The 57,671-nt window shown below is 35.6% G+C and carries 57 protein-coding genes (2 of these 57 running past the window's edge); 19 read left to right on the top strand and 38 right to left on the bottom strand.

What is annotated here, in order from left to right; translation table 11 throughout:
* Together HZF24_RS02510 and HZF24_RS02505 are read right to left on the bottom strand one after the other, a co-directional pair.
* Window positions 1-2,092, bottom strand: the 5' portion of a protein-coding gene (locus HZF24_RS02510) for a PD-(D/E)XK nuclease family protein (RefSeq protein ID WP_179236673.1). Its footprint begins 1,316 nt before the window's first position; 2,092 of the gene's 3,408 nt are visible here — the first part of the coding sequence; its start codon is at window positions 2,090-2,092; its stop codon lies off the left edge, out of view.
* Window positions 2,093-2,156: 64 nt separating this feature from the next.
* Window positions 2,157-3,179, bottom strand: coding sequence for a 3'-5' exoribonuclease YhaM family protein (locus tag HZF24_RS02505; RefSeq protein ID WP_246345917.1), 1,023 nt, complete (start codon window positions 3,177-3,179; stop codon window positions 2,157-2,159).
* A 276-nt stretch (window positions 3,180-3,455) separates the two neighbouring features.
* On the opposite strand from HZF24_RS02505, the gene HZF24_RS02500 reads away from it, so the two are divergent.
* From HZF24_RS02500 to HZF24_RS02465, 8 genes are all read left to right on the top strand, one after another.
* On the top strand, window positions 3,456-5,417 hold the full coding sequence (locus tag HZF24_RS02500; protein ID WP_179236672.1) for a DUF4910 domain-containing protein: 1,962 nt from the start codon (window positions 3,456-3,458) through the stop codon (window positions 5,415-5,417).
* 20 nt (window positions 5,418-5,437) lie between these two features.
* A complete protein-coding gene (locus HZF24_RS02495) occupies window positions 5,438-6,652 on the top strand; it encodes a pyridoxal phosphate-dependent aminotransferase (protein WP_179236671.1) in 1,215 nt (404 codons plus the stop codon).
* Window positions 6,653-6,708: 56 nt separating this feature from the next.
* Window positions 6,709-7,680, top strand: coding sequence for an ABC transporter permease (locus HZF24_RS02490; RefSeq protein WP_179236670.1), 972 nt, complete (start codon window positions 6,709-6,711; stop codon window positions 7,678-7,680).
* Window positions 7,664-8,533, top strand: coding sequence for an ABC transporter permease (locus tag HZF24_RS02485; protein ID WP_179236669.1), 870 nt, complete (start codon window positions 7,664-7,666; stop codon window positions 8,531-8,533). Before HZF24_RS02490 ends, HZF24_RS02485 begins: the two co-directional genes overlap by 17 nt.
* 11 nt (window positions 8,534-8,544) lie before the next feature.
* Window positions 8,545-9,519: an ABC transporter ATP-binding protein gene (locus HZF24_RS02480; RefSeq protein ID WP_179236668.1), complete on the top strand. Its 975-nt coding sequence runs from the start codon at window positions 8,545-8,547 to the stop codon at window positions 9,517-9,519.
* Complete coding sequence (locus tag HZF24_RS02475) at window positions 9,519-10,466, top strand: ABC transporter ATP-binding protein (RefSeq protein WP_179236667.1); 948 nt, start codon at window positions 9,519-9,521, stop codon at window positions 10,464-10,466. The genes HZF24_RS02480 and HZF24_RS02475 overlap by 1 nt, the downstream gene beginning before the upstream one ends.
* A gap of 53 nt (window positions 10,467-10,519) precedes the next feature.
* Window positions 10,520-12,067, top strand: coding sequence for an ABC transporter substrate-binding protein (locus tag HZF24_RS02470; RefSeq protein WP_179236666.1), 1,548 nt, complete (start codon window positions 10,520-10,522; stop codon window positions 12,065-12,067).
* 93 nt (window positions 12,068-12,160) lie between these two features.
* Window positions 12,161-13,441, top strand: coding sequence for a M24 family metallopeptidase (locus tag HZF24_RS02465; protein ID WP_179236665.1), 1,281 nt, complete (start codon window positions 12,161-12,163; stop codon window positions 13,439-13,441).
* A 104-nt stretch (window positions 13,442-13,545) separates the two neighbouring features.
* On the opposite strand, the gene HZF24_RS02460 is transcribed toward HZF24_RS02465, so the two are convergent.
* From HZF24_RS02460 to hutH, 4 genes are all read right to left on the bottom strand, one after another.
* Window positions 13,546-14,343: a hypothetical protein gene (locus tag HZF24_RS02460; RefSeq protein ID WP_179236664.1), complete on the bottom strand. Its 798-nt coding sequence runs from the start codon at window positions 14,341-14,343 to the stop codon at window positions 13,546-13,548.
* Window positions 14,344-14,730: 387 nt separating this feature from the next.
* Window positions 14,731-16,014 carry a DUF4349 domain-containing protein gene (locus HZF24_RS02455; protein ID WP_179236663.1) on the bottom strand — a complete coding sequence of 428 codons (1,284 nt, stop codon included), beginning with the start codon at window positions 16,012-16,014 and terminating at the stop codon, window positions 14,731-14,733.
* Between the two features lie 11 nt (window positions 16,015-16,025).
* On the bottom strand, window positions 16,026-16,607 hold the full coding sequence (locus HZF24_RS02450) for an RNA polymerase sigma factor (protein ID WP_179236662.1): 582 nt from the start codon (window positions 16,605-16,607) through the stop codon (window positions 16,026-16,028).
* A gap of 175 nt (window positions 16,608-16,782) precedes the next feature.
* Window positions 16,783-18,312 (bottom strand): histidine ammonia-lyase, encoded by a 1,530-nt coding sequence (hutH, locus tag HZF24_RS02445; protein ID WP_179236661.1) that lies wholly within the window; start codon window positions 18,310-18,312, stop codon window positions 16,783-16,785.
* Between the two features lie 322 nt (window positions 18,313-18,634).
* Here hutH and HZF24_RS02440 point away from each other — a divergent pair, with 322 nt between their 5' ends.
* On the top strand, window positions 18,635-19,069 hold the full coding sequence (locus HZF24_RS02440) for an Lrp/AsnC family transcriptional regulator (RefSeq protein ID WP_179236660.1): 435 nt from the start codon (window positions 18,635-18,637) through the stop codon (window positions 19,067-19,069).
* Window positions 19,070-19,128: 59 nt separating this feature from the next.
* Here HZF24_RS02440 and HZF24_RS02435 read toward each other — a convergent pair whose 3' ends face one another.
* Both HZF24_RS02435 and HZF24_RS02430 read right to left on the bottom strand, forming a co-directional pair.
* Window positions 19,129-19,596, bottom strand: coding sequence for an FMN-binding protein (locus HZF24_RS02435; RefSeq protein ID WP_246345916.1), 468 nt, complete (start codon window positions 19,594-19,596; stop codon window positions 19,129-19,131).
* 111 nt (window positions 19,597-19,707) lie between these two features.
* Window positions 19,708-21,408, bottom strand: a complete 1,701-nt coding sequence (locus HZF24_RS02430; protein WP_179236658.1) for an FMN-binding protein — start codon at window positions 21,406-21,408, stop codon at window positions 19,708-19,710.
* Between the two features lie 314 nt (window positions 21,409-21,722).
* On the opposite strand from HZF24_RS02430, the gene HZF24_RS02425 reads away from it, so the two are divergent.
* Window positions 21,723-22,352 (top strand): flavodoxin family protein, encoded by a 630-nt coding sequence (locus tag HZF24_RS02425; protein ID WP_179236657.1) that lies wholly within the window; start codon window positions 21,723-21,725, stop codon window positions 22,350-22,352.
* 36 nt (window positions 22,353-22,388) lie between these two features.
* On the opposite strand, the gene HZF24_RS02420 is transcribed toward HZF24_RS02425, so the two are convergent.
* The 9 genes from HZF24_RS02420 to HZF24_RS02380 form a co-directional block, all read right to left on the bottom strand.
* A complete protein-coding gene (locus HZF24_RS02420) occupies window positions 22,389-23,765 on the bottom strand; it encodes a HesA/MoeB/ThiF family protein (protein WP_179236656.1) in 1,377 nt (458 codons plus the stop codon).
* A 35-nt stretch (window positions 23,766-23,800) separates the two neighbouring features.
* A complete protein-coding gene (locus HZF24_RS02415; RefSeq protein ID WP_179236655.1) occupies window positions 23,801-24,937 on the bottom strand; it encodes an ABC transporter permease in 1,137 nt (378 codons plus the stop codon).
* 68 nt (window positions 24,938-25,005) lie between these two features.
* A complete protein-coding gene (locus tag HZF24_RS02410; protein WP_281372236.1) occupies window positions 25,006-25,704 on the bottom strand; it encodes an ABC transporter ATP-binding protein in 699 nt (232 codons plus the stop codon).
* A gap of 7 nt (window positions 25,705-25,711) precedes the next feature.
* Window positions 25,712-26,944, bottom strand: a complete 1,233-nt coding sequence (locus HZF24_RS02405; RefSeq protein WP_179236653.1) for an efflux RND transporter periplasmic adaptor subunit — start codon at window positions 26,942-26,944, stop codon at window positions 25,712-25,714.
* A gap of 237 nt (window positions 26,945-27,181) precedes the next feature.
* Window positions 27,182-27,964: an EcsC family protein gene (locus tag HZF24_RS02400; protein ID WP_179236652.1), complete on the bottom strand. Its 783-nt coding sequence runs from the start codon at window positions 27,962-27,964 to the stop codon at window positions 27,182-27,184.
* A 17-nt stretch (window positions 27,965-27,981) separates the two neighbouring features.
* Entirely contained in the window at window positions 27,982-28,344 is a 363-nt protein-coding gene (locus tag HZF24_RS02395; protein WP_179236651.1) for a VOC family protein, read from the bottom strand.
* 10 nt (window positions 28,345-28,354) lie between these two features.
* Entirely contained in the window at window positions 28,355-28,972 is a 618-nt protein-coding gene (locus HZF24_RS02390) for a hypothetical protein (protein ID WP_179236650.1), read from the bottom strand.
* Entirely contained in the window at window positions 28,972-29,850 is an 879-nt protein-coding gene (locus HZF24_RS02385) for a hypothetical protein (RefSeq protein ID WP_179236649.1), read from the bottom strand. The genes HZF24_RS02390 and HZF24_RS02385 overlap by 1 nt, the downstream gene beginning before the upstream one ends.
* A gap of 86 nt (window positions 29,851-29,936) precedes the next feature.
* A complete protein-coding gene (locus tag HZF24_RS02380; protein WP_179236648.1) occupies window positions 29,937-31,142 on the bottom strand; it encodes an MFS transporter in 1,206 nt (401 codons plus the stop codon).
* Between the two features lie 153 nt (window positions 31,143-31,295).
* Between HZF24_RS02380 and HZF24_RS02375 the strand changes: the two genes are divergently transcribed.
* Window positions 31,296-31,919 (top strand): SIMPL domain-containing protein, encoded by a 624-nt coding sequence (locus tag HZF24_RS02375; RefSeq protein WP_179236647.1) that lies wholly within the window; start codon window positions 31,296-31,298, stop codon window positions 31,917-31,919.
* A gap of 180 nt (window positions 31,920-32,099) precedes the next feature.
* Here HZF24_RS02375 and HZF24_RS02370 read toward each other — a convergent pair whose 3' ends face one another.
* The 12 genes from HZF24_RS02370 to HZF24_RS02315 form a co-directional block, all read right to left on the bottom strand.
* A complete protein-coding gene (locus HZF24_RS02370) occupies window positions 32,100-32,768 on the bottom strand; it encodes a hypothetical protein (protein WP_179236646.1) in 669 nt (222 codons plus the stop codon).
* Between the two features lie 56 nt (window positions 32,769-32,824).
* The gene (locus HZF24_RS02365; protein ID WP_179236645.1) at window positions 32,825-33,211 is read right to left on the bottom strand and encodes a HEPN domain-containing protein; all 387 of its coding nucleotides are present in this window, start codon (window positions 33,209-33,211) and stop codon (window positions 32,825-32,827) included.
* Entirely contained in the window at window positions 33,198-33,563 is a 366-nt protein-coding gene (locus HZF24_RS02360; RefSeq protein WP_179236644.1) for a nucleotidyltransferase domain-containing protein, read from the bottom strand. Before HZF24_RS02360 ends, HZF24_RS02365 begins: the two co-directional genes overlap by 14 nt.
* A gap of 317 nt (window positions 33,564-33,880) precedes the next feature.
* Entirely contained in the window at window positions 33,881-34,126 is a 246-nt protein-coding gene (locus HZF24_RS02355; RefSeq protein ID WP_322790709.1) for a type II toxin-antitoxin system RelE family toxin, read from the bottom strand.
* On the bottom strand, window positions 34,110-34,343 hold the full coding sequence (locus tag HZF24_RS02350; protein WP_179236642.1) for a hypothetical protein: 234 nt from the start codon (window positions 34,341-34,343) through the stop codon (window positions 34,110-34,112). Before HZF24_RS02350 ends, HZF24_RS02355 begins: the two co-directional genes overlap by 17 nt.
* 51 nt (window positions 34,344-34,394) lie before the next feature.
* Entirely contained in the window at window positions 34,395-35,249 is an 855-nt protein-coding gene (locus HZF24_RS02345) for a metallophosphoesterase (protein ID WP_179236641.1), read from the bottom strand.
* Between the two features lie 38 nt (window positions 35,250-35,287).
* Window positions 35,288-36,025 (bottom strand): hypothetical protein, encoded by a 738-nt coding sequence (locus HZF24_RS02340; RefSeq protein WP_179236640.1) that lies wholly within the window; start codon window positions 36,023-36,025, stop codon window positions 35,288-35,290.
* Window positions 36,026-36,214: 189 nt separating this feature from the next.
* On the bottom strand, window positions 36,215-37,213 hold the full coding sequence (locus HZF24_RS02335; RefSeq protein ID WP_179236639.1) for a nucleoid-associated protein: 999 nt from the start codon (window positions 37,211-37,213) through the stop codon (window positions 36,215-36,217).
* Window positions 37,210-38,850: a hypothetical protein gene (locus HZF24_RS02330; protein ID WP_179236638.1), complete on the bottom strand. Its 1,641-nt coding sequence runs from the start codon at window positions 38,848-38,850 to the stop codon at window positions 37,210-37,212. Before HZF24_RS02330 ends, HZF24_RS02335 begins: the two co-directional genes overlap by 4 nt.
* Window positions 38,851-38,862: 12 nt before the next feature.
* On the bottom strand, window positions 38,863-39,633 hold the full coding sequence (locus HZF24_RS02325) for an ABC transporter ATP-binding protein (RefSeq protein WP_179236637.1): 771 nt from the start codon (window positions 39,631-39,633) through the stop codon (window positions 38,863-38,865).
* 29 nt (window positions 39,634-39,662) lie between these two features.
* A complete protein-coding gene (locus HZF24_RS02320) occupies window positions 39,663-40,205 on the bottom strand; it encodes a GNAT family N-acetyltransferase (RefSeq protein WP_179236636.1) in 543 nt (180 codons plus the stop codon).
* Between the two features lie 24 nt (window positions 40,206-40,229).
* Window positions 40,230-41,270, bottom strand: coding sequence for a S66 family peptidase (locus tag HZF24_RS02315; RefSeq protein ID WP_179236635.1), 1,041 nt, complete (start codon window positions 41,268-41,270; stop codon window positions 40,230-40,232).
* Between the two features lie 187 nt (window positions 41,271-41,457).
* On the opposite strand from HZF24_RS02315, the gene HZF24_RS02310 reads away from it, so the two are divergent.
* Both HZF24_RS02310 and HZF24_RS02305 read left to right on the top strand, forming a co-directional pair.
* Window positions 41,458-41,973, top strand: a complete 516-nt coding sequence (locus tag HZF24_RS02310) for a flavin reductase (RefSeq protein ID WP_407695741.1) — start codon at window positions 41,458-41,460, stop codon at window positions 41,971-41,973.
* 104 nt (window positions 41,974-42,077) lie between these two features.
* Entirely contained in the window at window positions 42,078-43,262 is a 1,185-nt protein-coding gene (locus HZF24_RS02305) for an ATP-binding protein (protein WP_179236634.1), read from the top strand.
* 154 nt (window positions 43,263-43,416) lie between these two features.
* On the opposite strand, the gene tnpA is transcribed toward HZF24_RS02305, so the two are convergent.
* Complete coding sequence (tnpA, locus tag HZF24_RS02300) at window positions 43,417-43,887, bottom strand: IS200/IS605 family transposase (protein ID WP_179236633.1); 471 nt, start codon at window positions 43,885-43,887, stop codon at window positions 43,417-43,419.
* A gap of 314 nt (window positions 43,888-44,201) precedes the next feature.
* On the opposite strand from tnpA, the gene HZF24_RS02295 reads away from it, so the two are divergent.
* Entirely contained in the window at window positions 44,202-45,176 is a 975-nt protein-coding gene (locus tag HZF24_RS02295; RefSeq protein WP_179236632.1) for an alpha/beta hydrolase, read from the top strand.
* A 62-nt stretch (window positions 45,177-45,238) separates the two neighbouring features.
* On the opposite strand, the gene HZF24_RS02290 is transcribed toward HZF24_RS02295, so the two are convergent.
* The 4 genes from HZF24_RS02290 to HZF24_RS02275 all read right to left on the bottom strand — a co-directional run bounded on the left by HZF24_RS02290 (window position 45,239) and on the right by HZF24_RS02275 (window position 50,455).
* Entirely contained in the window at window positions 45,239-45,808 is a 570-nt protein-coding gene (locus tag HZF24_RS02290) for a sugar O-acetyltransferase (RefSeq protein WP_179236631.1), read from the bottom strand.
* Between the two features lie 173 nt (window positions 45,809-45,981).
* Window positions 45,982-47,967, bottom strand: coding sequence for an oxidoreductase (locus HZF24_RS02285; RefSeq protein WP_179236630.1), 1,986 nt, complete (start codon window positions 47,965-47,967; stop codon window positions 45,982-45,984).
* A 43-nt stretch (window positions 47,968-48,010) separates the two neighbouring features.
* Complete coding sequence (locus HZF24_RS02280; protein WP_179236629.1) at window positions 48,011-49,282, bottom strand: SLC13 family permease; 1,272 nt, start codon at window positions 49,280-49,282, stop codon at window positions 48,011-48,013.
* A gap of 27 nt (window positions 49,283-49,309) precedes the next feature.
* Window positions 49,310-50,455, bottom strand: coding sequence for an iron-containing alcohol dehydrogenase (locus tag HZF24_RS02275; protein WP_179236628.1), 1,146 nt, complete (start codon window positions 50,453-50,455; stop codon window positions 49,310-49,312).
* Window positions 50,456-50,674: 219 nt separating this feature from the next.
* On the opposite strand from HZF24_RS02275, the gene HZF24_RS02270 reads away from it, so the two are divergent.
* A complete protein-coding gene (locus HZF24_RS02270) occupies window positions 50,675-51,580 on the top strand; it encodes a LysR family transcriptional regulator (RefSeq protein WP_179236627.1) in 906 nt (301 codons plus the stop codon).
* Window positions 51,581-51,632: 52 nt separating this feature from the next.
* Here the strand turns inward: HZF24_RS02270 and HZF24_RS02265 are convergent, their stop codons facing one another.
* Window positions 51,633-52,904, bottom strand: coding sequence for an SLC13 family permease (locus HZF24_RS02265; RefSeq protein WP_179236626.1), 1,272 nt, complete (start codon window positions 52,902-52,904; stop codon window positions 51,633-51,635).
* 223 nt (window positions 52,905-53,127) lie between these two features.
* Here HZF24_RS02265 and HZF24_RS02260 point away from each other — a divergent pair, with 223 nt between their 5' ends.
* From HZF24_RS02260 to HZF24_RS18880, 4 genes are read left to right on the top strand one after another with little or no spacing between them, the layout of a single operon-like run.
* Window positions 53,128-53,358 carry a hypothetical protein gene (locus tag HZF24_RS02260; protein ID WP_179236625.1) on the top strand — a complete coding sequence of 77 codons (231 nt, stop codon included), beginning with the start codon at window positions 53,128-53,130 and terminating at the stop codon, window positions 53,356-53,358.
* A 46-nt stretch (window positions 53,359-53,404) separates the two neighbouring features.
* Window positions 53,405-53,809 carry a cupin domain-containing protein gene (locus HZF24_RS02255; protein ID WP_179236624.1) on the top strand — a complete coding sequence of 135 codons (405 nt, stop codon included), beginning with the start codon at window positions 53,405-53,407 and terminating at the stop codon, window positions 53,807-53,809.
* A gap of 9 nt (window positions 53,810-53,818) precedes the next feature.
* Window positions 53,819-54,862: a cyclophilin-like fold protein gene (locus HZF24_RS02250; RefSeq protein WP_179236623.1), complete on the top strand. Its 1,044-nt coding sequence runs from the start codon at window positions 53,819-53,821 to the stop codon at window positions 54,860-54,862.
* A 16-nt stretch (window positions 54,863-54,878) separates the two neighbouring features.
* Window positions 54,879-55,469 (top strand): cyclophilin-like fold protein, encoded by a 591-nt coding sequence (locus HZF24_RS18880; RefSeq protein WP_246345915.1) that lies wholly within the window; start codon window positions 54,879-54,881, stop codon window positions 55,467-55,469.
* A 115-nt stretch (window positions 55,470-55,584) separates the two neighbouring features.
* Here HZF24_RS18880 and HZF24_RS02240 read toward each other — a convergent pair whose 3' ends face one another.
* The 3 genes from HZF24_RS02240 to HZF24_RS02230 form a co-directional block, all read right to left on the bottom strand.
* Window positions 55,585-56,772: an MFS transporter gene (locus HZF24_RS02240; RefSeq protein WP_179236622.1), complete on the bottom strand. Its 1,188-nt coding sequence runs from the start codon at window positions 56,770-56,772 to the stop codon at window positions 55,585-55,587.
* Complete coding sequence (locus HZF24_RS02235) at window positions 56,772-57,287, bottom strand: MarR family winged helix-turn-helix transcriptional regulator (RefSeq protein ID WP_246345914.1); 516 nt, start codon at window positions 57,285-57,287, stop codon at window positions 56,772-56,774. Before HZF24_RS02235 ends, HZF24_RS02240 begins: the two co-directional genes overlap by 1 nt.
* A 68-nt stretch (window positions 57,288-57,355) precedes the next feature.
* Window positions 57,356-57,671, bottom strand: the final stretch of a protein-coding gene (locus HZF24_RS02230) for a flavodoxin (protein ID WP_179236621.1). Its footprint extends 1,184 nt past the window's final position; 316 of the gene's 1,500 nt are visible here — the last part of the coding sequence; the start codon falls outside the window, past its right edge; the stop codon is at window positions 57,356-57,358.

The raw sequence follows: 57,671 nt of genomic DNA, 5'->3' as shown, positions 1-57,671 counted from the left end.
CAATGTAATTTCTGATGCTGCCTATTAAATAATCTACGGTGCCTTTATTGTTTGATATTTTTTCATCTTCTGAAGCTTCAATTAAATCAGACTCTTCCTTTACTAAAGGAAATAACTGTTTCATTCTGTCCGCATACAATGAAGGCTGCACAGATTTTCCATCCGTGGTTCCAAGGCAATAGCTTAAAAAAAGCTCATGTGATGCATTTGTAAACAGCTTGTACAGCAGGTGCTTTTCCTTGTAAATGTAATAATTTGAATCAATCAACAGTTTTAAGCCGGATTTTGAAAGCAAATCTCTTTCATCATCAAGCAACAGGCCCTTTTCATTGTTTTTAGAATCCAATTTCCCTTCATTGGCACCGATTATAAACAGAACCTTAGTCGGTTTAACTGAAATCTTATCGATATCAGATACTGTAACCTTGTCCAAAGAAGGAGGAATAATGCTTATCATTACTTCTCTGAAGCCGGATTCCAACATTTTTTTATATTCAACGGTCGTAATTGACGTATCGGCTCCGGCTAAGGTAATTTGTTCAAATATGTCAATTACATGATTCCATATCTGAGCATTTTCCCCGGACATTTCGTACATCTCGGATTTTTTGAATATATTGACCTGCTTTTCAATCTTTTCCTGAACCTTGTACAGCTTTAAAACGTCATATAAAAATAATGTTATATCAAGGGCATTGTTAAGTTCACTGTATTCCTTTCTATACTCTTTTAAATTTTTTGCAAGACGTTCTCTCAGCTCTTCGAAATAATCTATTTGATTTACATTGAATTTAAAGGGCTTGAACCATTTGCTTCCTTCAATGCCATATTGCAATGCGAAATTTTCAAGCTTACTTATTTCATCGTAATCCAAAGAAGTAAAACCGGTTTTTAAAAATTCGAACACGCTGTCATGCCTGAAATTATAGTTAAACATATCAAGAAGCGACAAAATAAATTTTGTCAACGGATTACCCATAATATCCCTTTTCGCATCTAAAAAGCAAGGAATTTCAAACCGGGTAAAAATCTTTTTAATATTAATAACGTAGCTGTCCATATCGCTTACGGCAACTGAAATGTCTTTCCATCTGTAATCATAATCCCGAACCAAGGACACTATTTTCACCGCAATTTTCTCAACCTCAGAATATGGATTAAGTGATGAAATTATGTGAATATTTTGGGTCAAACCCGAATATTCTTCCGTATTTACAGTAAACATACTTCGTTCTATTGTTTTTATTTCATCACTGAATCTGTTTTCATTAACCGTTATAATTTTTATATCGCAGTCAAGATCCTTAACCAAAGTGCTGTATGTAATATATACGTTCTTAAATACTTCCCAATCTTCATAACTATGAAATGACTTTAAGTATGAAGCTTCCATGTTTAATGAAATGGTTACCGACCTTGCATTTTTTATTAATTCCTTAATAAGATTATGTCTTTGCATGTCGAAGCTTTCAAAGCCGTCAATCCATATTATTGAGTTCTTAATGTAATCTGATTTCTCAACAGCCGATATTAAAAGCTCCGTTTTGTCTTCTTCATCATAAAACCTATCATGTGTTCTTTTTAGTATTTCTTTATAAATTACAGCAATATCTTTTAGCTTTTTATTAAGAAACTGGTTTTCTTCATCCTTAATATTGTATTTAGCTATTTGTTCAAGGAATTCTGCACTTATGCAATTTTGCTTAAGCTCACTTATTAAAGCATCGAACTCCCTGAGGAAGCCTTCCTGCTTTACGGATTTTGTAAATATGTTCAGATTATCCATATTCTCTTCGAATATCTGCTTTAAAAGCATAACCTTTCCATAATTGTTGATTTCCTGAACCTTAAGCCCCCCAACCTCTTCAAGCACTTTGTATCCCAGTCTTTTTATGCTTAAAATCTCAGCGGCCATAATTCCCTGATTGTCTATTCTGTCAATTATTTCATACTCAGCCTGATATGTCATCTGCTCGGGAACAATGAGCAATAAGTTGGTATTGTCGTTTTTTTCAATATTCTTTTTTATATCATCATAAATATATGTGGATTTACCCGACTTGGCTCGTCCAAAGACTAAACTTAGTCCCATTGCCTCCTCCTTTAAAGAAAGAATTTAGCATAAGCTAAATTCTTCATTAACTGTTCATTGTTCATTATTCATTGTTCATTGGTTTATAAAGGTTCCTGTTATCCAACAGCCATATTTTATCAGTAAACTGCCCCGGATCGATACCCTCCAGGCTATGCTCAAAATCGAACATTCTCGCGTCGATTATATCTAAGAAATGAAGAAGCTCAGCTTCCGGAGTCATCGGTTTTTTAGGACTTCCAAATTCCGGTTCATAATGATGGGATAGAACCATATGCTGCAAAAGTATACTTTTTTCCCTATCGATGCCTATTTTTTCTCCTTCAGTTTCTATTTCCTTAATTCCCTGAATTATATGACCTAACAGCTTGCCTTCCATCGTATAGTCGGATACGACCCCGTACGTATCCGCATCCATTTCAAGAATTTTGCATATATCGTGAAGCATTACTCCTGCGTATACATAATCCATATTTATAAAACCATACACCTGACCAAGTTTTTCTCCGGCTTGCATCATACGAAGCATATGGTATAAAAGACCTCCCAGATACGAATGATGGTTTTTCTTTGCAGCCGGATAATATAAAAGCCTATCCTTATACTTATTTATTATGGTATCGACCAATGACCTGATTTCCTCGTCCTTGATTTTTTTTATATATGACTCCAAAGCATTCATCATTTCTTCGTTTTCAATAGGTGCAGATGGTATTAATTCAGATATTTTTATATCATCATTCGGCAGCTTTCCTCTGATTTTATTAACCTTTAATTGCTTGGTTCCGTTCCATTCCAATACTTCCCCACGAACCTTTACTATTGAATTATCGGTTGCAACCTCTTCATTTTCCTTGGTATAGTCCCAAATCTTTGCATTTATTGAACCTGTCTTATCTACTAATTCTATATCAATGTACTGCTTTCCGTTAGTTGTCTTTTTTACCTCAAAATTTTTAATGAGATAAAACCCCTCTGACTTTTCTCCCGGTCTCAGCTCCGAAATATTTTTATTTATTTTAGTCATACTTTTCATTTGCTCTCTTGCTTTATCATTTAACAAGTCACCTATACTTGCCTGACCCATATTTTTTGCCTCACTTTGCTTTTAATATAACTATTATAGCATAACAAGCGAAAAAAATAAATAAGCAGATGACCCAAATTTTAATTTGGTGTCAGTCGCTTATGCTGTATGCAAAAATATTATACCATTTAATAAGAAAAAGCAAAGAATTCTGAATTCTCGCTCTAATATTGCATTAGTTATGCTTAAGTGCTATAATACATGAAAATTTACCGGGATTTCATGTATTATGGTTTTTCACAAACGTTTGTTTCAATATAAAACAGGGAGGTAAAAATGATTGATGAAATGAATTTTACAGCTTGTATTGATGTGATAAAAAATACATGCAATGGTCACACGGCCATGGATTACATCAGAAAAATTAAGGAGTTTCATAGAATTCAAGCCTCCGAGGGTTATAGAAATTCAGCAAAATGCGTAGCCGATTTGCTGCGAAGCAATGGAGTGCATGTAAGCATTTCAAAATATCCCGCAGATGGACAAACACTTTGTTTCACCCAGAAGCTTTTTAAGGAATGGAATTGTCAGGAAGGGTGGCTTGAAATTACAGCCCCTTGGCAACAGAGACTTTCTGACTTCAATCAAGAAGAAATGTCGATTATACAGCGCAGCTCCTTCAGAGATTTTTCCAATAAAGACGTTCCCATAATATATGCAGATTATAAAAGTAATCCCGATGATTTTGATATTTCACTTGAAGGTGCGTTGCTTTTTGTCGAAAATTCCTTTGAAAGTTGGATAGAACGCTCCACAGAGCTTGGAGCTGCAGGAATTATAACGGTATCTATGCCGGAGATTGCACCAGTAAGAATAAATATGAGCGAAGATATACAGATGTCACATGCACATGCTAATTTAAGCTTCCATATTTTAAGTAAGTACCAAGAGGATAAATTATGCGGCTTTGCCATATCTCCTTTAAACGGCAAGAGGCTGCGGGAAGCCTGCATAAAATTGAAAGATGAAGGAAAAAGACCCACTGCACGATTTAAAGTTTCCTCTGTTCTAAAAGAAGGAGCTTTTGAAAATGTCGATGCGGTTATTCCGGGCTTCACAGATGAGGAAATATTGATGGTTGCACATTTGTGCCATCCGCGTTCCAGTGTAAATGACAATGCTTCAGGTGTTGCAGCAGCTGTTGAAGCTATGTGCAGCCTAAATAATCTTATTGAAAACGGTAAGCTTCCACGCCCCAAAAGGAGTATACGCTTACTTTTGATACCGGAATTTACAGGCTTATATGCATATTTAAATGAAAGAGAAAACAATCTTTCAAATATAGTTTCAGGAATTAATTTAGATATGGTGGGAGCTTATCAAAATAAAGATGCCGGTGGTCTCATTATTGTGGACACTCCCGATTGTGCCCGCTCCTTTTCGGGAGATATTGCAACTAATATAGTTGATGAATTATTAAAGGAATGTAAATTTGGGAGAAATGGTATATATGCTCCGTTGTTTCTCAGCACGAAAGTTCCATTTGTAGGTGGAAGCGATCATTATATTTTATCAGATCCGGCTATAGGAATTCCATCCATTGCAGTCACTCAGTGGCCTGATAAAACTTACCATACAAGTGTTGACAGCATTGAGCATATTGACCCAAACATGCTTCAAAGAGCAGCTGTTTTATCCGCGGCATATTGTTACATTTATTCGAGATTTAATTTATCTGATGCAGAGATGGTTGTAGAAAAGGTTTCAGAACGATTTTTACATCGTTTTATGAGCATTCGCCAAAAAGGGTCTGATGCTGAAATAAAAGAGCATTCCAATTATATAAAAGGAATTTATTATTCTACCTTAGATAATATTTTATGCCTTATGGATGAGGACTGTGTGGGAGATGTTTTACAAATTATAAAAAAAGAAAAGGAATTATTTTCTAAGCTTCAGAAGTGTTTCGTAAAAGATGCTGAAGCAGCCGAAATAAATAAAACAAAGGATAGTTCTTCTTCAAAGGTTCCTGTAAGATTGTTTAAAGCTCCGATAGCTATGAGAAGTGTATTATCGGACATGACAGCTAAGCAAAGGAATGAAATTAAAGCCTTGCGTAAAAGGTTCCCTGAATTTGGTTATTTAGATGACTATATAATTTTCGAAATTGATGGCAAGAAAACTTCCGGGCAAATTTCGAGATGCATTTATTTCCAGACAGGAACCGAGTGTGAGGATTATGTTGAAGAGTTTTTAAAAATATTTTTTAATCTTAAATATATTGGATTTAAGTTTTAACTATTAAGGAGAGACAGTAAATGATTACAGGAAAAATGATATCTGCTTTTCAAAAAGCAAACGGAGGACTGTTTTGCGAAGTAGAAAAAGCTGATGTAGGAGATGTGGAGATTAAACTTAAAGAAAGAGGAGTTGCACTGATGGCATGGGCGGATCCGTTTTATCCCAACCCATCTGTTCCGCAGCATGTAGCAGAGGCTATGAAAAACTCTATTGACAGTGGATTTGCAAGCCATTATACAGTACCTATAGGTAACGGCGATTTGAAGGTTGAAATATCTAAAAAACTAAAAAAAATAAACAATTTAGATGTGGATGCACAAAGAAATATACTCATTACACCAGGCTCGGATTCGGGATTGTTTTTTGCAATGCTGCCCTTCATTGAAAATGATGATGAGGTAATGATTGTAGACCCAAGCTACCCCAATAATTTCCAAAACACAGAAATATTGGGTGGCAAGATAGTACGGATACCTGTTTACAGGGAGGATGGATATCAGTTTAAAATTGAAGAGTTTGAAAAACAGCTTACAGATAAAACGAAAATGATAATTTTGACGAATCCTAACAATCCTACAACTACTGTATATCACAGGGAAAAGTTAATGGAGCTTGCAAATTTTGCCACTAGGAATGATTTGATTGTAGTAGTTGACCAAGCCTTTGAACAACCGTGCTTTGATGGCAGAGAAATGGTTTCCGTTGCAAGCCTGCCGGGAATGTGGGAACGTACGGTTTCGGTATTTTCAATTTCTAAAGGAATGGGACTAAGCGGACTTAGGGTGGGATATATTGTTGCTGATGACATAATTATCGATAAAATGTACGCAACTGTAGTTTCAGTGTTAGGTGCAACGAATACATCTGCACAAGCGGGAGCAATTGCTGCTTTAAAGGATGACAGTTTTATGCAGCTATATTTTGAAATTTTTAATAACCGCCGAAAATTAGTTTATGATTACCTTCATGATATACCGGGTGTTTCCATGTTAATGCCTGAATCAGGTTTTTTATCTTGGATTGATGTTTCGAAGCTTGGATCTGAGGATGAAATAGTGTCATATTTAAATGAAGATGCTCTTGTTGCAGTTAATTCCGGTGCGAACTACGGTCTGCAAGGCAAAGGGCACATACGGATAGTACAGGGTGCCTTAGATGAAGAAAAACTTAAAGAATCATTATACAGAATGAGAAATTCACTGATTAAGCTTTCAAAGGAAAAATTAAAGTAATCCATATTGTAAGATACTATTTTGTAATATGGGTAAAAAATAAAGGAGTGAAGAAATTGGCTAAGTATATCGGCAAGAGACTTTTAATGATGATACCTGTTCTTTTGGGAGTTATTATTGTTATTTTTTCTATTATGTATATGACGCCCGGTGATCCTGCAAGGATGATTCTTGGTGAAGCGGCGTCTGCTTCTGCTGTTGAAGAGCTTAGAGAAAGCTTAGGGCTCAACGATTCGTATATAACGCAATTATTAAGATATATAACAAATGTAGTTTTTAAGTTTGACTTAGGAAATTCTTATTCATCTCACAAGCCTGTTGTAGATGAAATATTAGAACGGTTCCCCACAACTATTTTGCTTGCAGCTATAAGTGTAACTATTTCCGTGATAGTAGGAGTAATCATGGGGATAATTTCAGCTACCAGACAATATTCCATTTTTGATAAATTAGCAACAAGCTTTTCACTGCTTGGTGTATCTATGCCTACATTTTGGGCGGGATTGATGGCGGTAATTGTTTTTTCCGTACATCTCAGATGGCTGCCTGCTTCCGGATCTTATGGATGGAAATATTGGATTTTACCATCCTTTACATTAGGGTTATCCAGCTCGGCAACTATTATGAGAATGACAAGGTCTAGCATGCTTGAAGTAATTCGTCAGGATTATATACGTACGGCCAGAGCAAAGGGTCAAAGTGAAAATATGATTATAATATATCATGCACTGAAAAATGCAATGATACCTGTAGTAACTGTAATCGGAATGCGTTTTGGAGGACTTTTGGGAGGATCTGTATTAATTGAATCGGTATTTGCCATTCCGGGGTTAGGGAAGTTTATTATTGACAGCATCAATATGAGGGATAATCTCGTGGTTCAAGGTGGTGTGCTGTTTTTGGCATTATCCTTTAGCGTATGCAATCTTTTTGTTGATATATTATATGGATTTATAGATCCTCGAATAAAATCTCAATACAAATCTTCGAGTAAGAGGAGGATAAAAAAAGATGAAGCCACTAATTGAAAGAAAAAATAAAAACGGCTTTTGGGGTGATGCATGGTGTCGTCTGAAAAAAAACAAAGGTGCGATGTTCGCTTTGGCAATAATATTAATCATGATATTTTGTGCAGTGTTTGCAGATCGTTTAGCACCATATCCATATGATCTGCAGGATTACAACCATACTTTTGAAACTCCAAACAGACAGCATCTTTTAGGTACGGATAATTTCGGCAGAGATATTTTAAGCCGTATAATTCATGGGAGCAGAATTTCACTTTTGGTTGGCTTTTCCTCCATTATCGTGGCAATTATTTTAGGAGGATTGCTTGGAGCTGTATCCGGCTATTACGGTGGCAGGGTTGACAATCTCTTTATGAGAGCTATGGATATATTGATGGCTATACCGGGTATGCTTTTGGCGATATCTCTTGCAGCTGTTCTCAAGCCCGGACTTTTGAATTTGGTAATAGCTATTGCTGTCGCAGATATACCCGGATATGCAAGAGTAGTTCGCGCATCTGTACTGTCTATAAAGGATCAGGAATTTATAGAGGCAGCACAATGTGTCGGAGCCTCTGATTCAAGAATTATTTTTAAACATATAATTCCTAATTGTCTTGCTCCTATTATTGTTCAAGCTACATTAGGCATGGCTGGTGCTATACTTTCCGCATCATCTCTTAGCTTTCTTGGACTTGGAATACAGCCGCCTACGCCGGAATGGGGCTCCATGCTATCCTCAGCAAGACAGTATATAATGTCATATTCACATATGACAACATTCCCCGGAATTGCCATTATGATAACTATCTTTGGTTTAAACATACTTGGGGATGGTCTTAGGGATGCATTGGATCCTCGCCTTAAAAATTGAGGAGGAAATAAATGGAGAAAATTCTTGAAATTAAAAACTTAAAAATCGAATATAAAAGCAATGAACGCACAGTTGAAGCTGTTAATAATTTGAATCTTTTGCTTAATAAGGGTGAGAGCTTAGGTATAGTTGGTGAAACCGGAGCCGGAAAAACTACAACGGCATTGGGTATTATGGGATTAATTCCTGATCCTCCGGGAAAAATTGTAAATGGAGAAATTATTTTTGAAGGACATGACATTTTAAAACTCAGCAAAAATAAACTGAGAGCAGTGCGTGGCAAAAAGATATCCATGATATTTCAGGACCCTATGACTTCTTTAAATCCGGTTATCACAGTTGGGGATCAAATAGCAGAAAGCATCCGAATACACGAGAAATTATCAAGGGCGGATGCTGTGTTGAAGGCTAAGGAAATGTTAGAACTTGTAGGAATACCTGAAGAACGCTATGCTGAATATCCTCATCAGTTTTCGGGTGGGATGAAGCAGCGTGTAATAATTGCCATAGCACTTTCCTGTAACCCTGAATTGATTTTAGCAGATGAACCTACAACTGCATTAGATGTTACAATTCAGGCACAGGTTCTTGATTTAATATTAAAGCTGAAAAGAGAAAAGAATACATCTATGATACTCATAACTCATGATTTAGGTGTAGTCGTAGAAATATGTGAGAAGGTTGCCATAATGTATGCGGGAGAAATAGTTGAATATGGTACAACTGAACAAATTTATGAAAATACTTCTCATCCGTATACCAGGGGACTTTTTGATTCAATTCCCGATATAGATGCTAAGGAAGACAGGTTGATTCCTATACAAGGACTCATGCCTGACCCGGCAGATTTACCCAAGGGCTGTAGCTTTGAGCCAAGATGCAGATACTCCACCGAAAAATGTAAGGAATCAAATCCGGATACACAGGAAATAGGAAATGGGCATTTTGTCAAATGCTATAATTATATTAAAAGAGGTGAGCAATAATGTCAGAGCTGTTGAAAATTCAAAACCTCAAAAAATATTTCAAAACTCCCAAGGGAGACCTGCATGCTGTAGATGGTGTTTCGTTTACTGTAAAAAAAGGAGAAACATTAGGAGTTGTAGGAGAATCCGGCTGTGGGAAATCTACACTTGGACGTTGTATAGTTCATCTTCTCGATACTACAGATGGTAAAATTTATTTTGAGGACAAGAATATCACCAATGTAAGCGGAAATGAACTAAAAGAATTGAGGAAAGATTTACAAATGATTTTCCAGGATCCTTTTTCATCTATAAATCCTCGTATGACGGTAAAAAGTATAATTATTGAACCTATACAAATACACCATATGTATGAAGGGAATAAAGAAAAACAAGAAAAAGCAGTTTTGGAAATAATGGATACGGTAGGTCTTGCAAGGCGACTTGCAGATTCATATCCCCATGAACTTGATGGAGGAAGACGCCAAAGAATAGGCATAGCAAGAGCACTTGCTTTAAACCCTAAGTTTATTGTATGTGATGAGCCGGTTTCTGCTCTGGATGTTTCTATACAAGCACAAATATTAAATCTTATGCAAGATTTGCAAGAAGAAAAGGGATTGACATACATTTTTATAACTCATGATCTTTCGGTTGTTAAGCATATTTCAGATAATATATGCGTTATGTACCTGGGTACACTTGTGGAAAAATGTTCTTCGGAGCTTCTTTTTAAAAAACAGCTGCACCCATACACCCAGGCTCTTCTTTCAGCTATTCCTGTCGCAAAGATTAATTCCAAGAAAAACAGAATTATTTTAAAGGGAGAAATAGTTTCACCGATTTCTCCGGCACCCGGATGCAGATTTGCTCCACGCTGCTTGTATGCAAAGGATGAATGCTTTATATTATCCCCTGAGCTGAAGGAATTCGAGCCGGAGCACTTTGTGGCATGCCACTTATATTAATTCGTAATTCGGTACATTGTACTGAAATATATATTATAAGGAGGATTTAAGAAATGAACACGTTAAAAAAAGTATTATCAATATTTTTAGTTATGGCATTGGTATTGGTATCAGGTTGCAGTCAACAGCCTAAATCGTCTGACCCCAATTCTTCAACGCCAGACAATAAGAAAAATACAATTGTAATAGCCCAAGGGTCAGATGCAAAATCACTTGATCCTTACGGAACAACAGATTCACCGGCCGGTGTAGTTGCTAACACCATATTTGACACTCTTGTAATGTTGGATAAAGATGGTAATGTTATACCCGGACTTGCAGAAAGTTGGGATATCGTAGATGACAGTACCTATGTTTTTCATTTGAGAAAAGGTGTAAAATTTCATAATGGAGAAGAATTTACAGCAAATGATGTTGCATTTTCTTTCTCTAAAATTGCAGAATCTCCCCATGCAGAGTCTGTAAGAGCAACAATTGACTTTGAAAATTCAAAAGTCATTGATGAGTATACCTATGAAATGAAAATGACAGATCCATTCGGTCCTATTTTAAATCACCTCAACCACGGCGTAATGGCAATAGTAAATGAAAAAGCATATACAGAAGCAGGTGAAATGGTTGGACAAAAACCTGTAGGTACAGGACCGTACAAATTTATAAGCTGGGTAGCAGGAGACAGAATTGAGCTTGTTGCAAATGAAGATTATTGGAATGGTGCTCCCAAAATTGAAAACTTAATATTCAGATCTATACCTGAAGTTGCAAATCGTACAATTGAAGTTGAAACAGGCGGAGTAGATATATCCATAGATGCCCAGACAATTGAGATAAAAAAACTTGAAGCAAGCGACAATGTAGAGGTTTTCAGACGTAAGGCTCCAAGAGTTGACTTCATGGGCTTTAACACAAGCAAAGCTCCATTTGATAATGTTAAGTTAAGACAAGCGATAAATATGGCAGTAAACAAAGAAGCTATATACAATGTTGTATACCAAGGTATAGGAGAAATCGCAGGTTCATCTATGAGCAGTGTTGTATGGGCATACAATGACAAGCTTGAGCCTCATGAATACAATGTAGAAAAAGCCAAACAATTGTTAGCGGAAGCAGGATATCCCAATGGGATTGAAATAACTATTTCATGTGACCAAAACCAAGAACGTCTTGATACAGCTGAAATGCTGCAATCACAATTAGCAGATATCGGAGTTACTGTTAAAATAGAAACCCTTGAAAGAGGTGCCTTTATTGATAGTGTAATCGATGGTACACTACAGATGTTTGGTCTCGGTTGGACATCTGATACCGGAGATCCGGATTATTCACTTTTTGCTTCATTCCATTCATCTATGCATGGTGCAGGAGGAAATATGTCATTTTATACAAATGATAAAGTTGATGAGCTTTTAGAATTAGGACGTTCTTCAACAGATCCTGAAACCAGAAAAAATGCATACCTTGAAGCTCAGGAAATTATATGGGAAGAAGTTCCTTGTGTATTCATACATTCACCTGAAAATATTATAGTTTACAACTCTGACTTAAAGGGCTTTGAAATTCAGGGAGATGGACAAATTGCAGTAAATAATCTATATTATTAAGCTTAAAATAGTTATTCGGATCTCGCTTTTGCAGGAGCCGAATAACTGCATTATATGAGATGTTTTACATAAAAAATAATGAGAGGTGATTAAATGCACAGTGCTTTTATTAATAATTTAGAATCTATGATGAAGGCCGCAGGATTGCTGCCTATAAAAAATCAGGCAGAATTGAATATAAGAATTTTAAAAGAAAGACTCAATTTAATTTTACCCTGGGCTATGGCAGAATCAGATATAGACTGCTGGCTTGTAGTATCAAGAGAAGCTTGCAAGGATCCGATGCTTAAAACTCTGTATCCTTGGGATATGTACGATGTCAGACGAGTCGGAATGCTGATTTTTTGCAGAAATAACAGTGGGGAAATAAGAAGGATTGCCTTGGGATCTTGCTCACCTGAAATGGAAGATATATACGAACAGGTTCAAAATAAGGATGAAGATATCTGGCATGCTTTAAGCAGAATTATCGTAGAATTAAATCCAAACAAAATAGCTGTTAACAGAAATACAGAAGATGGATTTTGCGATGGTCTTTCATCCACATTGTATGAAAACATCAGGGAAACATTAGGTGATTATAGCAAGAAAATATGTGACGGAGGACCTCTTACTGTCAGATGGCTCCAACGAGTTACCCCACTGGAAAAACAAACTATGAAAACACTTGTCAATATAACTCATCAAATTGTAAATTATGCGTTTTCCAAACAGTTTATAAAGGTAGGAGAAACAACAACAACACATATTGAATGGTTTATGAGAGATGTTATTAACAGACTTGGATATCTGTATTGGTTCGGACCTGATATTGATTTGCAGCGAAAGGGCAGCAATGTGGCAAGAATGTTCAATGAAGTAATTTTGCCTGGTGATTTAATTCATTGTGATGTAGGAATGAACGGAGTTTATGTTCAATTGCACACAGACATGCAGTGGATTGCATACATATTAAAGGATGATGAAACACAAGCTCCCGAAGAATTTATTTCACTATTCAAAAAAGCAAATAAGCTTCAAGATATAGTAATGGAAAATATTAAAGATTACACTACCGGAAATGATGTACTTAAAAAATCCCTGAACAAAGCAAAAAATATAGGAATTAATCCAATGATATACACACATCCGTTAGGAACCTTCGGTCATGGCTCCGGACCAAGAATAGGACAATTTGACAATCAAGAATTCAATCCTATAGTTGGTGAAAGATTTGTTGAAGATAAAACCTGCTATGCATTGGAATTAAATGTTTATGAAAAAATTAAAATATGGGATGATCAAGTTGTTTACATGTTTGTAGAGGAAGATATCTGCAAAGATACTACCGTTGAGTTTATCGACGGAAGACAGGAAAAATTAATGCTTATATAATGAAATTAGGATCTCGTGCTTAAAATCAAAAAAGATGAGATCCCTTTCTATGCTCAAAATTCATACATATTCCCTATATCAGGATAAATTTATTCGCAGCAAACTTAATAGTTTATACGAGGATTTTTATCAAATTTATCTAACTCATTTCTGATGTTTTCGTTAAGTATTTTTATTTGCTTACCCTTTACACCTCTTGATTTTGTAAATATCAACGAAGCTAATTCTGCTTTTTTAAGCACACTTGATACAGTGGACGGTGTAGTATATGTCTTACTTGCAATTGAATTCAAAAATATTTCTCCTACATTTCCGTCAATTTCATCCAAAATTGCCTTTAATGCCTTTTTTTCACTGAATGTCAAAGAATCAACAGCTACCTTAGCCTTTGCCATATCCATAGAAATCTGCTGAATTTTTTCCTGCTCCTGTCTTAAAATTTCAATTAAAACAATTGCACGGGTATATTCACATAAAACCATATCTGACTCTGAAAATGGTTCCTCATATTTTATAAATAATATCCCCCCTACTTTTTTATATGCAGAAAAAATAGGATATATAGAATAATATCTGTTCTTGAAAAGACATTTATCTACATCCGGATAAGTGCACTTTGGATTTTTTTCATACATATCTAAAACACTTATATTACTTTGTAAAAACATTTTTAAATAGTACTGAGGAAGCCTTTTATTTTCTAAGGAACAAGCTGTATATTTGCATGAAAATTTTTCCGCTATAGCATAAGCGCGTATATTTCCACTAACATCAAACAGATAAATATTGCAATTAATTATATCACATAATTCATCACATAATGCATCAATTGGTATAAGCGTAGTGGCTGATTTATTAAATACAGAATTTAACCGGTGTATTTTAATCACTATATTATCCAAGCTCTCTCCACTCCTTTAAGATAATTAATATTAGTATATTATCATTAATTATTTGTCAATACAAGAAATAAATAAATGGACCAGCTAAGCCTGTCAACTAAGCCTATCTGAAATCCTCAACAACTATAATACTGGCAATTTGAACAACGCAGTCAAAATTACTTATTTCCTTTAAAGCTATCATAACAAGCAAAAAAAATAAATAAGCAGATGACCCAAATTTTAATTTGGTGTCAGTCGCTTATACTGTAAGTGAAAGCAGATGACCCAAATTTTAATTTGGTGTCAGTCGCTTATCCTGAGTAGCAACGAAGGATCTCATAAGCCAAAAGCTGAGATCCTTCACTATGTTCAGGATGACACAAACAAAGTATGTCAACATCCTCTTTATATTTTTTTCTTCCAATATTTTTTTATCCTGAACAGCAATATTATAAATATTATTGCTGCAGGTACAACGATGGGTGCTGCCGATATAATGCTTACAATGAAATTTCCGAATCCTCTTACGATTGAATTAACCGTATTTATAAAGCCTTCTCTTGCTCTTTCCCAGACACTCTTTTCACCTTTTATGGTAAAAGCTGCTCCCTTTACTTCCTCAACCTCTAAATTTATAGTGGACATTGCCGCTCTGTCGTTAATATCAGCCAAGCTTATGTTCAAAGCATCAATTTCGGTTCTTATCCTTCGCAGTTCATTTTCTATCTGAAGCATTTCTTCTACAGTCTGAGCTTTTTCAAACAAATCTCTTAAATGCTGCTCCTGAATTTCAAGATTTTTAACCTTATTGTCCTTTTCATAATATTCTTTCGTTACATCATTTTCGCTTACATTTTTTCTTCTGACTTCCGTAAAGCTTTCTAAATAACTTATTAATTCATAGAAGCTTTCCTGAGGTATCCTCAGCTTTAAATTTCCGTACATAAGCTTATTATCATTATGAACCTGATATACTTCCGTATTGTTGTTTTCTATGAAGCCTCCTAATGAACTTATCTTATCCTCTAAATCCTTCAGGAAGTTATCGTAATCCTCCGTCTGTGCATAAATTGTTCCGGATTTTATGATTTTCATTTCTCTCGTATCTAGGGACATCGTACTTATTTTATCTTTTACACCGGCATAACCGCTTTCCTCTGAAGCTATCCGTTCCTGATTGTTATAATCTTGATCAGCAAATTCATTTCCTCTGACACTATACGATTTAAGCTCTGCCGGGGACTCCGCTCTCGGTGCCGCCTGAGGTGCAGAAGGCTCCGCACTGTCGTATGCAATGTTGTTTTCTGTAGATTTCATACCTGACAACTTCAGGTTATTTATTGCAGCTACCGTAAAGACCAACACCACTGCCGCTGCGAGACTGGCGTATTTCACCCATCCATATTTGCTTTTTCTTTTTTTAGGTGTATTGCTTTCTATAACTGATTCATCCTTAAATACAGTCACTTTAGAATTCAAAAGTTTTTCATGCAGCCTTTTACAATATCCTGCCGGTGGCTCCTCATCAGGCAAATCATTTAATGCTTTAATTATCTTTCTATATTCTTCTAATTCTTTTTTGCATTCATCACAATTTTCTATATGCTCTTCTATTAAGAGCTTTTCATCCTCATCTGCTTCGTTGTCAATATATGAGAATATTAAATTTCTTATTTCATCACAATTCATTTCGTCACCACCTAACATTGAATTCTTAATTCATTTTCAAGTATTTCTTTTAAGTTTTTTCTTGCTCTGTTCAATCTCGATTTTACGGTTCCCATATTACAGGTTAAAATCTCTGATATTTCACTGTAAGAAAATCCCTGTATATCCCTCAATATAATAATAGTCTTATAGTCATCTTCTAATTTATTAACAGCATCATTTATCAGCTTATTATCAAAATGTTTTTCAATCAATATATCCGGATTATTAGAGTCATCTGCAATTTCCCTATGAATCTGAACACTTCCACCTAAATCTATTGTTTCATCAATAGAAACAACATTAAGGTTTTTCTTTCTTTTAAAATCTATACACGTATTTACAACTATTCTGTACATCCACACCTTAAAAGTGGATTGCATGTTGAAATTTTGAATATTTTTGAATACTTTAATTAAAGCTTCCTGAGAAGCATCTTCCGCATCCTCTACATTTCTGAGCACTCTCAGCGCTATATTGTATGCAATTTTCTTATAATCCTTTATAAGCTCTTCAAAAGCATCTACATCTCCTTGCCGGCTTCGTTCAATCAACGATAGTTCATTGCTTTGCATTGTTTCACCCCGTTCGGTTATTATATATGACGTTAATTTTTTTTATTTGTTCCTGAAATTCTATTATATTTATTTCTTTTAAAAAATATGTACTCCATAATTATATCATTTGCAAATTTTTATGGCAAATAAAAAAACGTTTCGTAGCATATAAATTACGAAACGCCGTTTTATTTTAAAATTTTATTTCTCCTATACCTTTTTCACATACATCTATAATTGTTCCGTCGATTATTAATTCTTCACATTTATTTATATCTTCATATAGAGGTCTGTCTTCTTTTAACACCGGTACATATTCTCTAACCTTATTATAAACAGGTGCCGTTCCTGCTCCCAATCCATTATTCGTTCTTAAATCTATTCCCTGACAAGCACACATAATTTCCATCGCAAGCACTCTTCTTACATTTTCCATTATTTCCTTTGCCTTTCTTGCTGCTATAGTCCCCATGGAAACATGATCCTCCTGATTAGCAGATGAAGGTATGCTGTCAACGGAAGCCGGATGCGCCAATACCTTGTTTTCCGAAACCAATGCTGCCGCAGAATATTGAACAATCATAAAGCCGGAATTTAAGCCGCCATGTTCAACTAAAAATGCGGGTAATCCGCTTAAAGCAGGATTTACTAACCTTTCTAATCTTCTTTCAGAAATATTTGCAAGCTCTGCCAGGGCAATACCTAAGAAGTCAAAGCTTAATGCCATCGGCTGCCCGTGGAAGTTCCCCCCCGATATCCCTTCTCTCGTTTCAGGGAATATAATTGGATTGTCGGTAACAGAATTTATTTCTATTTCAACTCTTTCTTTAACATAATTTATTGCATCCTTGCTGGCACCATGAACCTGTGGCGTACATCTCAGAGAATAAGCATCCTGCACTCTTCTTTCTCCTTGCTTCGTTGTCATTTTACTTCCCGACAAAAGCTTAAGAAGTATTTTTGCTGTATCCATTTGGCCCTTATGAGGTCTTACCTCATGAACCTTATGGTCCAGAGCATCAACGACACCATTATGTGCCTCAAAGCTTAAAGCAGCAGCAATATCAGATGTTTTAATTAAATTCAATGCATCGTAAACTGTCAGGCAGCCCACAGAGGTCATTACCTGCGTTCCATTAATCAGTGCAAGACCTTCCTTAGAGGTAAGCGTAACAACTGGTAATCCTGCTGCCTTCATTGCTTCCGCACCGGACATAGTCACACCGTTATATTCTGCCGAACCTAAACCAATCATCGGAAGAACCATGTGTGATAATGGAGCTAGGTCGCCGCTTGCACCCAATGAGCCCTTTTGAGGAACTATCGGATGGACTCTTTTATTCAGCATGTTAATCATTGTGTGCAAGGTTTCAAGCTTCACACCCGAATAACCTTTTGCAAGATTGTTAATTCTTAAAAGCATTATTCCTCTGACTACTTCTGTTTCAAAGGGATTACCCGCACCCACCGCATGGGTAACTATTAAGTTTTTCTGTAAAAGCTCTGATTCATCCTTTGAAATTGAAACATCACTGAATTTTCCAAAGCCGGTTGTTATGCCGTAAACAACGTCTCCGTTTTCCACAAAATCATCTACTATTTTTCTTGAGCTTTTCACTTTTTCCATTGCAGTTTCCGACAGTTCAACCTCGTAATAATTCCTGCAAACTGATACAACCTCTTCTATAGTCAAATTATTTCCCGTAATTATTACCTTACTCATATTATCCTCCTAATTTTTTATGTGATTTAAGATATCACAGCGAAATCGCAGCTTAATCACAAATTTGTTCATCGCTGTAGCTCCAACAAATGGTGGTAGCACCATAAAAAAAGAACAAATTTCAGCATACACAAAATATACTAAAATTTGTCCCCTCACATCTTATATCTTTAGCCAAATTTTATTAATTTAATTATAATATAATAAATCTTCATTGTCAAGAAACGTTAACATTATTATCGTTATTAGCTTGCAATAATCTTAACTTTATGCTATATTTAAAATAATTGTAAACTAAAACCATAAAATATAGAGGTATAATATGGATTCATTAGATATGCAAATTTTACAAAACATTGAAAAAGAAGGACGTATATCACACGAAGAACTGTCAAAGCGCTTAAACTTGTCGAGACCGGCAATACACAACAGGGTAACCAAATTGGAGGAACATGGTGTAATTTCGGGATACAGGACGAAAATCGACTGGGTCAAGCTCGGGTATACTACAAATGCCCTTATTTCTCTGAGAGTAAGAACCACTAATTATGACAAGCTGCTTGAACAGTTGAAAACTCTTGAAATAAATAATTTGGTAATAGAAGAATGCCACATTGTTACCGGAACATGGTGTATTATAATGAAAATAAGATGCAAGACACCTATTGAATTGAAAGCTTTACAGGATCAGCTTCATACAATAGACAGTATAAAAGAATCATCAACATCATTGATATTATCATCTCTATATGATTAAATGCTTAAAAAAACCAGCCCATGCTGGTTTTTTCGTATATACTTCTCTTTTGTAAATTTTTACTTTCTTCCTTCTAATGCTTTATCTACCGCTTCCTTTATGGCATTACTTGTAACAGTTGCACCTGATATTGCTTCTACATCTGTAGAATCAGCTTCTTCTATTTTTTCCGGAAGCTGTTCAATGGCATTTGTTCCTACACCCGGAGTTTCTTTTTCTCCCATGACCTCAACAGATACAATATCTTCACCGTTAACCATTACCGTAACCGTGACTTCTCCTCCATAACCTTGAGCAGATCCCTTTAATGTTTCCGTATCTCCTCCTAAATCCCCATTTTCCGGCAAATCCACTCCCGTATTTCCATTCAGGTTATTTTCACCATTGCCCGGTGTTTCTTCTCCGGGAGTGTTTGTTCCCGGATTATTGGTATCCGGATTATTGGTACCAGGATTATTATTGTTATCTGTACATGCAGCCATGCTAAAAAGCATTAAAAAACTAATTATTAAAGCTAATTTTTTCATATAGCCCTCCATAAAATATATTTTTAATAGTATAACCAATATTATTTTTTAATATTATAAAAAGCTCTTTAATCAATTAATTAAAGAGCTTTTCGTAAATTCAATAAATATTTATTTAACTGTTAAATCAATTTCCACACGATTTTCAAAAGCTTTTTTGATTGCTCCGACCAAGTCACCATGACCGTCATTCAAGCTCATAGTAGCTGCTGATGTTACATCTGCAAGCATTGCTTTTTCATCGTCGCTTAACGCATCATATTTTTCTTTGTCTTCAGGTTTGTCAGAACCATCCTTTAACGGTCTTCCGTTTAAGTCAGAACAGTATTTTTCAAACCATTCTTCAACTTCGTCAGCTGTTTTACCTATGAATAATTCTTCAAATTTATCCATTTGAGCTTCCCAAGTACCTGTGCCCATTACATAACCTTCGCCACGGTCTCTCTTAGTTACCCAGCCTTTAATTTCATCCAAGAAGCTGTCATCAGTAACTGTGATAGTACCATCAACTTTTTCGTCGTGGTTTTCATCATTGTTGTATGACTGTCCCGGAAATCCTGTAAAGTGAGGCATTGAAGCTCCATCATAGTTTGGAGTTGCCACTTCTAACTGATCAACATATAAAGCTGCTATTTTACCCTGTCCGTCAAACAAAGCATTGGCAAAAACTTTATTTATACTATAAACCGAAACACCTGTATCATCTTTGCCCGGTCCTAAACGATGCAATGGTAATACTGCGGTTCCCATTGATGCAACTTCTCTGACTTCTTCTAACGGCACTCTGTTTTCAAATGATCTTTTAATAGCTGTAACAATATCACCGTGAGGATCTTTTAAGCTCATAGTAGCCCCGGAAGTAACATCTGCAAGCATTGCTTTTTCTTCAGCAGTTAAAGCATCATATTTGGCTTTGTCTTCAGGCTTATCAGAACCGTCCTTTAACGGTCTCCCGTTCAAATCGGAACAGTATTTTTCAAACCATTCCTCAACTTCTTCAACAGTCATGCCAACAAATGTTTCTTCAAATTTATCCATTTGTTCCGACCATGAACCGGCTCCCATCACATAAGAAGCACCGCGGTCTCTCTTCGATACCCAGCTGTTAATTTCAGCTATGAAGTTTTCTTCTGTATCCTCTGTTTTTCCGTCAACCTTTTCATCATGGTTTGAATCATTATTGTATCCGCCTTGTCCCGGGAAGCCGCTGAAGTGAGGCATTCCCTCTCCGTCATAATTCGGAGTTGCAACTTCTAACACATCAACTGTCATCGCAAGAATTCTTCCTTCCTGATCAAATAACGTATGTGCAAATACATCATTAAAACTGAATACAGGTGTATCTGTATCATCTTTTCCCGGTCCTAAACGACCCTCACTTGCAAAACCAAATCCCTGATATACTTCTGCAGCTACTACAGCTTCAGGTTTTTTGTCTTCTTTAACTGCTGCTGTCGGAGCCGGATATTTAGCGGGATCTAACGCATTGTTTACCGCATAAACAATTGCTTCACTTGTAACTGTCGCTCCTGCTACAGCTTCAACATCCGTTGAATTAGCATCTACAATTTTAGCAGGAATTTCATCAACTGCTTTTGTACCTATTCCATTTGTTTCGGTATGGCTGTCAACCACAACATTCGTAATCTTGTCCCCTTCTTTTGTAACGGTAACCTTTACTTCACCGGCAAAGCCCTTTCCTACTCCGGTTAATGTTTCAGCTTGTCCGGCAGGCGCCTGAGTTTCTTTAGTACAAGCCGCTACACTCAGAATCATTAGCATACATAATACTATAGATAATATTCTTTTCATTTTACCCTCCAAGTATGTTAATTCTTGTATTAAGTTGCACTGAACACCATAACAATTTTGCAAAACACATAGTCGTTTGTTAAATAAAATGCATATTTTATTACGATGCTGCAACTTGACTTCATCATAATAGCATCAAAAAATATTAAAGTCAATATAACTTTATTAATATTATTTAACATTTGTTATTATTGTTGTTAAATAAATAATTAACCTTTATATTTATATTTTTATTATCTAATCAATTTATTCACCGGCTTGTAATAATATAATTTTTTTGATATAGTATAATAAATATATATCAGGAGGAAGAAATGAAGGTAGTTGCATTTAACGGAAGTCCTAAAAAGGAAGGAAATACATATGAAGCAATTAAACTGGTTGCAGAGCAATTGGAAAAAGAAAATATAGAAGTTGAAATAATTCAAACCGGAAGCAAAAAAATACTGGGCTGCACTGCGTGCAATTCATGTTTTAAGATGCGTAACGAAAGATGTATCATTGATGATGAAGTAAATGAATGGATACAAAAAATGAAGGAAGCAGATGGAATAATATTTGGTTCTCCTGTTCATTTTGCTTCAATAACAGCTACTATGAAAGCTTTTCTTGACAGATCAACTTATGTGGGAAGTGCAAACGGCGGATTATACCGACATAAGGCAGGTGCCGGAATAACAGCGGTAAGACGTGCCGGGGGATTACCTGCTTATCATCAGTTGATAAATTATATAGGTTATTCGGAAATGTTAATGCCTACATCAAACTATTGGAATGTTATCTTCGGTCAAAAGCCCGGAGAAGCTGTCCAGGATGATGAGGGAGTTCAAATAATGCGCGTGCTTGGAAAAAACATGGCATACTTATTGAAATTGAAAGAACTTGGCGAAGGAAAAATTGAAAAGCCAGAACCGGAAAAAAAGGTATATAAAAATTTAGTTTAATCATATCAATGCACGTACTGACCTAATATCATTTTTTTATGATATTAGGTCATCTTTTTTCCCGCAAACATTACAATTTGGGTTTTTTTCTAAATTTATTATATTAAACTCCATTTCCAAGCCATCAAACATCAATATTTTATTTTTAAGAGTAACTCCGATGTTTGCAATAACCTTTACAAGCTCTATCGCTTCGATAAATCCCATCACTCCGGGTATTGCCCCTAAAATACCCGCTTCAGTGCAGGTCGTACCCCTTGTATTCACATCAGGATACAGACATCTGTAGCAATGTCCTTCACCTGGAATGATTGTAGTGTTAGTTCCGTCAAAACTTAATACCCCTGACTCGATAACAGGTTTTTTCAACAAATAACTCGTATCATTAATTATATATCGTGTCTGAATATTATCAACGGCGGCTATTACCGCATCATATTCTCTTATTGTATCTTCGGCATTTTCTAAGTTCAATTCCAAAACATGAGTAATTATATTAGTGTTATGGTTAATGTTTGAAATAAAAAATTTTGCAGATTCAGCTTTAGGGGCTCCGATTCTTGAAACCGAATGTAATATTTGTCTGTTCAGATTACTTGATTCGACTTTATCCGAATCCAATAAACCTATTGTACCAATCCCTGATACGGCAAGGCCAATAGCTGCCGGAGATCCTAATCCGCCGGTGCCGACAATTAAAACCTTTGAGTTGTTAAGCTTTCTAATTATTTCTTTTTTACTCAATGATATATTATTTTCTATATTGAATTCACAAATTGCCGCTTCGTACCGGTCTTGATTAAAGTTGCTGAATTCCATCGTAAGCAAATCAAACATTAATAAGTTTTCATGAATTTTACCGATATTAAGTATGAGCTTAACACATTCAACCGAGCACAATGCACCGGAAAAGGAAGCTATAAGTAAATTTTTCTCTTTATTATAACATTTCCCGCCGCCTGCAAATTGTATATATTCATTTAAACGCTCCGGCTCGATGAAGGCTTGAAGAGTTCCCTTCCATTCATTAACCCCATTAACCATAGATATAATAGTTGGGACAAATTCATTTTTATTAATAACATCCTTGATAAAGCTTATGCTGCCGATTATAACTCTGGCATCTGCGTTATCTGCAGAAAAATTCTCATTGATAATTTCTATTGAAACGTCATTGTTTAAATCCTCAGCATTATAAAATAAAGAGTCATATCCCAAATCATCTTTTAAATGGCATAATATTTTACCTATTCCCATTGCCGAAAGGTACAATACCGCAGTCGTGAGATTATCTGTATTTTCTCCATACACCGATACGGTAGATTCAAGTAATTTCTCCTGACCCTTCACATTTATTTCCGGCATGACGATGTGTCTGATGTAACGATTTATTTGCTCTTTTGATAAAATCATGAACCACCTCTGCACTATTATATATCTAAATTATATTATTCATATCTTAAAGCATTAATAGGATCTGCTTTTGCAGCTTTTTTTGCAGGGTAATATCCGAAGAATACTCCTATAATCATAGAAAAGGCTACTGCTATAATTATGGAAATCGGGTTAACTACTATGGGCAGCGATATTATGGAACCGCCTAACATTACTAATCCGATTCCGGACATTGTTCCGACTACGCCACCGATTGCCGAAAGTGTTGCGGATTCTATCAGGAACTGAAACAGAACATCCTTAGTTCTTGCACCAAGTGATTTCTTTATACCAATTTCCCTGGTTCTCTCAGTGACAGAAACCAGCATAATATTCATAATTCCTATTCCACCTACCAAAAGCGATATTGCGGCAATACAGGCCACGGCTATTGACATACCGCCAACAATGCCGTTCAACGTCTCCTGGTCTTCCTCAACGGTATAAAACATATAATTTTCATTGCTTCTGTTTTTAAGCTTTGCAATATAGGATACTATTTCATTTCCGACATCGCTTACTGGTTGATTTTCCGCTATAAATATATCTAATCCGTAAAATCCATAGTTTGAAGGAAACGCCATCGTATACGGCACATAGCTTTCTTCATACGGACTTTGTCCCTGCAGAAGAGATAACACCGGCGATTCTTCATTTTTATACACACCGACTATCAGCAAATCCTCCATGTAATTATTTATTTTAACTCTGATAACCTCTCCTGTTGCATTTTCTCTGTTAAACAACTGCAAGGCTGCCTTTTGCTCCAACACTATAACCTTGCTTTTTCTGTCCACATCACTTTTATTTATCATTCTGCCGTACAGCATTTTGACATGCTGCACCTTATCAAATCCGCTGTCAACACATATCATGTTTAATTTAACGGTGTTCTTCTTGACAGATACGTCACTTCTCAATGATTCGGAAGGACCTAAGTATGTAATTTTATCTCCGAATCTTTCTTTAACAACTTCCAAATCATCCATAAAGAAAAAGTCCGTTGAACGAAATTCCTCTATATTATAAACATACATATATGCTCTGTTCTTTCCGATATCCTTATAGATATCATCCATAACACCTTTCATGCTGTCACCGATCGATACGATTGCTATTACGGAGCTTATGCCTATGATTATTCCCAACATAGTAAGAAGAGAACGCATTTTATTTGATAAAATTGATTGAAATGCAATCTTAATATTTTCTAACCAAATTATTTTAAAACACCTTCTTTCTGACTATCTTCTATTATTGCACCATCCCTGAATACAATCACCCTGTCAGCAAACCTTGCTATTTCAGGCTCGTGTGTAACTAAAATTACACTTGTTCCATCGTTATTTAATGATTTGAAGATTTCCATTATATCTTCTGATGATTGGGTATCTAAGTTACCTGTTGGCTCATCCGCTAAAATTATCGGAGGAGTATTGGCTAAAGCTCTTGCTATTGCCACTCTTTGCTTTTGTCCACCCGACAACTCGTTAGGCAGATGATTAACTCTGTCACCAAGTCCCACTTTTTCTAAAAGTTCCATGCTTCGCTGCTTTCGTTTAGATGATTTCACCTTGGCATAAATCATGGGCAGTTCAACATTTCTTAAAATATTAGTTCGGGGTATAAGATTAAATGCTTGAAAAACAAAGCCAATTTTTTTGTTTCTGATTAATGACAAATCATCCTGCTCCTGCTTGCTTATGTCTATTCCATCCAATAGATATTCTCCGGACGTAGGTCTGTCCAAGCATCCTATTATATTCATAAGTGTAGATTTTCCGGAACCGGATTGACCCATAATCGCAATAAATTCGCCATGCTCTATTTCTAAGTTTACATCTTTCAATGCATGAACTTCAACAGAGCCGTTTTTATAAATTTTATTTAAATTCTTTATCGATATCATTTTACTCATATTTACCCTATTCTGCTTCTTTATTTGGTGTTACTGTCATGCCATCCATGTAGCTTAAGTCTGGATTAACAACAACATTCATTCCTTCAGTAAGATCCGCACCATCTATTACTGTTTCCAAATCGGTTTCAAGACCGGTTTCTACAATCACTGATTTTAAAGTGTTATCCTCGTTTAATGTAAATAATTTAAATTTATCATTTTCATCCTGAAGCAATGCTCCCGACGGCACGGCAAATACATTTTCTTCTCTGCCAACCTTAATTCTTGCCGAGGCAATAACCCCTGCTATTAAGTTGTCAGGTTTTTCAGTAATGTCTATAACCACAGGTATAACTCTTTCCATTGCATTATTATCCTTTTGCTCTGCGGTCGGTGATATTCTTGCAACAACCCCTTTGGCAATACCATCTTTTAAAACGTCGGAGTATATTTCAACTTCCTGGCCTATATGTACTTTCTCTATATCATATTCGCTTATTGATACCTTCATCTGCAGCTTATCTAAATTTTCAACCACGAACATAGCTTTTTCGTTTTCGGTATCTCTCGCGTATCTGCCTAAATTTACATTTACTCTCGTTACCGTTCCATCTATGGGACTCTTTATAAATACTTTTTCTAAATCCTTCTTTTTCTTTTCTAACTCTTGCTTTTGAATTTCTAAGCGTTTCGATTCTGACGGAGATGATACAATTTTACCGTCAATCGCATTATAGCTTTCCAAATTCTTTTTAGCATCATTTAAGCTGCTTTCTATTTTGTCAAAGCTTTCCTGTGTAATAATTTCATTCTCTAATAATTCCTTGTTAACATTGTAGCTGTCTTCAAGCTCTTTTATTTTAAGCAGTGCTTTATCATACTCTATCTGCATTGTTTTAAGCTTATCCTGTAATTCTAATTCAGCTAAAGCAATTTGATTTTCTTCTGATGTAATCTGTTCCTTTAATTCTTCACTGTCTAAAACGACTAGTACTTGATCCTTAAGAACAACGTCGCCTTCCTTTACCTTTATGTCTATAATTTCATAATTTAAAGGCGATACAACATCAGCTTTTTCAATACCTTCCAATGGCGCTTTTACAGATATTGTCTGCTCGATTGATTTTCTTTCTAAGGATACGGCATTTACAAAGACCTCTGCAGCTCCTTTGTTTTTATTCAGCGAAATTATAATCGGAACAGCTAAAATCACAATAAAAATAATTATAAATCTTTTCTTTTTAAAAATTTTCTTCATTTCCATCTCCTAAAAATAAATTCAATTCAATACTATCAGAATAATTCAATAAGTACCATATGTCTGTCTTACACTTTATCATCTAATCTTACATTTCTGTAAGGTTAAAGTAAATGCTTGGCAAGTTAAACACATTATACCTTATTATAACACGATTTTATATTAACCGTATATTATAAAAAGCTTAAATTTTAATTAAAAAAGCAAGGTTACCCTTGCCAAGGCTCTTGAAAAGGCTCACCTTCTGTTATGAAGATACCTTTTCTTGTATTTAATTGAAGCGTATTCACTGATTTTGTTGATTATTTTATAATTTGTTATACTTCCTAAAACTCCGACAACAGGAATACCCTGGATAAATTTTGAGGTAAGCATTGATTCGGATATTATTCTTGCGGTATGTATTATTTCTCTGTCCAAATCATAAATAATATTTATATGATTATCAATTTTATCTGCTAATTTATCAACCTTTAAATTATATTTTTGCTGAGTTTCACCGGATGTAAGTGCTCCCTTTATTATGTTTAACACATAAACCTTCTCTTCTTCCATTTCGTACATAAATCCATAACTTAAGGATATTTCATATATTGTTTTTAATATCATAGCTGTAAACAATGGTATGTCAGGCAATCCTATGCCCAGAAATCCCAATCCTGCACCTTCGATGGTCGATATTGAAGTGTTTAAAAATTTGCTTTTTTGAGCATGCTTATCTATTTTCTTTAATGCACTTTTATCCGGTCTTTTCGATACATGATAATCATTGACATTGTGGTTAAACTGTATTTTATTTTTATTATACAGCTTTTCTATATATCTAGTTCCCTTTTCAAAAACAATCTTAAAGCTTTTATAAAAAGCTGTGTCAAGAGTATCCTTCAATGACTTTGGAACTTTCGATTCAACTTTATCAACTAAAGGCTCCAATTTTTCTTCAATGATATTCTGTTTTCTATTTAAGATTTTTTGTTCTTTTTTGTTCAACCTATTTAAATGCTTTTTAATTATATCCATTAACAATCTCCGATAATTTATGATTGTTCGGCAAATTGCACCTTGTATCCGTTAGGATCTAAAAATATAAAATATTTGACATTTGGATTCGGTTGTAACGGTTCGTGAACTATCTCATAACCCCTTTCCTTAACCATATTATAAGCTTCATCCAAAGATTCAACCTTAAATCCCATAGATACACCATTTCCGGGATTAAAGCCTTTAAATTTTTCACTGCATATAATTTCCAGCTTGGTTTCACCTTCGCCTAAAAAAGATATTTCCATACCGGGTCCGGCATTAAACCTATCTGACAGCTTAAGCCCAACCACTTCCTGATAAAATTTTAATGATTCCTCCATATTTCTTACATGAATTGTAGTCCACAAAAATTTCATACTTTTCCTCCTAATTATTATCATCCTCTAAATTTTCATTTGGCATATTTATTTCATACCCCATTGTCCCGTTATCAAAAATCTTTTTTATTCTTCTGATAACAGTAATATAATAAATGCGTACTATTAAATAATAGACGACTATTATCAATGCAATAGCTGAATTGGATATATTGAATATATTAAATGTAATCGACATAAAAAATAAAGCAATAATGCATAAATAAGTATAGTTTCTCTGAATTTTATACGTTTCTTCTTCATCCTCCAATTTTTCCATATCCTTAAATATTGAAGCAGTTCCTGATAAAATATTAAATTCCATCACTAAATTTGCTGCACTTACCAACAAAGCAATTCCAATATTAAAAACATTATTATTAAATATTTCGTAGCTTCCGCCGCTTACGAATGCGAGAATTGAAGTTATTAAGGTGTATGCTCCTAATATGTTTGCAATGACGGCGGCTAATTTAAACGAATCATGCTCGTATTCATTTTGAATTGCACTTAATCCTATGCTTATTAAAAAATATCCCAAAAAATCTGGCAAAATATTTACAGGTCCGAGATTTATGTTGAAAACAACAAATATTAATCCCCAGAAAACTTTATTATATCCCTTCATTATTTCACCCCTCTGTATCTAAGGTAGTCAATAATTTCTTTTTCAGAAGATATAACCCCTATAGGCTCGTAGTCAAGATTGTATAACAGTTCATAGCCTTTATTGCCTTCCGAGTCTGTAATACTGATTATCTTTATCACATCGTACACATTGTACCTTCTCATGTCATTCAAATCATCATATATGTAATTGCTGTTAAAGTTTATATACTCCCTGGAATTAAAACTCATGGGATATTGTATATCTTGTTGTTTCAAATTATTCACTGTCATTTCAAGGAAACCTTCAAGCTCATCATCAAAGCTAGATTCAATATTATTAATATAGATATCCTTTAAAACTCGTGTGTACAGCTTTGAAGAAAAATCACTGGATGAGGACGAAGAACTGTCATAAAAGAACTCGTTTAGCTTGAAATTCTTATGCAGAACAATTTTTCCTATATCCACATACTGAACATCGCCGTTCATATATCTTATTTCTGCTTTATCTAATACAATACTTTCTTCTTCTCCGCTAGATAAATCTTCATCCACATTAATGAACTCAAAGTATAATATTTTATAATCATAGTGAGCAAATTCATTTGTTCTGTCATAACCGTTATCATTATTCCATACATTTCTTAAAGACACATATGCAAAGTTCTCAGGCAATTGGGGGAACTCTATTCCTGTAATTTGTCTGTCATCATTGGAATTTGTAATTAAATGTATAGACTTAACTGACCTTCTATGTATATGCGACTCATAATAATGTTTTAAAAAAACAGGTTCTTTCAGCACTAAACTCATAGAATACAACGCACCGACTACGTAGGATATAATAATAAGTATTAAACCAAGCTTTAATATAGAAGCATTTTTTATATTTTTCACTGACTGAAGCCCTCCGATTAACATATATTTATTTTATCATATATTCAGAGAATTTACAGTAAAACTTTGAAATTAGATTTTATTACTTATTTTCCGGCTTCTAAAAGTATTTTATTCCTTGAGAAAAATACGGTTAAAATGACTAACAATGATCCTGTTCCTATCATCAGCCATTCAATTCTTACGAAATCGGATACAGGACCGAAAATCAACATTCCAAAAGGCATCATAATACTTGTAATCATACTTAATATGCTGAATACTCTTCCCAAATAATCGCCCTCCACTTTTTCCTGCAGAAGCACTATGGCAGGAGTATTAAGGATAGGCATTACAACCCCGAATATCCCCATTACAAAGATATAAGGCCAGAAGCTTGGAATTACACCGAACAAAACGGTACAAAAACTCATAACATAACATGATAAAGCCATGGTATTAATTTTATTTTTGAAACCTCCCCATGATGCCATAAATATTCCGCCTGCCATCATTCCTACAGAAAATACTACCTCAAGTGCAGTTAACCTCCAGACGTCATCTCCGAAGCTTCTTGCAACCTGCAAAGGTGTTAAAAATGCAGGAGGTGCCAATAAAACATAAAAAACTGCTAAATAAGCAAAGTATACTTTAAGAAATGCATGTTCCCTTAAATATCTTAATCCGTCATATATGTCCTTAATATAACTTGTTTCCTGTTTTTCCAAGGCTCTTGAATGAGGATTAACCTTTAGGAAAAATATCATTATCATAACTGCAATTGCTGCCGTAACCACATCTATAAAAAATATTATCTCTAAGCTCGTTATTGACAGCAGTGCCCCGCTTACCATGGGAGACAGTAATGTTACCATTGATTGAATGCTCCCATTTGTAGCATTGACCTTCGTAAGCTTTTCCTCCGGAACTATCTGAGGAATAAATGCATTAACGGCAGGCGCTTGAATTGCTGAGCCAAGTGCCCTGACTGCAGATGCAACAAACAAAAGCCAGATAAAGTCGTGTCCGGCATAAAACAACATGGCTAATATAAAAGTTGCTGTTGCAATAAAAGAATCTGCTATGACTATCAAATTCTTTCTGTTATAACGGTCTGCCCACACACCGCCAAAAGGAGACAGTAAAAACATCGGAAGAAAACCGCATATTATGGAAATTGTCATCATGAATCCCGATTGTGTCTTTAATGTAATGTGCCACATAATTGCGTATTGTACCAAGGAAGTTCCAAACAAAGAAATTGTTTGGCTTGCCAAAAACAATACTATATTTTTCTTCCAACTGTTATTCATAAAACCTCCAAGAAATATAAGTCATTTTGATTCTTATTATTATTCTTATCTAATATAATATATATATTAATTTCATGCAATATTTTTCTGTTGATGGCAGCATTTATAAACCGGCATATAATATAAAGAAAAAATAATGAAAGGGGTTTATAAATGGTCAGACGTTATAATGATAATGTACATAACAAAACAATGACCCTTACCGGTCAGGGGCAAGTAACGGCAGTTCCGGATATTGCCGTAATTCGCTTAGGAGTACAGACAACAGGAGAAAACATAACAGGCATCCAAACAGATAATGCAAGAATGACACAATCCATAATTCAAGCTTTGCAGCGTATGGGAGTGAACAATATAAAAACATACCAATACACAATTGATAAACTATATGATTATGAAAACGGAAGGCAAATTGACAGGGGGTTTTCAGTAAGAAATATACTTGAAATCAGAACGAATAATCTGGATATGGCAGGAAGCATTATTGACACCGCAGTTAATTTAGGAGCAAATGTTGTAGAACTGATATCCTTTGATGTTTCTAACAGAGAGTATTATTACCAGCAGGCATTAAACGCAGCGATAAGAGATGCAATTCAGAAATCAAAGTCAATAGCCATGAGTTTAAACAGTTCATCTGAACCAATTCCTGTAAACATTGTGGAAAACAGTATTATGCCAATACAGCCCTTCAGATATGAGTTTGCAGCCTCTACTCCCATAATGCCGGGAAACATGCTTGTAGAAGCAAATGTGACGGTTGATTTCGAGTATTGATACTAAAAAAATTTGCTACGCAAATTCCGCTAGGGGGACCTATGTCCCCCTTCGGCGTAAAAATGCCGCTGCATTTTTACTGAGCACCCCCCTTAACGGCAAGGACGTCCCGTCCTTTGCAATCCTCGTTTTTCATACAATAGGAAAGAGAACTTTCCTATTGTATGAAAAATCCGGGATTTACATCCCGGATTTTATAATATTCGCAACCAATATTTCGTCTATTTTATCTCTGTCTTCAGCGTTTACCCTTAGCTTTTTATCTACGTTTAAATCATATAGCTTTGGCAGATTAACAGTTAAATCGTAATACGCTTTATTTTCTTTTTCGTGCAGTTCGCCCCAGTCAAAGCCTAAAATACCATCCCATTTATACAATGTACTGTTTACAAATATCCCATCCTCATAAATTATATTTTGCTTAAATCCAACGTAAAAATAATATATTGAAAATGAAATCATAAAAACAGCAAGAAACACATGCTGGGGTATATCCATTAAGTATTGAACCGTTACTAAAAGCTGCCCTACCATATTATTATTCAGAAAATATTCCCTTAAGCTATCGATATAAGCATCATCAAATATTTGAAAAAAGCTGTCAATATATTTACCTTTAAACGGTATATACGATTTCGATATAGCTCCATAAAGAAGATAAACCACTAATATACCCAAAATCAAGAACGATGCTGCAAACAAAATATTCATGTTGATATTAACTTTAAAATTTAACCTGATAAGCTCCTTATCTTTTCTTCGTTTTTCTTTTAATCTTATACTGTAAATTAAATAAAAAACGAAGACGATTACTATAACCGAAAGACTTAAATAAATAATTGAGTACATTGTTACACCTCCTCCATTATTATGCTATGAAATTTTAAAAGTAATATAAGAAACTTTTATTGTATTACTTTATTTACTTGCTCTATTATTTTTAGCAAGGAAGCATAGCATTTATTGAAATCTTCTGCGTTTGCAGTGAAGAAGTCACTTCCGGGATACTTGGCATCGAAATAATAATCCGTAAGATTTGCAAGTTCTTCTTCTGGTAGGATGAAATCAGGTATGTATCTGTGAATTGCTCTGTAAATAGTTCTTAGCGAATGAGATTTCAATATTTTATCCTTATCATCCTCAATATAAGACAGAGTAATTATGTGCTTTAATAATTTCTCTCCTATTTGCTGGCACGCTATGCAATGCTGGTTATAGTACGGTAAATCTTTAACTGCATTTAAATATTCAAAATCGTTCATTGCTATGTGATAATAATCATTTTGTATCATCTCTACCCCTCCTCCATAAAACAATTCTTCCTTCCAATATATTTTTTACTAATAAATCAGGTGCTTCTTCGTTAAAATCATTCATAGTTAAAAATACAATATCACAATTGTTTTCTTCCGCAATTGACCTAAGACCGCCTTTTACTCTCCTGTCAGGAATTTCATTTTCAAAAAGAAGATAAATATCGGTATCACTGCTGCAAGTAAATTTATCCTTTACTACGCTTCCAAATAAACCGATTTCAATCAAATCATCCATCTCCGCATTTAATACTTCCTGCAATACCGCTTCAGCATTTTGTAACAGCTTACTACGCAAATTTTCTCTTGCCTTTTTTAAATCCCTGTGCATATTTATCCTCCTTTCAATTACTATCTATATTATAATATTTTTTACAGATTTATACAACAGATATTCCGGTTAATAGTGTCTTCGACAATTATTAATTGCTTACAGGCAGATTAATACGGATTGGTTTATCCAAAGGCGTTTTGGGAGTTAATGTCCTTCTTAAAATAACCCTGCCGTCTTCCGGGTATTTTACGGTAATTAATGTTTCCATATGAGAATTGTACGATGAAGTACCTTCGCCGTCTAATCTGTATGAATTTCCGGCTGTATCCTTATAATAATAAAAAAAGGGCTTTGCAACCCTTAAATAATTTCTATTATAGATATTTGTATATATCCCCTCTGTTTCCAATGTTAAATACAATTATCTTATCGGAATTAATTGAATATATTATTCGTACATCACCTACTCTTAATCGATATAATCCTTCATATCCAACTAATCTTATAATATCTCCATTTGGAATTTTATATATGGCTTTTAACATTCTCTTTTGCTGTTCAATATTTTGTTTCTTCAAAAACTTAGATGCCTTGTTTCTAAACTCAATCTTGTAGTTCATTAGCATCTATCCCCAATTCTTCAATGAGATCTTCTATTGTCATTGTATCTTCATTGTTTGTTTGAGATTCCTTAATAAGAAACATATCAAGTTCATCCGGTTCTCCGCTGGGTATGCTTAAACCCTTAATTCCTTCAATAATTTTTACTAAATATGCAACCTGATCTTCCGGTAATTTGTCGATTAAATAATGTGCCTTTTTTCGTATATTTAACACCTGATCACCTTCATTCTTTTTCTTTAATTATATCTTATCTTTAATAATGAATCAATGCTTTATTACTTCACCATTAAATTCAACTACAATCAATTCCGGTCGGTTGAAAATTCTAAGCGGAAAAATACTGTTTCCCAGCCCTCTGCTTACAACCAGAGTTGTATTATCTTCCGTAATCATACCTTCCGAATATTTAGGAAAAAAGCCCTGATTCGGAGAGAGAATACCACCTATAAATGGAATTCTTATCTGACCTCCGTGAGCATGACCGCTGAAAACCAGGTCGATATTTATGTTTTTATATACTTCGAACAGTTCAGGTCTGTGAGAAAGAAGAATGTTGAATTCTGTGACTGAATTTTCATATAACCTTTTTAAATTGTTTTCAGCATAAATGCGATTTCTGTCGTTATTGTTATTTCCCTCAGTATACATCAAAGCAGGGTCTGCCAAACCCATAATACCTATTCTTTCTCCATTATGATTAAGCACCATATATTCATTATCCAAAATATGCACATCAAGCTTTACAAGCTCTTCTTTCAGATCATCATAGGATGTTGAAAGCTGTTCATGATTTCCAGATACATAATATACGGGAGCAACATTTACTATCTGACTTACAAAATCTACAGCTATATCGACTCTTGTACGCCTTCTGTCAATCAAATCTCCCGTAATAATTATTATATCGGGATTAATATCTTTAATTTTCTTATATAGGCTTTCATGAAAATTTTTGTTGTGCAAATCTGAGATATGTAAAATTTTGAAGCCATTGAAATTTATTGATAGCTTTGAATTTTTATATTCATATTTGGATACAACCACAGAGCTGTTTTGCCAAATAAAGAAAACTATCATAGCAAATATAAAAATTATAATAAATAAACAGTTGTTTTTCATATATTGTTGTTTTTACTCCCTAATGTTTTGAATTAATTTTATGTATCAAATTCTATATAATACAGTATATTTTCATCCATATCGTACAATGCCAAAGTAAAATTAAAAGAATGTCTGTTAAATAAATCTGTATCATCATAATTATCAATACTTTTACTGTGCCTGTCGACAAAAAGCCAGTAACCATTTTCAATATGGGGAATTTTAAATTTATCTGCTAAATTATATGAATACTCAATATTATTCTTAATTCCTCCATACATTATCAAATTAAGATTCTCTGATAACGGTAACATCCTCCAGCTATTCTTAATTTCAAGAATGGATTTTTCAGCACCTTTTCCATCAAGCTTAATTTTAGCATATGTACCTCCGTCACCATGAAATCCACCGTGAGAATCCTCATACTCTATGATTGAAGCAGCAGGTATTTCTATTTTCAAGGATTTTGAAATTTGTGTGTTAACAGACTTCGGTGAATAACATGATACTGACATTATAAAAATCATTAATAATATAATAAATAAGACAGCATATTTAAGATACTTGTTAACATGTTTAAAACTAATCGTTGTTAAGATTAGTCCTGCTGATAAGAGTCCCGCATATAAATATAATTGCACAGGTCCGCTTCCAAAATTATTGAACGGAAAACTGCCATTTATAATCCATATATAACGTTCATAGCTGCCATGAATAAACCAATACATTACGACGGGGCTGAATACTAAAATACCTCCAAGACAAAATATAACGTGCCATAATATTCTTTTCAATGTCAATACCCCCTTAATATCAGTTAAATTCATAAATTTGATTCTCGCTTCCTTTAATAAGCATAATACACTTATTATTGTTTGTCAATTATAATTTATCGTTTTGCGATAAATTATAATTGCATGCAGATTAGTATAATAAGATTGGTAAAATAGAAAAACCGCTGAAAGTCAACGGTTATATAGAAATTATTTATCCACTATACTATCTATATTTTTTAATATTATAGAAATTGTTCCATCGTGATTCGTTATAAATTCAACCTTTTCTTTATTGCTCAATATTTCATAGGGTATGTTTATTTCTATTCCTTCATCGGTAATTAATTTCTGCTTTGTTTTTATTTTGTTTGCATAATTGAAATTTACTTTAACTTCCGGTTCTTTTATACCCTTCATTTTTATTTCTTCGTTGTATATTTGTTTTGCTTCATTATCTTTAAATACCTTTTCTGATATTTCTTCAACATTGATATTTAATGATTCCTCCACGTTTTCTCTGATGATATTTTTCACCTGGCTTTTCATAAACATATCGTCATCATAATACTCTTTAATTATTTTATCGGTAGTTTCAGTAATTATTTTTACCTTTTCCTTGTCGGGTTTTTCTTCCTTGCATTCAAGCAAATGCTTTGAAATATAATAACATGGCTCATTATAAACCTGACACTTCTTCTCTTTTACAAATATATTGAGACTATTTAAATCCACAAATATAAATTCATCGATTTTTTGTGTTGCGGCAGGCAATGAACAAGGTTGTTCTATGATTATATTTTTAGTGCTCTCCTCTTGCTTTGTAAAATGAATGTACCCTTTTTTATAGTTAAGCTTAAGTATTATCATATAGTCCTTATTAAATACATTTGCCCGAACAAATAAAAGATCGCATGGTTTTATGTCAGGATTTTCAGATGATAGCTTAAAGAAAGCTTCTGACACAGAATTGGTAAATTTAATAAAATCATCTGTATTTAAATATTCCTTGACAGATGTTAAAAAGAACCCATCTTCATTGGTAAATTTGGTTTTCTTCAAATCCGCATCGTTGTAGCATTTAATTATATGCTTTTCTGTGTACTCTTTCATTTCATCATTAAATGACATCAGATTTTCAGAAAGAACCGGTATTCCTAAGCTTGTGTCAAGAATGTGTAATATTGCTTTAGTTATTGAAACGCTCATTTTGTCCCCTTAATATTATAATTTGGCATAAGAATCATCCAGCTTACAGGAAGTGCTATGATTAAAACACCAACATAAATCCATATATTAATTTTGCTGAATATAACATGTGGTGCTACAAAGCAGCCTACAATTGCTATAGAACCGATAAATCTGCCGAAATTTTTTGATTGATTGGATGCATCAATTTCTTTAGAAAACGGCAGTTCCTCAAACACAATTCTGTATATTACCGGTAAAATCACTAAGCTTGCCAGCATTATTACAAGTATATCATTTATAAACAAACCTTTAAATATAAATATATAAATAGCACCGCTGGCAAGCAATAGAGGTATAAACAATCTAAGTGTAACAGCCAGCAAAAGACCTGAATTTAATTCCTTAGTATTTTGAAACCCTGAGCTGTAATAAATGTATGCGCCTTTCCACGCTGATGAGTATTTGATTAACTCCAAGACTGACGGAAAAACCGTAAAGGTAAAGTACAAATACAAGTATTCATATCCACCTGCCGTGTTATCCCCTCTCACTCTCATATTGAACAGCATTATGACGGGGAATAAAACTCCGACAGATAATGCAGGATATATTTTTAACTTCAGGCTGCGGTCGCTTCTTAAAACCGCACATGCAAAATGATATGCCTGTCTTTTTATATTATTCCAAGCAAATAATTTCCCCATTAAAAATTCAACTCTGTGTTTAGCTCGTCTTTCCTTGCCTTCACCCTCTAATTTTAATAATAAAGATTCCATTCTTTTACTTAAGCTCAGGTATATTATAAAACAAACTATCGGTATTACGATGGACAATATGGTAAATATATATAAATACAATTCTCTTCCGCCGTTAAATAAAATTTCAAAAGGTGCCCCAAACCATAATATAGGATTAAAGTAATTATGCGGTTCAAATTTATATGCGATATTCTGAATTTCGGTAAAATCAATCATCCTTATTGCTATCTGATATCCTACGGTTACTAAAATAGTAAGCATTATTTGAATTAAATTAATGATGTTTCTTAGCAGTTCACCATCAAAAAATCTCAATATTAATAAATATATAAAAGCGGTTACCAAGAAAATCAGTAAATCCATCATCAGAATTTCTAAAATAAATATCGGAGCTGCAATGAATCCGTTCAACCGCACAATTGCCAACAAAGATGGACCGGCTAAAAACAAGTTGAGGCGAAACATGTAAATCAGTACATGCAGTACCTTTGACATTGTAACAACCTTGCTGTCTATGGGTTTTGGCAGCAATATTTTTTTATCCTTAGTATCCAATATTACATATGAAAAGTCTGAAATAAGATACATTGATGTCATAAAAAAGAAAGCCCCTGAAAAATATATCATTCGTATCATTTCATCTTTTATAAAATAAATTAAAAACGCTAATAAAGCACCAAAAATCAAATGCAGAAGATACCTTCTAATAAAAGATGTATTTTCTTGAGCATTTTCTTTCTTTTTTTGATTTTCAATAACAGGTGCAGATCTTGAATCTAATACTAATTTTGTTCTTAAAATAATTCGCATTACCTTATAATCAATGCCTATTTTTTCAAACAATCCTTGGAACTTGTCGAGTATTTTTAATGAAAGAAAATTATCCGTATTATTCATATACTGTCACCCCTAACTCATAAAGCTTGCTATAAACCTGTCTGCAAGCTCTTTATGGTCATTAAATCCGGTAACTTCATTAAAAATTGTTTCCAAGGTAGAATCGGATCGTTTTTTCCTTACATCCTCCATTGTTCCATCCATAACAATTTCACCTGCGTTTAAAAGCAATATCCTGTCACTTAACCTTTCAACCACCTCTAATATATGTGATGAATAAAATATGGTTTTTCCCATGGTTTTTAAGCCCTGCATTATTTCCTTAAATACAAGGACACTGTTGGCATCAATACCGCCCAACGGCTCATCTAAAAACAAAATATCAGGATTATGAAGCATACCTGTAACTATGGAAAGCTTTTGTCTCATTCCTTTGGAAAATGTATGAATTCTCCCGTAGAGCGCATCACTTATACCGAAAACCTCCATCATTTCCTTTGCTTTTGATACTGCTTTTTCCGAATCAATGCCGTAAAGCATACCGATAAAGCTTATATACTCATATGCAGTTAAATTGTCGTACATATCCGATACCTCAGGTACATATCCTATTCTTCTCTTGTAATCAATAGTACCCTTTGCCTTTTCACCGAATACATAGACATCTCCGTCATATTCGTCGATAAGCCCAAGGATGATTTTTATGGTTGTACTTTTACCTGCACCGTTTGAACCGATATAGCCGATAATTTCTCCGCTGTCGACACTGAAATTAATATCTCTTAAAACTTGCTTCTCTCCGAAGCTCTTGCTCACATGTTCTAATCTTAATACTTCTGTCATACTACCCCCAATTGGTAAATTATTTTTAGTTACAAATATAAATCCATCAAAATTTCATTGCGGTATGTACCGTCTACATTCGAAAAGTTTTTATGCTCACCGACTCTTACAAAGCCTAATTTTTCATAAAGCTTGATTGCATTGTCGTTGCCTTCTATGACACCCAAAAATATATTTTTTATCCCTTTATTTTTAGCAAAGGATATAAGCTCCTTCATCCCCGCTGTTGCGATTCCCATATGCCAATATTCCTTTTTTACAGAAATTGCTATTTCGGCATTGTGTGCAATTCTTTCTCTCGTTGAGCTGCTGATATGAGACATGCTGACAATATTATCGTCAATAAAGCCCAGGAGCATCAGCATATCAGGGTTTTCCTTTGCGTTTTTCAGATATTCTCTCTCCTGCTCCAAGGTTAAATGAAATCCATCTTTTCCAAATAAAAGATTATCACTTTCACCGCCTACGGCATTCAGATAAACAATCATTTTCTCCGCATCGGATTCCGCCGGATTTCTCAGCAATAACTCTTTTCCGTTTTTTAGCTTTATCACTTTTTTATAAACTGCCATAATATCCTTCCCCTCTCGTTATAATTATATTACACCGCTTTCCAATATTGAAAAAATGCTTTCTTCACAGTTGATTTCCGCCAACGCTCCGTAGGGTATCACCGTCATAGGCAGGGTATGCCCAAAGCTCACGTTGTAAAGAACAGGAAGCTCATTTAATTTCAATTCTCTTAAAATCTTATAAATGACCTCTTTGTATTCGTCATAGTATTTGTTGTTGTACGGTTTGCCCCAGATAATTCCGTTTATTTTATTTAAGATTCCCTGTGTCCCGTAATTTCTGAGCCAATATTCAACATAGGTCGGCTCCGGCATATCCTCGGATGTTTCTAAGAATAATACAGCACCCTTCCACACATCATCGCTTGGCCATAACGAAGTTTGTTTTGCCATTTCCAGCACTTCGACACATCCGCCTATTAATCTGCCCTGAGCAATACCGGTTCCCTGCAATAGTTCATATCCCGTATTTGGCTGCATTTTTCTCTCTGTGTATTTATTTTCTATAAGCCAGGGCACTCTTTCGCTGGTCCAGTATTCTGGGCTCTCAATTTTGCCTATGGGTTCATTTGAAAACAAAGTTTTATTAACATATTTTACTGTGTAGTCATGCATCCTTACATTTTCGGCAAATTCGTTCAGAACCGAAGCTCCGTAAAACGATGATAATCCTGCCTTCAAGCATATAAGATGCGTAGTTGTTGAATCAGAATAACCGATAAAAACCTTAGGATTGCTTCCTATTATATTAAAATCAATGTAAGGGAGCATTCTGATACTTTCTTCTCCCCCAATGCAAGAAAAAATACCCTTTATTGATTTATCGGAAAAAGCCATCATTAAATCTTCAGCTCTCTTCTTAGGATTGTTGTAAATAAATTCCGATCCCTTGAGTGTATGGGGCATTTCTACCACTTCAAGACCGAATATATTTTGTAGTCGTTCCTTTCCCTGCTCATATCTCCATAATATTTCATCATCACCGGCTCCTCCCCATGATAAGCTTACCGTCGCAACCTTATCACCCTTATTAAGCTTCATTGGTTTAATTAATTTAAAAGACATTTTTTCACTCCCTTTATTATTTTATTTTTATATTATATATTAATCATATTGCTGCTAAAAGCAATATCAGAAACAATAATCTTTAATATTATATAGACGAATTATAACATATTTTGTTCCTGCTTGCTTATAATTATGATAATATGATACAATTAACATACAATAGAATTAATAGAGGAGGATAATAATGCTGAGAGATTATATTGAAATAAAGCCTGAGGAATTAAATAAAAGCGCCTTTCAAATGATAGGAAGTGACTGGATGCTCATAACCGCAGAAAAAGATAATAAGGCAAATACAATGACTGCATCATGGGGTGGACTTGGTGTAATGTGGCATAAAAATGTTTCATACATTGTTTTAAGACCCCAAAGATACACAAAGGAATTCATAGACAGTACGGATACATTTTCTTTATGCTTTTTTGACAGTAAGTATAAAAAGGAGCTATCTTATCTCGGTTCAGTTTCCGGAAGAGACGAAGATAAGATGAGCAAAACAGCCTTAACATTAAATCATTTCGACAATATACCGTATTTTGAAGAAGCAGATATAATAATAACCTGCAAAAAGATGTTTGCTCAAGAATTTAACCCCGATTCATTTATTGAAAAAAATCTTGTAGAAAAAAATTATCCCAACAAAGATTTTCATACCATGTATATTTCGGAAATACTGAAGATGCTGGTAAGGAAACAGTAAATAAAAATTGCCTATTTTACAGCCGGTGAGAACCGCTCCTATGTCTGTTTGACAACTTATTTACATTGTGATATCATACATGATAATTTAACCGGAGGTAGGACATGGCTTTTTTAGAAGAAATAAGATTTAAGGCAAGATCTTTATCAATTTTTCGAAAATTATTAGATGATCAGGTTGTACACGCCTTTATTGAAATGATAGATGCAAACGAAAGTGATACTGCTTCAAAAATTGATAAGTATTCCCGCTTCACATATTTATTGTTCCAATCAAGCGAGAATTTTACTGAATATGTTTGGCAGCTTATAGCTTTTGATGAAAACACATATATACGTAAATGTTCAAATAAACAAATCATTTCACCTATGCTGAAGCAAACACTTGAACACGAACTTAAAACATTGCAGACAATTTCGCAACTAACATCCCAGGATATCAAAAATGAAATTAAGTATGATATTTTTTTACCTGAATGGGAAACAAATGCAGAATATGATTTTAATAAAATGTATAAAGAACGGATAAACAACTTGTTTTCGTTGGGATATGGTATCTATGCAAATTATACAATGTTTACATACAGTAAAGAAAAAATTGTGCCTGTAAAGTATCCTGACAGCGTCAGCCTTTCAAATCTTACAGGGTATGAAAGAGAGCGAAAAAAAATAACAGACAACACAATTGCCTTTATAGAAAATAAGCCTGCCGCAAATACTCTTTTATATGGTGATGCCGGAACGGGTAAATCTTCGACAGTTAAGGCTGTTGTCAATGAATTTTCAAACCGAGGTTTACGGATGATTGAAGTCAGAAAAGCAGATTTGCTCAAAATACCGGATATAATTGAACAGCTTGCCGATAATCCTTTAAAATTCATTTTATTTATTGATGATTTATCATTTTTAAATCATAATGAAGAAATTGGTGCTTTAAAAGCCATATTGGAGGGGTCGGTTTCTGTCAGAACCTCTAACGTAATAATCTACACTACAAGTAATCGCAGACATTTAATTAATGAAAAATTTGAAGACCGTGAAGGAAGTGATATACATCGGAATGAAACAATTCAAGAGCAAACATCATTATCAGATCGTTTCGGACTCTCTGTCTTGTTTACTAAACCTGATAAAGACAAATATTTGCAGATTATCCATTCCCTCATAAAACAGTATAAAATCAGCAATGTGGAAAACATTGATTTACTTGCTGAGCGCTATGCTATGGAACGTGGCGGACGCTCCGGGAGAACAGCACGTCAGTTTGTAGAAAGTTTACTTTCCACATAGTTACAGACCTGTTGAAAGAGTGATAAATCATGACCACCGGCTCAGCCGGTGGTTTGCTCTTGCCCTATAAGGGCATGGTACCTGCTTGAGCCTTAAGGCTCACTGAATAGTTTGCCAACCGCATGTATTTACTCGCTACCGCTAAAGCGGTTGGTTATTTGCTTTTATTTGCCTGCTCACCCGTAAACGGGTCCATGTACTCTTTCAAACTTATTTGATCATTTGCTATATCTTCATGCAATTGGTTCCTTATGTATTCTTCTATCTTCTTTGCATTTTTCCCCACTGTATCTACATAATATCCTCTGCACCAGAAATGCCTATTCCCATATTTATATTTTAGGTTGGCATGTCTATCAAATATCATCAAAGAACTCTTCCCTTTCAGATATCCCATTATTTCTGATACGCTGTATTTTGGTGGTATTCTTACAAGCATATGTACATGGTCTTTGCATAACTCTGCTTCGATTATTTCTATTCCTTTTCTTTCACACCGTTCTCTTAATATTTTTCCTAAATCTGTTTTTATTTTTCCATATATCACTTGTCTTCTGTACTTTGGTGCAAATATTAAATGGTATTTACATTCCCATGTTGTGTGTGATAAAGTATTCTTATCCAATTGGATCCTCCTCTGTTTCTAATGTGGTTGGCATACCTACATTATTTTAACATTGGAGGTTTTCTTTTTCTACTTGAAGCTAAAGCTTTTTGGCTCCCCCGGCAGAGCCGGGGGTTTATTGTTGTTTACAAAGAGGTCAGTACGTCAAATAAACGTACTGACCTTTCTTCTTATATAATATCTAAAAGGCATTATATGCTGTTGCCCTTCGTCCATTATACATTTGAGGCATATTTTAAAATTAAATATAAGCATTTTACATATTTAAATTTAAATAATATAATGGAAACATCAAAAATAAGGAGAATTTAAAAATGGAAGAAAAATTGAACTTAATTGAAGAGTGGGATAAAACATTCCATAAAAGTGTTAATGTTAATCATCGTAAAATTACTTTTCATAATCGCTATGGCATAACATTGGCTGCCGATTTATATGTGCCTAAGAATGCAGCAGGAAGACTGTCTGCTATCGCAGTAAGCGGACCATTTGGGGCAGTAAAGGAACAATCCTCCGGTTTATACGCACAAGCTCTGGCAGAAAGAGGGTTCCTGACGATTGCCTTTGACCCTTCATTCACAGGCGAAAGCGGCGGAAATCCAAGATACGTAGCTTCACCTGACATCAATACAGAGGATTTTCAGGCAGCTGTAGATTTTTTGTCTGTCCAGGACAATGTTGATCCGGAAAAAATCGGAATTGTAGGTATATGCGGCTGGGGCGGCATGGCGTTAAATGCCGCAGCTATTGATACCAGAATCAAGGCAACTGTTGCTTCAACCATGTATGATATGACACGCGTAAATGCAAAGGGATATTTCGATGCAGAAGACAGTAAAGATGCACGATATGAAAAGCGCAAAGTGCTGAATGCACAGAGAATTGTTGACTATAAAAACGGAGATTATGCAAGAGCCGGTGGTGTTGTTGACCCTCTGCCGGAGGATGCACCTGAATTTGTAAAGGATTATTATGATTACTATAAGACCCCTCGCGGATATCACAAGAGATCCCTGAATTCAAATGACGGCTGGAACATTACCTCAAGCTTATCATTTCTGAATATGCCTATTTTACAGTACAGCAGTGAAATACGCAGTGCAGTCCTGCTTATTCACGGGGATAAGGCACATTCCTGTTACTTCAGCAAGGATGCCTTTGAAAAGCTGACAGGTGGTAACAAGGAATTGGTGATTATCCCGGGAGCATCCCATACTGATTTGTATGATCAGGCAGACATAATTCCATTTGACAAAATCGAGAAATTTTTTACCGAAAATTTAAAATGATATTAAAGCCGGATTATGCAGCATCTGCGTAATCCGGCTTTAATAATATTATTTAGTTGTTTTTATTCTTCAATTTTCTTGATTAGTCTGGCAGGAACTCCTCCTACCACCGTATTTGACTGAACATCCTTTGTTACCACAGCACCGGCTGCAATAACAGCACCGTCTCCTATGCTTACTCCTGCAAGAATGGTAGCATTTGCACCAATCCACACACTTTTCCCTATTACAATGGGAGCAGGATGCATATCTCTGCGTTTATCCGGTGAAAGATCATGATTTAAGGTAGCCATGACCACATTATGTCCAATCAGTGAGCCGTCACCAATTGTAATTCCGCCTTGATCCTGAAACCTGCACCCCGAGTTTATGAATACATTTTTTCCAATTGAAATATTTTTCCCGCAATCAGTATAAAATGGCGGAAACATAGCAAATGACTCATCCACAGGTTTTCCAATCAACTCTGACATCAAGCTGCGTACTTCCTCCTGAGTACGGTATGAATTATTTAATTCAGCTGTAATACGCAATGCCTCCTGACTTACTTTATGCATAAAAAGATGGATTTCCGACCCGCCGGTAACAGACAGCCCATTATTCAAATGCTCCAAAAAATCTTTTAATTCCATGTCTCATCCTCATTTCTTACACTTTTATAGCTATCATTATACAAAACATATTTAATTATGTACAATGCTTATATTGCATACGGGTATATACCTGAAAAGCATCATTTTATGCAATAGAAGGCTCTGTTCCCGGCAAGGGATATGAACCTTCTATTATTACCTATCTGATTATATTATAATTTTCTTGCAACCTGATAAGCCTCCGCAGTAGCAGTACGAATATTTCCTACCCCCGTACCGTCTCCTACTTCATAAACTTCTATTCCTGTTCCCAACAGATCCTTGGCTATTGATTTTTTCGGTCTGAGACCTATTGCGAAAATTACATTGTCAGCCTCAATCAGATGCTCTTTGCCACTTTGATCCAATACCACAGCTCCATCATCCGTTACAGCAGCAATCTTATGTTTGGTTTGTATATTGATACTAACATTATCGATAAGATCTGTAAGCATCATTTTTACAGATTTTTGGATCGGTGTCCCGGCTGATAGGATATTATCTAATGCTTCGACAATCGTTACATCTTTCTTTTTGAATGCAGCAAGTTCATATGCCAGCTCACTTCCGGTCAGTCCGCCCCCGACGATTACAACTTTTTGTCCGAGCTCCACTTTATCCATCAATGCATCATAGCATTCTACAGATTTTGCGTGATCGTATCCTGGAATCGGCGGCACAAAGTGATCAGACCCAACGGCGAGTATCGCAACGTCTGCACCTGATTTTTTGATATCTTCCGCTGTCATTTCGGTATTCAGATGTACGGTAATTCCTAAAACATCCATTTCTCTTTGATACCATTTGTTCAATTTTGCAACGCTGTCTTTGAACGGATGGTTTCCGGCTTCATTTAAATGACCACCCATCATATTGCTTTTTTCGTAGATTTCTACATCATGTCCTGCAATTTTTGCAGTACGAGCTGCTTCCATTCCTGCGACACCGCCGCCGACTATGATTACTTTCTTTGTTATCAGTGCTTTTGGCACACCGTAATTCAATTCTCTCATCGCCGCCGGATTTGCTGAACACATAGGTACTCCGCCTGCCAGTGTACTGTCAATACAGTTGGTACATCTTATACATGGTCTGATGCTTTCAGTCTTGCCTTCTGCAACCTTTTTAGGGTAATGTCCATCTACGAGAGATGCACGTGCGATTGTAACACCGTCAATTTTTCCTTCTGCGATTGCTTTTTCGCACAGATCCGGATCGTCCATTTCTCCCGCAACAAATATTGGTATATTCACAGCATCTTTCAATTGTTTTGCCAAATCAATGTTGTATCCGTACGGCATGTAGTATGGAGATACACAGTAATAGAAAGAATCATATGTCCCGGAGTTTACATTCATCAAATCTACACCATATTGCTCAAATCGTTTTGCAATTTCAACAGCTTCTTCTATCGTTCTGCCTACCTCTTCTTCTCCTGTGAGTGAAGATTCGTTGTAATCAGCCATAAATGTTTTCATACACATTCTGACAGATACAGGAAAATTCTCTCCGCATGCTTCTTTGACCCCTCGGATAATTTTGCGAATTACAGTAAGCCGTCCGTCTAAATCTCCCCCGTATTCATCTGTACGTTTGTTGGTATATGCCATTGCAAACTGATCAAGCAGATACCCCCAGTGCATCCCATGAATCTCAACGCCATCATATCCACAGGTTTGTGCAAATTGTGCAATACGAATCATCGCATCGATTTTTGTTTCGATTTCTTCTTTTGTCAGCTCTGTTGTCATTTTGTCCGGTTGCTTGTAATAAGGAATACTTGAAGGTGTTTTTCCGTCTCTCATCCGACCCGGTCCCATAGAAATTTGCATGAATATTTTGCTTCCATACGTATGAATTCTTTCAACCATCGTTCGTGCACCATGACTAAAGATCGTTTTTGCATACATCGGATTAGGGTTTCCGTTGATTGGATCAAAAGGGTCAACCGTTAAATCCGCAACATTTGATCCTGTCACGATAAGACCAAATCCACCTCTTGCTCTGTCTACAAAATAGTCAATTCCGTTTTCGCTGTATTCTCCTTTTGTTCCATAGATGAAATGTCTTCCACCCATCGGACCAACGGCATATCTGTTTTTTACTGTAATGCTCCCGATTTTGATTGGTTCCATCAAATGTTCATATTTGTAACTCATTATGTTCCTCCTGAAAAATTGTTCTATCATTCTGCTGTTCCGATTAGTAATATACGATTGCTATCATTATACAAGTTATAATCATACAGATAACATTTACAAGACCACCCATTTTTAAATAGTCTTTGAATCTATATCCGGCAACCCCGATTTGTGTCATTGGTGCTACAGAAATTGGTGTTGCAATTCCTACTTTCGTACCTGAGCATGCTGCTAAGAATAGCGGTGTGGGATTCAGTCCCATTGCATGCGCGATGGACATTGCTATCGGCAGTACAATCGCAACGGTGGCATTGTCGGACATAACATTGGATATGAGCGATGAAACAAAGAATATAATTATACACATTCCGATACCACTTTGTCCAAGTGGTCCTGAAATTTGCATAAAGAAGTTTGCAATAACGTCCCCTGCACCACTCGCTTGAATCCCTTTAGAAAAGCCGATTGCTCCCGCAACAACGATTACGGTACCCCAGCTGATGCTGCTGAATGCTTGTTTTTCGCTGATACATCCCGTTATCATCAGAACGCTCGCACCCATCAATGCTGCCATTCCATAGTTCACACCCATAATCAATGCTATGATTACAACGACGAGCACAATTCCAACTAAAGCCTGTTTCCAGACTGGGTGTTCTGCATTATTGTCTTGCTTGGACGCTCCGGATGCAATCGGTACCTCTTCAAAATCAAACCATTTGTCCTGTAATTTTTTTCCGACAGTAACATACATGAGGAAAACTACCAGCACAGCAGGTGCATTCACGATGAATGGAGTAAACAAACTCATTTCGCCGTACCCGTTTTCTGCAAGTATACTTACCGCTGTAAGCATTGATGTTGCGCCAATTGTCAGCAGGTTATTACCTAAAACAGACGAGATTCCCAGTACCATATAAGTACCTTTTCTGCTTATTTTTCCATTGGATTGCATTACAACTGCATCAATGATAGGGAATAGAATTGCCACCGTCAATGATGCATTTACAAATGCCGATGCAAAAGCTGATACGATAAATAGAATTGCAATGAAAGCTTTTTCGTTATTTCCGGCCTTTGTTTTTGTCAGAACATTTCCAAATTTCTGTGCAAGGCCTGTCGTTACTGTTGCCTGCCCGACAACCATCAGTCCCGCAATAAGGAAAATTACACTGTTTCCAAATCCTGAATAGGCAGTGTTGTAGTCGATGATTCCAAACATTGCCATAAAGAGCATTGCCAGGATCGTTGTAACAGATAACGGCATCTTCGGAATCCCATAAAGAATCATTGCCACAACAAGTATTATTATTGCTATTGTACTTTGAGCCATGAATTAATCCTCTCTTCCTTCTTTTTTTTATTTAATATAATCCGCCAGGGAATCACGATATATTCTGTATATTTCATCACGGTTTATTGGCTCCGGATGGCGTGCCAAACGAAAATCAAGAGATGCAAATTCGTCAGCCCAATCACTGAGTTCCTTTTCGGAAACCTCTATATTCACATCACGGTTTGTAATTGTTTTTACATATTCGGCAAACTCTTCAACAGTTCTGAATCCACACATTTCCACAATCGGCTGAACAATAGAACGATCCTTAAATGAGCGAATGTATTCACCCAAAAATATAGCGCATCCCAGTCCATGATTAACTCCCTTGTGATGACTTAAAGGATAGCTCATTCCATGAGGCAATGTTGTTCCTGCCTGCATAAATGCCATACCCTGAACAGTTGACGCTAACATCATTCTTTCATAGTCCTCACCATCCATAGTCTTATTAAGAAGTTTGTCCTTAAACTCGGAAAAAAGCTTGAAGCCTATTTCTGCAACCGCACGATTTAAATAACTGCTTTTTACATTTACATATGTCTCCATTCCATGTGCAAGTGCATCCATTGCACCTGTATCTAACAAGAAGTAAGGTGATTCCTTAATATATCTCGCATCAAGGAATGCTGCTTCAGATACCAGGAATTGAGCAGTAGTAAGCTTAGTATCTGTATCTGCTCTTGTCAGAACAGCATTTCCCGTTACCTCAGCGCCTGTTCCGGCAGTTGTCGGGATAGAGAACACAGGAATACTGCATTCATTTTTTGTACTTCCATATGAGACCCACTCTCCGAAAAATACCTTGTATGGATCTTCGCCCTCATGCGGTAACAGACAACTCACTGCCTTGGCGGCGTCTATTACAGAACCTCCTCCTACTGCAACGATAAAGTCAGGGTTAAACTTTCTCACGGCTTCAGTTATATGTGCAACATTTTCCACTGTAGGATTTTCTATAACCTCATCGTTTACGGCATATTCGATATTTTCGCTCTTAAGTGCTTCTTCCGTTTCCGCAAGTGCAAGGTTTTTATATCCTGCAATAAACTTGCTGGTAATTATGAACCCCTTATTTCCACTTCCCTTAAATACCCCACCATTATTCTTGACACAATTTTCACCAAAATAAATTGGTACAGGTGAACCGAATCTGAATTGTTTAATCATAGTTACACTCTCCTATATTATTAATTTTTTGAATTATTTGTTATATTTTTAATTATATCGGAGCAATAAAATAAATGGAAATATACGTTTTCTATTAATCTGATAAATAAAAGATATCAGAAAAATTTAAGCTGTGCTTTTATTGACATTTTTACGACAATGCGTTATCCTTACCTTATTAAATTGCAAAAAATATATTATTTGCTACGGAGGTACAGTATGACATTTCAGCAATTGGAATATTTTATTGAGGTGGCCCGTACCAAGCACTTTACGCAGGCGGCGCAGAATCTTTATGTGTCTCAGCCTTCTCTCAGTCATTCTATTCAGGTGCTTGAGCGTGAGCTTGGTGTCCCTCTGTTCATTCGTTCCAGCGGAAAAAAGGTAAGCCTCACAAGCTATGGGAAAGCATTCCTTCCATATTGTAAAAGTATGATGAAACAGCTTAAAGATGGTCAACAGATCTTGGAGCAGATGCATAAGCCAATGAGCGGCGTGGTTACAATTGCTTATTCGTATGTTAACTGCTCCTCACTGATACCGGAAATGTTTAACCGCTTTTATGAAGAAAACAGTTATAATGATACCTCTGTGCAGTTTATAGTAAATCATGAACAGGCTGTGTTCGAGCAAGATGTGGTTTCCGGAAAGGTCGACCTGGCTTTTGCCTGCACAAAATCCTTCGATGGATTAGAAACAATGCCAATTTATAGTCAGGAGCTTGTGCTGATGATTCCGGCAAATCACCCTTTAGCACATAAAGAAAAGCTGTCATTATATGATATAAAAGATGAGCAATTATTACACTATTATGCCGGCTCTAATTTGTATAACTGGATAAACGAAATGTTTCAGATGTGCTCTTTAAAACCCTCCATATCTACGGGCTTTAAAGATTGGTCAGCCTGCATATCATATGTATCTCTCGGTCTCGGTCTGGCGATTTCACCAAGGCTTCCGGTTGATACAAATCTTATATCGGTTGTTAAAATTGACCATCCTATGAATCACCGCAATGTTTACATGCTTTGGTCAAAAGCAAAGGAGCTTTCTCCAGCTGCTGAACATGTGAGGCAATATTGCATAGAATATTCAAGCAAGCATTTTAACCTGCTTGGGGAATAAATAAAGAAGCTGCCTTAAACAAAATAACAGGCAGCTTCTTTATTTTTAATTTTTAAGAAAAATATACAAATTTTATAGCTATACAGGTTACAATCATTGATACAATATTTATAAGCCCGCCTATACGTAAATAGTCCTTAAATCGGTATCCTGGAATCTGTATCATTGTCATTGGTGCGACACTTATAGGTGTTGCAACGGCAACCTTTATCCCCGATGCTGCAGCAAGCACTACCGGTATAGGAGATATCCCGACGGTTTCTGCCATAACTATTGCTATGGGAACAAGTAATGCTACAGTTGCATTGTCAGACATAAGGTTTGATAAAACAGATCCGATAATAAAAAGTATTACACACATACCCAATGCAGACTGACCGACCGGACCACATAAATTAATTATAAAACTTGCTATCAGCTTACCTGCTCCACTTGAATCAAGTCCTTTAGACACACCTATGGCTCCGGCAACAATTACAATTGTACACCAGCTTATACTATCAAATGCTTCTTTCTCGCTTATGCAGCCTGCAAAAATAAGTATTGCTGACCCGGCAAGAGCAACTGCTCCATAATTTATACCCATAACTAATGCCATAACAGCTACAAGCATAACGATACCTGTAAGTACCATTTTCCATACAGGACAATCCCTTTCATTACCGTCACAGATATTTTTATCATTCAGATTAACTTCCTCAAAATCAAACCATTTCTTCTGAAGACTGTATCCAAAAGATATATATATTATTATAACGACAATAAGTGCAGGTAAGTTGACAATTGTAGGAGCAAAAATACTGAGCTCACCGTATCCCGCCGCTGAAATGAGTCCCGATGCAGTTATCATTGAAGTAGCACTTATAGTTGTCAGATTATTTCCTATTGTTGCGGCAATTCCTAAAGGGAAGTAAGTCTGCTTCCTTGAAATTTTACCATCAGACTGCGAAACAACACTGTTGATTATGGGCATAAGCATGGCCACGACAAGTGCGCCATTCAGGAAGATAGCAAGTCCTGAGGAAATATATATAACTGCTGTAACAAATTTCTTCTCATCAGCTCCTGTGTATTTATATAGAAGATTGCCTATTTTCTGAGCAAGTCCCGAGGTGAAAAAACTTTGTCCGATAATCATCATTCCTGCAATAAGCATAACTGAAGGACTCGCAAAGCCGATGAACGCATCTTCAAACGAAATAATTCCCGTAAACGCCATTGTAAGTACAGCAAATATTGTAGTTACGGACAGTGGTATTTTGGGTATGGCATACATTATTAACATCAATACCATAACTATTATCGCAATTGTACTTTGATACATTATTATCTTCCTCCGATAGTCATTTTACATTTTTAATTGTTATATTATTAACTATATCAGGCATTGATGTTAATAGGAAATATTTATTTTTTATTATCTCAATAGATAAATTATATCATCAATTTTGTTTTTATCATTCCTGTAAGCTATGATAAACATTCATAATAAGCATTTGTTATCAGGTAATTTTTTTATTATAATAAATCCGGAAGGAGAAATAGATATGATTGATAAGTCAGAAACAGAAGAATCTATAATTTGCAACCTGAAGGATGCAGGTTGCCTTGATAATATAATAAAACAATTTATGGATTTTTATAAAGAGAATAATACTCCTGAACTGAAACGAATTTTATCAGGTCAAAGACACCTGTTGTTGGATGAGGTACACGACAGCCAACGAAGACTGTATTGCCTTGATTATTTAATTTATACACTTAAAAACAAAAGATAATAGCAATATAAATAATATTATAAAAAGTGAAAGGATGAAAAACAAAATGAATACACAAAATTTTATTAATATCTTTCCTATGGGAGAAAAGAACGAAGCTTATGCACAATACTTTGCAGGACAGAGTTACCTGAATATGCTTTCTACAACAGGTGTTACAATTGGCAATGTAACCTTTGAGCCGGGATGCCGCAATAACTGGCACATTCATCACAAGGGTGGTCAGATTTTGCTTGTTACGGCAGGGCGAGGATATTATCAGGAATGGGGAAAATCGGCACAAGAGCTGAATCCCGGTGATGTAGTAAATATCCCTCCGGAAACCAGGCATTGGCATGGTGCATCCCCCAATAGTTGGTTTGCACATCTTGCCGTTGAAGTTCCGGCGGAAGGAGCATCCAATGAATGGCTGGAGCCTGTATCCGAAGAAGATTATAACAAGCTTAAATAAGGAGAGGTTATGAAAAAAAATTTATTTTACTCATTCGGTTTATTTTTGATAATGATAATATCATTTAGTATAGTTAATACTGCTTTTGCAGACCAATATAATGATGTTGAAACTGATGCATGGTATGCTGATGCCGTGAATTATGTGACAGAAAACAATTTGATGACTGGTACAGACGGCGGTGGATTTTCACCCGATATTCCTGTTACTCGCGGAATGATGGTTACAGTTCTGCATAGAATGGAGGATATGCCAACTGTATCTGTCAATAGTAGTTTTTCAGATGTTCCGGAAAATAGTTATTATGCTGTTGCTATAGCATGGGCAGCAGAAAATAACATCACATCCGGAACAAGTACAGACAAATTTTCACCGGATGATCAAATCAGTCGTGAGCAGTTTGCAGCATTGCTGTACCGTTATGCTTATATGAAGAAATATGATGTTTCTGCTTATGCCGGGTTTGATGGATTTTCCGATGCGGACCAAATTAGTCCCTTCGCACAAAATGCCATGCATTGGGCTGTGGGAAGCAAGCTTTTAGGTGGAAGCAACGGTAGTCTCTCTCCCAAAGGAGTAACTACACGTGCACAAGCTTCTGAAATATTTATGCGATTTATGCAGAACATATCCGGAGAAGTTCCTGCCGAGGAATCTCAGGGAGATGAAGCCGCACAACCTGCTATGGAGGAAGAAATGAATATTAGAATAACTGCAAATGGTAATACCATAGATTTTAGGCTTAATGAAATTCAGGCTGCCAGAGACCTTTATGCACAGCTGCCTCTTACTGTGGCTGTCGAAAATTATGGCAGAAATGAAAAGATTTTTTATCCGTCGCAAAAGCTTAATACAATAAATGCAACATTGGCTGATGCACAATCAGGCTCCGGTACTCTTGCATATTACTCGCCTTGGGGTAATGTTGTAATATTTTACGGCAGCTCGGATTCGGCAAGTGGCTTATATGAATTAGGTCATGCCATATCAGGCAGTGAACATATAGAGAGTCTGTCAGGTGAAATACAAATAGAAAAAATAGAAACTCAATAAATACGAGGATATCCCTATGACATGGAATAAAAGCAAGATAAATTTCAAGGTCAAATACCTTTTCATTATATTTGCAGTGATTATTTCAATTTTAATATTTACCGCTTGTTCAGATACCGGTAATGATTCTTCGGATACCCCATCTGTTGATATAGATACCGAAGGAGAAGCACAGTCAGAAGAAGCCCCTCCTGTAAAACAGGAAGACGAAAACAATTTAGAGCAGGGCATTAAAATAAAAATGACAGTGGATAATAAAGAAATAATCATAGCAATGTTTGATAACCCCACAAGTCATGACTTAATTTCCCGACTCCCATTAGAGCTTACTTTTGAGGATTATCATGGAATTGAGAAAGTTAGTTATTTAGAAGGGCACGACCCGTTAATTACAGATGGTTCAGAAAGCGGATTTGATCCGTCCGCCGGAGATGTGACCCTATATGCTCCCTGGGGCAATATAGCCATTTTCTACAATGATTTTGGCTACTCTGACGGATTGATTCCATTAGGACATATTGATTCCGGAATAGAAGCATTATCAGAAATCAGCGGTGAATTTACAGTAACCTTGGAACTTATGAAAGATTTATTGCAGCCTCATTAATATGTACCAAATCAGTAACCCTAATTTTCATTATTTATTCTTTACATATCCAGGAATTAGAGCCGGATTATGCAACTTTGCGCAATCCGGCTCTGACAATGCTTCATCAAACACTTCAGTCAATCTTCTTTTTTATTGATTTAATATAAACTAATATACCGACAACAGCAGGGATTATGGACAGGAGATAAATCAACTGATATCCAAGGCTTTCGGCTATAATGCCCCAGATGATTGCACCCGCTCCGATACCAAGATCAAACCCAAGAAAGAAAGTTGCATTGGCAGCACCTCTCCTTGAAGACCCTGCCTTGCTCACGGACATTGCCTGCAATGCCGGCTGTACAGCTCCGAATCCAATTCCATAAATAAATCCTGCTATAAGAAATACCATGAGTGAATCGGCAAAATATATTACCAGCATTGCAATTATTACAAACACTATGCCCGGAAGCACTGCAAAAGAAGTGCCTTTTTTGTCAGTCATACGACCAAAATAAGGACGTGAAATCAGTAAAGCCGCTGCATAGACGGTAAAAAACAATCCTATATTTTCAACCTGTCTTTGTTCCGCATAAAGTGCAATGAACGATACAATCGATCCGTAAGTCATTGTAACAAAGAAAATAACTGTTGCTGGAGTGATTGCCGACTTTTCAAAAATTTTATTCTTTATGTTTGCAGGAAGAGCTTCGGAGTCAGATTTTGTAATCACTTCAGGCTTATGATACTTTATAAGTAAGGAAATAAGTATGCAAATAAACACAAATACTGCCGAAACATTAAAAACCATGTTAAATCCATAGCTGTCAAGAAGCCCAAGTCCCAATGCAGGAGCTACGGCCATAGCCAGTGTGCTTGTCAATCCAAAGTAACCCATCCCCTCCGCTAATCGGGATTTTGGTACAATGTCCGAAGCTATTGTACTGGATGCCGTACTGGATGCTCCCCAGCCAAAACCATGTATAAATCTGATAATCAATAATGCTAAAATTGTTGAAGTCCAGTTATATAAAACCACACATACAAGAAAGACTATTAATCCGATGATAAATACTCCTCTTCTTCCTCGACTGTCCAATAGCATGCCGGAAACAGGTCTCATTATAACCGCAGATACAGTGAAAATTCCCACAACCAGCCCTGCCCACGCATCAGAGCCTCCTATCCTTGCCGAAAACACAGGAAGTACGGGTAAAAGCATCTGAAAACCCAAAGTAACAAACAAGCTTGCTATTGATATTAAAATAAAATCCCGGGTCCATATAGGTTCTTTCTTTTGAAGCTTTGTATTTCTTTCCATTAACAATCCTCCGTCAATCTGTCTGACATGGTGTACCTGCTTTTTTCTTCCTGCAGGTTATTTATTACTTTTTTTAAAACCGATATATTATCCTCAATCACATTTTCAGGAATATCTTTAGAGTAAACATCGAGCATCTCATTAAATACAGATTCAACCACTGATGCTGCTTCTCTTCCTTTCTCTGTTAAATATAGCGAAGAATATCGTTTGTCTTTTTTAACTTGCTTTTTGCAAATATAACCTTTAGTCTCTAATTGTCTGACAGCCTTTGCTGTAGTCGACTTTTCAACATAAAGCCATTCTCCCAGCTCTTTTTGATTTATTCCTTCATTTTTGGCTATGACAAGAAAAAAGTCATATTGGCCGCTGCTGATATCTAAATCTTTCAGCTTGCTGTTGAAAATGCTTTGACCAAGCCTGTAAACAGCAGCACTGTATCTGCCTATACCTTCCATCTCACACTTCCTTTTAATAGTTTCCTTTGAAACTAATTTATCAAATATTAGTTTCATTGTCAACTAATATTTATAATAATAAAGACTCTCATTTTCAGAGAGTCTCAGATTGATGATAGTCTTACTTAATACCAATCATGCTTTTCGCCGCGATCAAGGGAATTTATCCGCTCCATTTCATCCTCAGTCAGTTTAAAATCAAATAATGAGATATTCTCCGAAATATGATCCGGATTACTGGAACCAGGAATAACTACCACACCTTTTTGTAAATTCCACCGAAGAATGACCTGTGCTGCTGATTTTCCGTGAAGCTGAGCAATTGCAACGATGGTTTCATCATTTAAAAGCTCATGTGTATATCCTCTGCCGCCCAGCGGATACCATCCTTCCATTACTATTCCCTTTTCGTGCATATATGGAATAACATCATTTTCCTGG

It is taken from the genome of Sedimentibacter hydroxybenzoicus DSM 7310, assembly GCF_013403245.1.
Classification (GTDB): Bacteria; Bacillota; Clostridia; order Tissierellales; family Sedimentibacteraceae; genus Sedimentibacter; species Sedimentibacter hydroxybenzoicus.
The sequence above is the reverse complement of the archived record's forward strand: the minus strand, read 5'-3'. Positions and strand labels throughout refer to the sequence as shown.

Excerpts from the sequence above, each read along its gene's own strand:
- HZF24_RS02505 (WP_246345917.1), bottom strand. The coding sequence starts at position 3,179 with ATGGGTCAGGCAAGTATAGGTGACTTGTTAAATGATAAAGCAAGAGAG.
- HZF24_RS02500 (WP_179236672.1), top strand. The coding sequence starts at position 3,456 with ATGATTGATGAAATGAATTTTACAGCTTGTATTGATGTGATAAAAAAT.
- HZF24_RS02495 (WP_179236671.1), top strand. The coding sequence starts at position 5,438 with ATGATTACAGGAAAAATGATATCTGCTTTTCAAAAAGCAAACGGAGGA.
- HZF24_RS02485 (WP_179236669.1), top strand. The coding sequence starts at position 7,664 with ATGAAGCCACTAATTGAAAGAAAAAATAAAAACGGCTTTTGGGGTGAT.
- HZF24_RS02480 (WP_179236668.1), top strand. The coding sequence starts at position 8,545 with ATGGAGAAAATTCTTGAAATTAAAAACTTAAAAATCGAATATAAAAGC.
- HZF24_RS02475 (WP_179236667.1), top strand. The coding sequence starts at position 9,519 with ATGTCAGAGCTGTTGAAAATTCAAAACCTCAAAAAATATTTCAAAACT.
- HZF24_RS02470 (WP_179236666.1), top strand. The coding sequence starts at position 10,520 with ATGAACACGTTAAAAAAAGTATTATCAATATTTTTAGTTATGGCATTG.
- HZF24_RS02465 (WP_179236665.1), top strand. The coding sequence starts at position 12,161 with ATGCACAGTGCTTTTATTAATAATTTAGAATCTATGATGAAGGCCGCA.
- HZF24_RS02455 (WP_179236663.1), bottom strand. The coding sequence starts at position 16,014 with ATGAATTGTGATGAAATAAGAAATTTAATATTCTCATATATTGACAAC.
- HZF24_RS02450 (WP_179236662.1), bottom strand. The coding sequence starts at position 16,607 with ATGCAAAGCAATGAACTATCGTTGATTGAACGAAGCCGGCAAGGAGAT.
- hutH (WP_179236661.1), bottom strand. The coding sequence starts at position 18,312 with ATGAGTAAGGTAATAATTACGGGAAATAATTTGACTATAGAAGAGGTT.
- HZF24_RS02440 (WP_179236660.1), top strand. The coding sequence starts at position 18,635 with ATGGATTCATTAGATATGCAAATTTTACAAAACATTGAAAAAGAAGGA.
- HZF24_RS02435 (WP_246345916.1), bottom strand. The coding sequence starts at position 19,596 with ATGAAAAAATTAGCTTTAATAATTAGTTTTTTAATGCTTTTTAGCATG.
- HZF24_RS02430 (WP_179236658.1), bottom strand. The coding sequence starts at position 21,408 with ATGAAAAGAATATTATCTATAGTATTATGTATGCTAATGATTCTGAGT.
- HZF24_RS02425 (WP_179236657.1), top strand. The coding sequence starts at position 21,723 with ATGAAGGTAGTTGCATTTAACGGAAGTCCTAAAAAGGAAGGAAATACA.
- HZF24_RS02420 (WP_179236656.1), bottom strand. The coding sequence starts at position 23,765 with ATGATTTTATCAAAAGAGCAAATAAATCGTTACATCAGACACATCGTC.
- HZF24_RS02415 (WP_179236655.1), bottom strand. The coding sequence starts at position 24,937 with ATGTTGGGAATAATCATAGGCATAAGCTCCGTAATAGCAATCGTATCG.
- HZF24_RS02410 (WP_281372236.1), bottom strand. The coding sequence starts at position 25,704 with ATGAGTAAAATGATATCGATAAAGAATTTAAATAAAATTTATAAAAAC.
- HZF24_RS02405 (WP_179236653.1), bottom strand. The coding sequence starts at position 26,944 with ATGAAGAAAATTTTTAAAAAGAAAAGATTTATAATTATTTTTATTGTG.
- HZF24_RS02400 (WP_179236652.1), bottom strand. The coding sequence starts at position 27,964 with ATGGATATAATTAAAAAGCATTTAAATAGGTTGAACAAAAAAGAACAA.
- HZF24_RS02395 (WP_179236651.1), bottom strand. The coding sequence starts at position 28,344 with ATGAAATTTTTGTGGACTACAATTCATGTAAGAAATATGGAGGAATCA.
- HZF24_RS02390 (WP_179236650.1), bottom strand. The coding sequence starts at position 28,972 with ATGAAGGGATATAATAAAGTTTTCTGGGGATTAATATTTGTTGTTTTC.
- HZF24_RS02380 (WP_179236648.1), bottom strand. The coding sequence starts at position 31,142 with ATGAATAACAGTTGGAAGAAAAATATAGTATTGTTTTTGGCAAGCCAA.
- HZF24_RS02375 (WP_179236647.1), top strand. The coding sequence starts at position 31,296 with ATGGTCAGACGTTATAATGATAATGTACATAACAAAACAATGACCCTT.
- HZF24_RS02370 (WP_179236646.1), bottom strand. The coding sequence starts at position 32,768 with ATGTACTCAATTATTTATTTAAGTCTTTCGGTTATAGTAATCGTCTTC.
- HZF24_RS02365 (WP_179236645.1), bottom strand. The coding sequence starts at position 33,211 with ATGATACAAAATGATTATTATCACATAGCAATGAACGATTTTGAATAT.
- HZF24_RS02360 (WP_179236644.1), bottom strand. The coding sequence starts at position 33,563 with ATGCACAGGGATTTAAAAAAGGCAAGAGAAAATTTGCGTAGTAAGCTG.
- HZF24_RS02355 (WP_322790709.1), bottom strand. The coding sequence starts at position 34,126 with ATGAACTACAAGATTGAGTTTAGAAACAAGGCATCTAAGTTTTTGAAG.
- HZF24_RS02345 (WP_179236641.1), bottom strand. The coding sequence starts at position 35,249 with ATGAAAAACAACTGTTTATTTATTATAATTTTTATATTTGCTATGATA.
- HZF24_RS02335 (WP_179236639.1), bottom strand. The coding sequence starts at position 37,213 with ATGAGCGTTTCAATAACTAAAGCAATATTACACATTCTTGACACAAGC.
- HZF24_RS02330 (WP_179236638.1), bottom strand. The coding sequence starts at position 38,850 with ATGAATAATACGGATAATTTTCTTTCATTAAAAATACTCGACAAGTTC.
- HZF24_RS02325 (WP_179236637.1), bottom strand. The coding sequence starts at position 39,633 with ATGACAGAAGTATTAAGATTAGAACATGTGAGCAAGAGCTTCGGAGAG.
- HZF24_RS02320 (WP_179236636.1), bottom strand. The coding sequence starts at position 40,205 with ATGGCAGTTTATAAAAAAGTGATAAAGCTAAAAAACGGAAAAGAGTTA.
- HZF24_RS02315 (WP_179236635.1), bottom strand. The coding sequence starts at position 41,270 with ATGTCTTTTAAATTAATTAAACCAATGAAGCTTAATAAGGGTGATAAG.
- HZF24_RS02310 (WP_407695741.1), top strand. The coding sequence starts at position 41,458 with ATGCTGAGAGATTATATTGAAATAAAGCCTGAGGAATTAAATAAAAGC.
- HZF24_RS02305 (WP_179236634.1), top strand. The coding sequence starts at position 42,078 with ATGGCTTTTTTAGAAGAAATAAGATTTAAGGCAAGATCTTTATCAATT.
- HZF24_RS02295 (WP_179236632.1), top strand. The coding sequence starts at position 44,202 with ATGGAAGAAAAATTGAACTTAATTGAAGAGTGGGATAAAACATTCCAT.
- HZF24_RS02290 (WP_179236631.1), bottom strand. The coding sequence starts at position 45,808 with ATGGAATTAAAAGATTTTTTGGAGCATTTGAATAATGGGCTGTCTGTT.
- HZF24_RS02285 (WP_179236630.1), bottom strand. The coding sequence starts at position 47,967 with ATGAGTTACAAATATGAACATTTGATGGAACCAATCAAAATCGGGAGC.
- HZF24_RS02280 (WP_179236629.1), bottom strand. The coding sequence starts at position 49,282 with ATGGCTCAAAGTACAATAGCAATAATAATACTTGTTGTGGCAATGATT.
- HZF24_RS02275 (WP_179236628.1), bottom strand. The coding sequence starts at position 50,455 with ATGATTAAACAATTCAGATTCGGTTCACCTGTACCAATTTATTTTGGT.
- HZF24_RS02270 (WP_179236627.1), top strand. The coding sequence starts at position 50,675 with ATGACATTTCAGCAATTGGAATATTTTATTGAGGTGGCCCGTACCAAG.
- HZF24_RS02265 (WP_179236626.1), bottom strand. The coding sequence starts at position 52,904 with ATGTATCAAAGTACAATTGCGATAATAGTTATGGTATTGATGTTAATA.
- HZF24_RS02260 (WP_179236625.1), top strand. The coding sequence starts at position 53,128 with ATGATTGATAAGTCAGAAACAGAAGAATCTATAATTTGCAACCTGAAG.
- HZF24_RS02255 (WP_179236624.1), top strand. The coding sequence starts at position 53,405 with ATGAATACACAAAATTTTATTAATATCTTTCCTATGGGAGAAAAGAAC.
- HZF24_RS02250 (WP_179236623.1), top strand. The coding sequence starts at position 53,819 with ATGAAAAAAAATTTATTTTACTCATTCGGTTTATTTTTGATAATGATA.
- HZF24_RS18880 (WP_246345915.1), top strand. The coding sequence starts at position 54,879 with ATGACATGGAATAAAAGCAAGATAAATTTCAAGGTCAAATACCTTTTC.
- HZF24_RS02240 (WP_179236622.1), bottom strand. The coding sequence starts at position 56,772 with ATGGAAAGAAATACAAAGCTTCAAAAGAAAGAACCTATATGGACCCGG.
- HZF24_RS02235 (WP_246345914.1), bottom strand. The coding sequence starts at position 57,287 with ATGAAACTAATATTTGATAAATTAGTTTCAAAGGAAACTATTAAAAGG.